The sequence below is a fragment of the Streptosporangium sp. CA-135522 genome (assembly GCF_050949235.1).
In the GTDB taxonomy this organism is placed as follows: domain Bacteria; phylum Actinomycetota; class Actinomycetes; order Streptosporangiales; family Streptosporangiaceae; genus Streptosporangium.
Genome location: NZ_CP192026.1, coordinates 1,575,415 through 1,633,085, shown reverse-complemented (window position 1 = coordinate 1,633,085; position 57,671 = coordinate 1,575,415). Strand labels below are relative to the sequence as shown.

The following is a 57,671-nucleotide window of genomic DNA, read 5'->3' as shown; positions in this document are numbered from 1 at the left end:
ACCTGCTCGGGAGCCATGAACGCGGGCGTTCCCAGGATCGCCTGACTCGCCAGGCTGTCCCCGTCGACCAGCTTCGCGATTCCGAAATCGATCACTCGGGGACCCATCGGCGACAGCAGGACGTTCGACGGCTTGAGGTCACGATGGATCACCCCGGCCCCGTGGATCGCGTTCAGCGCGACCGCGATGCCGACCGCCAGGGCCTCCAGGTCGGACCCGGCCATCGGCCCCTGCTCCCGTACGGCCCGCGCCAGGTCGGGGCCCCTGACGTATTCGGTGACGAGGTAGGCCACGTCCCCATCGATCCCGGCGTCCAGGACGGGAGCCGTGCAGAACCGGGCCACCAGGCGGGCGGCGGCGACCTCGCGCTCGAACCGCCGCCGGAAGGCCGGGTCGCGCGCCAGCTCCGGATTGATCACCTTCACCGCGGCGAGGCCGCCGGTCGGGGTGGCGGCGAGATGCACGGTGCCCATGCCGCCGCGCCCGAGCACGCGCCGCAGCAGGTAGCCGCCGATCATCTGCGTCTCGCCCGGTGCGGCCCGTTCTGAGGGGTTCATCGGAGTTAGCGTAGCTTTCCAGCGTTCTCCGTATTTCCCGGTCCTCCTCTCCGGGAGGAGCGGCTCTCGGCCCTCCAGGAAGGAGCGGCCCTCAGCCCTGGTCGATGGTGCTCATCAGGAACTCCGGATAGCGCTCACCCGAGGCGACTCCCAGCGCCCGCAGCGCCTCCAGCTCACCGGCGGTGAGCACGACTCCGGCCGCCGCCGCGTTCTCCGCCACGCGGGAGGCCCGCTTGGTTCCCGGAATGGTCACGATGTCCTCACCACGCGACAGCACCCAGGCCAGGGCGAGCTGCGCGGGGGTGACGCCCTTGGCGGCGGCGAGCTCGGCCACGGTGTCGGCCATGGCCTTGTTACGGACGAAGTTCTCGCCTTGGAAGCGTGGGTCGGCCCGCCGGAAGTCCCCCTCGGGCAGCTGGTCGGGAGTGCTGAAGGAGCCGCCGAGGAACCCGCTGCCCAGGGGCCGGTAGGCCACCAGCCCGACGCCCAGCTCGCGCAGTGCGGGCAGGATCGAGGCCTCCACGTGGCGCTCCCACAGTGAGTATTCGGTCTGCAGGGCGGCGATCGGGTGCACGGCGCACGCCCGGCGGACCGTGACCGCACTCGCCTCGCACAGGCCGATGTGGCGCACCTTGCCCTCGGCGACCAACTCGGCCATCGCCCCCACGCTCTCCTCGATCGGGACCCGGGGGTCGACCCTGGCGAGGTAGTACAGATCCACGTGGCTCGTGCCCAGCCTCTTCAGGGATCCGTCGATCGCCCGCCGGATGTGGGCGGGGCTGCCGTCGACGCTCATACCGCCGGGGCCGCGCACGCTCCCGGTCTTGGTGGCCACCACGGCCTGCTCCCGCCGGCCCTGGAGAGCTTTGCCGACGATCTCCTCGCTCACCCCGCCGCCGTAGAAGTCGGCCGTGTCGAGCAGGGTGACGCCCAGGTCGAGCGCCCGGTGGATCGCGTCGACGGATTCGCTCTCGTCAGCCGGGCCGTACGAGCCGCCCATTCCCATGGTGCCGAGACCGATGGTGCCTACCTCAAGGTTTCCAAGCTTTCTCATGACCGGTCCCGCCTTTCGTTTGCCGTCTACCGACATGCAGAACACTAACTGGCTAATCATTAGCCGTCAATTCATTAGCCGGCCAGCTATCATCGGGAGATGACCGACATCCTGGATCTGATGACCATGACCCACAAGGCCCTGCGCGCCGTCGCCGAGGAGTCGATGCGCCGCCACGGCCTCCACCTGGGCCAGAACCTGGTCCTGGCGGCCCTGTGGGAGCAGGATGGCCGTACCCCCGGCGAGCTCGCCGCCCTGCTGGACGTCACCACCCCCACCGTGGTGAAGATGGCCACCCGCATGAGCACCTCCGGCCTGCTGGTGCGGCGACGTGACGACGTCGACAACCGCCTGGTGCGGCTTTACCTCACCGACAAGGGACGCGACCTCCAGGGTCCGGTCACCGGTGACCGCGAGTCGCTCGAACGCCACATCACCCAGGGGCTGAGCGCCGACGAGCTGAGCGCGCTCGCCTCCGCCCTCGGCAAGGTCCGCGAGAACGCCCGATCCCTCGGAGCACCTCCCGCCGACCACACGGGCGAGGTCTGACCGTCACGCACGCCCTCTCGCGCGACGCGCCGCCTCCCGCACGGGGCCCACCTCGTCCGTGGCGGGAACCCTCCTCGTCCGTGAGAGGACGGCACCCTCCCCGGAAGGGCGCCTCCCGAGAGGATGTCGCCCGGGGAGAACACCTCCCGGGAGGATGACGCTCGGGAGGCGTCCTCCCGCACGGGGCGCCTGACGGCGCCTCCTGCTTCCGGATGAACGACATACGGTCTTTTCATCCTTTTTCCGGATATGCGCGCTGCCGTACCTGATCGACAATCAAGTCGGCTCGCGTCGCCGATGCCACGCGCACCAGGAGCCGTCGCACCCGCTGTCAGCAGGCCGGTCCGGGCACCACCGCCGGGGAGATCCGCCGTCCGGCACCGGACACGGGCGCCCGGCCAGGGACCCGACGATCGGAGATCATGTGCGAAGAAACATCCCCCTGCTCGCCCTTCCCCTCGTTGTCATCACCGCCCTGCTCCCCCTCGCTCCCGCCGGCGCCGCCGGCGGGGCGACCGCCGGCGGGGCGACCATCACCTGGACCGCGTGTCCCGAGGACCCGACCGCCGAGTGCGGCACGCTGGCGGTGCCGATCGACCGGGCCGACCCGGGCGGTTCCACCGTCGAGGTGGCACTCGCTCGGCGCAAGGCCACCGATCCGGCGGCCCGGATCGGCTCCCTGCTGATCAATCCAGGCGGTCCGGGCGGCTCCGGAGTGGATTTCGCCATCTACGGCAAGGGCTACTTCAGCCAGGAGATCACCCGCCGCTTCGACATCGTCGGCTTCGACCCGCGTGGAGTGGCCCGCAGCCACCCCATCGTGTGCTCGACCGACCTGCTCGGCCAGGCGCCGTCTCCGATCATGAAGAGCCAGGCCGACTTCGACGGATGGCTGGCCTACAACAGGCGACTGCGCGACGACTGCCGGGCCCGTACCGGCCCCCTCTACGACCACGCCGACACCCTCAGCGTGGTGCGCGACCTTGACGCCATCCGCGCCGCTCTCGGTGAGGACAAGCTGTCCTACTACGGCGTCTCCTACGGCACGCTGATCGGCCAGCAGTACGCCGAGACGTTCCCGCGCAGGGTCCGGGCCCTGGCTCTGGACAGCAACATGGACCACAGCGTGGGGACCGGCGAGTTCCTGGACACCCAGGCCACCGCCGCGCAGGACTCCTTCGACGAGTTCGTCGCCTGGTGCGACCGGGACGACGGCTGCGCGCTGCACGGAAAGGACGTACGGGCGTTCTGGGCCGGCCTGCGGGCCCGGGCCGAGCGCGGAGAGCTGCACTTCCCCGGGGAGCCGGACGTCCCGCTGACCCAGATGGACCTGCTGGGCCTGGCCTTCGGCTCGTTCTACGGTCCCGACTGGTCGGCGCTGGCCGAGTTCCTCCTCGCCGTGGACACCGGCGCCGGGCTCCCACCCGGATCACCGGCGCGATCCGTACGGCGCGACGCGGAGGTGACGGCGTTCCCGGCCCAGATCTTCTGCGAGGACTACCTGCTGCCGGTGCGCGGCTACCGGGAGTACGCCGCCCACCTGCGCCGTTCGGCACGGATCGCACCCGACATGCGGTTCGGCCCTCCCGCCGCCTCGCTGACCGCCCTGTGCCTGGGCCAGCCCGCGCCGATTCCCAACCCCCAGCACCGGCTACGGGTCCACGGCAGCGCCCCCCTGCTGATGGGCAATGCCCTGCACGACCCCGCCACCGGATACGACTGGGCCATCGGCACGGCCCGGCAACTCGGCCGCCAGGCGGTGCTGCTCACCTATGAGGGCTGGGGACACGGCATCTACGGCCGCGGGGAGTGCACCACCGGAGCCATCGACGGCTACCTGGTCTCGCTGACCCTGCCCGCGCGCGGCACCCGATGCCCGGCCGTGCCTCCCACCGCGCTCAGGGCCCAGCGGCAGCCGTGGCCGCGACCGTCCGGACCGCTCCCGAACGTGCCCGGCTGGACCTACGGCGTCCCGACCGCCCGGACGTTCTGACCGCCCGGAAGTTCCCACAGACGAAAGAGCCCCGCTCGCCGGGTGGCGAGCGGGGCTCTTTCAGGGGTGGTGGAGGTGGCGGGAATCGAACCCGCGTCCTTCAGCTCCAAGACAGGGCTTCTCCGGGCACAGCCTGTTGTGCTTTTCTCAGCCCCGGCGATCACACAGGCAAGTCGCCGACGGGCTCAGCCACTGTTTGATTTCCCGATCTTCCCCGTGGCCGGGTCGATCGGTTGAGCCTCCTAGCGATGCCGGATTCCGGGCCGGAGGCGCTCCCGGGCCGGCAGAAGTCACTCGCTGCTTAGGCGGCGAGTGCCAGGTTGCCCTGGCTGACTTCGGAGTGCGTCTTATTGGCACTTGTTGGTCGCGGTCACAGTGTTAACGAGGTTATGTCCGCAGTCCTCGACCCGCTTCCCCTGACTTGCAAAGCCAAAGTCGAAACCAGTCACCCCCCTGTTGAATTGTCAACCCGGCCCCGTGGGGCCGAGCTATCCGAAGATACCCGTTACAACACGGGTAACGCCAACTGAATTCCCGCCGGGACGCTCCACCGGAGGTCACGTGGACCGCGGGAGAGGCGAAACCCCGAGGACGCGGCGCTGTCGCACGCGCCCCCGGGGCCGACCGGCAGGGTCGAGCCGGTCCGGACGGCAGGGCCTCCCCCGAGACGAAGCCCTGATCTCATCACGGCGACTGAGTCCGCAACCCCCGAGCGGTGCTCAGTCACTTAGAAGGACGCCGGGAAGGCACGCGATGGTTGCTTCGAGTGAGGATGATATTTCGCTGAGTCACCGGCGACCGGATCTACAGCCCGGCGCGCAGCCCCTGGAAGAACCGCCCGGCGATCGCCGCCCCCACCGTGGAGTCGGGGCTTTCCGCCAACACCGCCACCGCGACGTCCTCCTGCCAGCCGACGAACCAGGCCATCGGCTTACGGCCCTGCGTCGCGGCGGCGGTGATGCCGTAGACCGGGTCGCCCGGAGCGGCGGCCGATCGGGCCGATCCCGCCGTCACGCCTGCGCGCATGAGCGTCTTCAGCGCCTTGATCGTCTTCTCGTCGATCGTGATCGGGTCGGGCGCCTTCGGCGGCTCGGCCTCGGCCGAGGGGTCCGGCGTCTTGGGGTCGGTGACCAGGACAGGCGGATGCCAGGTGCCGCTGGAGATCGCTCCGGCGACCAGAGCCATGGACAGCGGGCTGACCAGGACGTTCTGTCCGGCGATGGCCCTGGCGGTGGCCGCGTCGTCCTTCAGTGGCCGCACCCTGCCGCTGAAGGACTTCAACGGCAGGGTCCAGCGTGCGCCGATGCCGAACTTGGCGGCGCTGGTCGCCAGCTCCGCGCCGTCGACCTTGCGGGCCAGCGAGGCCAGCGCGGTCACGCAGCCGTTGGCGAAGTTGCCCTGCAGGCTCAGCGTGGTCCCGGCGGGAGCGGCGGACTGGTGGAACTGGGCGCCGCCCACGGTGCGGTCGACCGGGCAGGCGAGCTTCTGCTTGAGGCTCATCTGGGCCTTGAGCAGCCCCTCGACGGACATGATCGAGAAGATGCTCCCCGCGTGGAACTTCCCGGCGAGAGCGTGTCTCTCCTGGTGGAATTCCTTCGTGCTGCCGACGGCCAGCACGTTGCCGGTCGAGGCCTGGACCGCCACCAGCATGGCGGGTGCGCCACCGCCGAGCAGCGCGGTGTCGGCGGCCTTCTGTATGGAACGGTCGAGCGTGGTCTGCACCGTCGAGGTGGAGCGGCCGGGCCGCCACTTGCGCAGCTCGGCGACCGTCTTCGACGTCTTAAGGTCCAGAGTGATCACGCTGGTCTCGGTCGAACCGGTCAGATACTCCTGGTAGGCCTTCTGCAACCCGCTCCGGCCGACGGTGTCTCCGGCCCGCTCCGGACCGCCGAGCTGCTGCTGGGCCTCCGGTGTGACGGCGGTGACGGCGCCCACGATCTGGGTGGGCGAATCGGGGCCGAGCAGCAGCGACATCGGGGAGACGGTGATGCCCGGGATGGCCTCGAGCTGGGCGCCGAGCGCGAGGTATTTGGAACGGCCGAGGGTGACCAGCTGCACCTGGTCGTTGGGGATCGCCGACCGGATCCGGCTCAGCAGGCGGTCCTGCGGAAATCCAGTGATCTTGGAAAGCTGCCTGCAGATCGCGACCGCGTCCTTCAGCTGGGACGGGATGACGCTCGCCACATACATCGTGGCCTCCTGCTGGAGCGGCTCGCCGGTGCGGTCGACGATCAGCTTGCGCCCCTCGGGCTTGACGTCCACCGCGAACCGCTGCCCCTCACCGAGCTGGGGATGGAGCACGCTCGGCGACCAGTGCACCTTCCAGTGGCCGTCCACCAGGTGGAGCGGGAGCTTGCCGGTGTATTCCCACAGGGGGTTGTTCTCCCCCAGATCGACCTCGGCCTTGAAGTCGGCCTCGACCTGCTCTCCCGTGCCCCGGATCCCGTTGAGCTTGAAGCGGAACGAGGCCGCGTCGAGATGGATCTTGGCGTTCTCCAGGGCCTGACGGACCACCTTCTGGTCTCCGTCGGTGCGCCGGGCGGCCGCGGTGTAGTCACCCGTCTGCCAGCCGACCAGGAAGTCGCGCACCGCCTCGTGGGCCGACGGCTCCTCGAAACACGCGGACAGCATGGGGGCCGTCACCGCCAGCGCGAGCGCCGCGGCAACGGTCCGCCGAGCTTTCCCCGTCACGATTACCTGTTCCTGTACCTCAGCGAGCGGGCCATCTCACGCTTGGCCTGATTCTCGGCCAGCGTCTGCCGCTTGTCCCAGTCTTTCTTGCCCTTCGCAAGGCCAATCTCGATCTTGGCCTTGCCGTCCTTGAAGTAGATCGCGAGCGGCACCAGGGTCAGGCCGCCCTCCTTGGTCTTGGAGACCAGCTTGTCGATTTCCTTGCGGTGCAGCAGCAGCTTGCGGGTGCGGCGCGCCGCGTGGTTCGTCCACGTCCCCATCGTGTACTCGGGGATGTGGACGTTGATCAACCAGGCCTCGCCGTCCTTGATGACCGCGTAACCGTCGGTGAGGGAGGCGCGGCCAAGGCGCAGCGACTTGACCTCGGTGCCCTGCAACACGAGACCAGCTTCGTAGGTGTCTTCGATGTGGTAGTCGTGCCAGGCACGCTTGTTCTGGGCGATGGCCTTCCGCCCGGTCTCACGTGGCATGCCCTTGAGCCTACCGGGGACCGGAGCGGTCGGCCGCGCCCGAGGGCACGGGCGCGCTCGACGGGTGGGCCGCGGACACTGCCGCGTCACACCCGCAGATAGCGGCGGAGCGTGACGAACGAGGCGAGCACGCAGATGAGCACACCGATGATCATCGTAAGGGTGATCACCCCGGCGACGGTCTCCCACGTGAGCGGGGTGTTGGCCAGGTAGGCCTGGACCTTGTCGAAGAGGAACACCTTGCTGACGATCAGCAGCACCGCGGCCACCACGCCGCCGAGCAGGCCGGCGATGACCCCCTCCATCACGAACGGGAGCTGGATGTAGAGGTTGGACGCGCCGACCAGCCGCATGATCCCGGTCTCACGTCTGCGGTTGTAGGCGGACAGGCGGACCGTGTTCCCGATCAGCAGCGCGGCCGCGAAGACCAGGATGATCGCGATCACCAGAGCGGCCCAGCCGAGGCTCTCCAGCAACCCGAAGAACTTCTCCAGGATCGCCTTCTGGTTGACCACGGTGGAGACTCCCGGGGCGCCCTTGAGGCTCTGGATGACCGCCTCGTAGGTCTCGGGATCCTTGAGCTTGACCCGGAACGACTCCGGCATGTCCCCGACCTGGATGGCGGAGAGCATCACGGTGTCGTTCTTGAACTGCTCCTTGAAGTTCTCGTAGGCCTTCGCCGCGTCCTCGAACTGCACGCCCTGGACCTGCGGCATGCTCTCGATCTGCGACTTGAGGGCGGTCTGTTCCTGCGCGTTGACGCCGCCGCTGCCCTTGCACTGCGGGAAGGGGTCGTTCTTCTTGCACAGGAAGACGGAGACCTCGACCTTGTCCGACCAGAAGTCCTTCATGCTGGAGATCTGAGAGTTGATCATCAGACCCACACCCAGCAAAGCCATGCCGATGGCCACGGTCATGATGACCGCGACGGTCATCGTGAGGTTACGGCGGAGGCCGATCCAGACCTCGGAGAAGATGAAGTTTGCCCGCATGCTCTTCCTGTCGCTTCTTCTGGTCCTGGTGTCAGTACGCCTGGCCGTACACGCCACGCGACTGGTCTCGGACGATCTTTCCGTCCTCCAGTTCCACTACGCGCTTGCGCATGGAGTCGACGATGGCCGCGTCGTGCGTGGCCATGACGACGGTGGTACCGGTCCGGTTGATCCGATCGAGCACCTTCATGATGCCGATGCTCGTGGCCGGGTCGATGTTTCCGGTCGGCTCGTCGGCAAGCAGGATCATAGGCCGGTTGACGAAGGCGCGGGCCATCGCGACCCGCTGCTGCTCGCCACCGGACAGCTCGTCGGGCATCCGATGGGCCTTGCCCTCGAGGCCGACGAGCTCGACGACCTCGGGCACGACCTTGCGGATGAACCGGCGGGGCTTGCCGATGACCTCCAGGGCGAACGCGACGTTCTCGTACACGTTCTTGTTCGGCAGGAGCCGGAAGTCCTGGAAGACACAGCCGATCCGGCGGCGCAGGTGCGGAATCTTGAAGTTGGACAGTCGAGCGAGGTCCTTGCCGGCCACGTGGATCGCGCCCGAGTTGGGACGCTCCTCCTTCAGGACCAGGCGAAGAAAGGTCGACTTCCCGGACCCCGAAGGGCCGACGAGGAACACGAACTCGCCCTTGTCGACATCGACGCTGACGTGGTCCAACGCGGGCCGGTTCTGGTTCGCGTAGACCTTGGTGACATTATCAAAATGGATCACGGGCGCATCACGGCATGCCAGTCTAGGGGTTAGGACGGTCGCGGGAGTGGCAGAGGGCCACTTCCGCCTCTCGCCGGCCGGGGGGCGCCGGTCTTTACTCTTGATCGACGTTCCGGTTGGCCGGAGCCCAGTCTAGGGGGAAGACTGGCATGGAAAGTCCATAACGGAAACAAAACGATTCGGCGCCCGGTAACGACCGCCTAAAGTGGTTCTAACCTCGGAGAGGGAGGACATCATGAGCTGTGAAGACCTGGTCTGCGCGGGGTGCGCCCACCCTGTCGCGGAGGGCCGCTGCCCGCTGTGCCGCGCCAACCGCGAGCGAATGCACCACCACGGGCTCGGCGGGATGACCCCCGCGCTCGTCGCCCTGGCACTGATCGCCCTGCTCTTTCTCACCCTCGCCCTGAAGCACATCACGGGCGCCTGAACCGCCCCGGGCGCCTACGGCCTCTCGACCGGCCGCAGGCACCTGAGGGCCGCCGAAGTCGTTGGAGGCCTCCGAGGACCTCCGTAGAAGGCCGAAAGCGCCCCGGACACCTCCGGGACGCTCTGACGGCACCTCACGCGCACCCGGGGTGCCGGGGTTCTAGCTCTCGACGCCCGACTCCTGGCGGCGGGTCCACCGGATCTCCGACTCGATGAACTCGTCGAGGTCTCCGTCGAGCACCGCGCTCGGGTTGCCGGCCTCGGTGCCGGTCCGCAGGTCCTTGACGATCTGGTAGGGGTGCAGCACGTAGTTGCGGATCTGGGTGCCCCACGAGGTGGTGGACTCTCCCCGGATCTCGTTCAGCGCCGCGGCCTCCTCCTGCCGCTTGCGCTCCAGCAGCTTGGACTGCAGGACCGCCATCGCGGTCGCCTTGTTCTGCAGCTGGGAGCGCTCGTTCTGGCAGGAGACCACGATGCCGGTGGGCAGGTGGGTCAGGCGCACCGCCGAGTCGGTGGTGTTGACGCCCTGGCCGCCGGGGCCGGAGGAACGGTAGACGTCGACGCGCAGGTCGTCCTCGTTGATGTCGATGTGGTCGGTCGTCTCGACCACCGGCACCACGTCGACGCCGGCGAAGGAGGTCTGGCGGCGGCCCTGGTTGTCGAACGGGCTGATGCGCACCAGCCGGTGCGTGCCGTGCTCGCCGCGGAGCGTGCCGTAGGCGTAGGGCGCCTTCACCGTGAAGGTGGTCGACTTGATGCCGGCCTCCTCGGCGTAGGAGGTCTCGTAGACCTCCGTCGGATAGCCCTTGCGCTCGGCCCATCGCAGGTACATCCGCTGGAGCATCTGCGCCCAGTCGGCGGCGTCCACACCGCCCGCCTGGGACTGGATCGTGACGACCGCCTCACGGCCGTCGTACTCGCCCGAGAGCAGGGTGCGGACCTCGAGGGCGCCGATGTCGCTCTTGAGGGAGGCCAGCTCGCGGTCGGCCTCCTCGCGGGTGTCCTCGTCGTCCTCGGCCGCGGCGAGCTCGTAGAGGACGGCCAGATCCTCCAGCCGCTGCCCCAGGGACTCGACCCTGTTGACCTCACCCTGCAGGTAGGAGAGCTTGCTGGTGACCTTCTGAGCCCGCTCCTGGTCGTTCCACAGGTCGGGCGCGGCGGCCTGCTCCCCGAGCTCCTCGAGCTGCTTGCGTATCGCGTCGAGGTCGAGCACGTCCTGAATGCTGTTCAGGGTGCCGGTAAGCTCGGCGATCTCTTCTGCCGGATCGATGAGTGCCACGTCTGTAAAGGGTACGCGACCGCCGAACCCCGTTGTGTACGGCTCGCACCCCCACGATGGTTAGCATGGGCCCGCGAGGGGACCATCGGGAGGCGGACGTGCGGGGACGTGGGCGACGAGATCTGCTCGCGCTCGCCCTGACCCTGCTCGCCGCGACCACGGCCTGTTCGGGTTCCGGCGGCGCCCCCGCGACGCGGACCCCTTCGGCCACCGGCTCCAGCGCCACCCCCGCCGCCCTTGCCGCACCCGAGGTCACGCTCGTCGAGGCGGGCCGGGCTCTGGCGGGCGTCCTGGGCGCCGACCGGGTGCTGAGCCTGGCCTCGCCGCGCCAGGACGCCGACGACAGGAACCGGGCCAGGCAGTTCCGCGACGGGCAGAAGGCCCTCAACGACGCGGCGGGCGCGCCCGCCCGCTACACCTGGGGCAGGCCGCAACTGCTGGTCCCCCGCGAGCAGCGCGGTCCCTTCTGGTTCGCCGCGATCGTGGACCGCGAGGACGAGACGGGCGACGTGCGGCCCGCCGTGCTGACCCTGATCGAGGAGGGCGGACGGTGGTCCATCAGCTCCGTCTCGCTGCTGGAGCCGGGGATGCGGGCACCGGAGATCGCCAAGGACGCGCAGGGTTACGCCGTCGCGCTGGACTACGAGGACCCGACCGTCGCGATCAGCCCGCGGCTCATGGCGCCGCTGCACGCGACCTCGGCGGAGGAGGGCACGGCGGGATTCACCGCCGGGCTGATCGAGAAGGGTCCGCACACCACCGGCTACGCCGACGAGATCGCGACCAAGCGGCTGTTCTACAAGGAGAAGCAGTGCACGGGATACGACTCGATCTTCGCCGCGAGCGGATTCCCGGTGCAGGCGCTGCGCACCGCCGACGGCGGGGCCATGGTCATGTATTCGCTGACCAGGACCACCACCGTGACCAGCAAGGTCGAGCCCTGCGGGGAGATCAGGGTGCCGCCTGAGGCCAGGGGGCTGACCAAGGAGACCAGCGTCACCAAGGAGTTGCGCACCGTGGAGGTCCAGCAGTACGTGAGCGTGGTCCCGGCCAGGAACAGCCGCAAATCCGCCAGGATCATCGGCTACCTGGGCGGTCTCACCAAGGTCTTCGTCTCCTGAGGGACCCGCCGGGAGCCCGGAGGAGACCACCGGGCCCCGCGAGCGGGGCCCGGGGTCGCCGGAGCGGGCGCTCAGGCCTCGCTGTGCGGCAGGTTGGTGGCCGCCACCAGCGTGCGGATCGCACGCAGCGCCACCGACAGCGTGGCGAGATCGAAGTTGTCGCTCTCCCAGATCTCCGACAGGGTCTGCCGGGCGCGGGCCGTCGCCGCCGAGTTGGCCTCGGTCCAGCGCGCCAGGCGCTCCTCGGGCGACAGTCCTGGCTCGCTGTGCACCAGGACGTCACGGGTGAGCGTGGCGTGCGCGGCGTACAGGTCGTCACGCAGGGCGGCCCGCGCCATGGAGTTCCACCGGTTGTCCCGTGGCAGCGCGATGACGCGCTCGCGCAGCCCGGACAGCTGGAGCCGGTCGGCCAGGTCGAAGTAGACCTCGGCCACCTCGTTCACCGGCCTGCCGGTGTGGGCGGCCGCCTCCACCAGGTCGAACGTGGAGTAGGCGGGGACCATCGCGGCGACCCGCTCGGCCAGCTCCGCGGGCACGCCGCGGGCGACGAACCCGTCCCGCCGCTCCTCGAACGCCGCCAGGTCGGACCCGGTCAGCAGCTTGGGCAGGTGCGCCAGCAGGCCGTTCATGCCCTTGGCGAAGAAGCTCACCGTGGAGGCCAGGTCCAGCGGCGCGCGGCGGTTGCCGAGCAGCCAGCGGGTGCCGCGCTCGGCCAGCTTGCGGGCCTCCAGCTCCATGGCGATCTGGGTCGCGGTGTCCACCTTGTTGTCCAGCTCCTCGATCTGCCGCCAGAAACTGGACAGGTCGAAGACCTCACGCGTGACGAGGTAGGCGCGGGCGATGTCCGGGGTGGACGCGCCGCTCTCCTCGCCGAGGCGGAACATGAAGGTGGTCCCGCTGGAGTTGACCAGGTCGTTCACCACGCCGGTGGTGATGATCTCCCGGCGGAGCGGGTGGGTGTCCATGTAGTCGCGGAAGCGCTCGCGCAGCGCCGTCGGGAAGTAGGACACCAGCCAGGACGCCAGGTAGGGGTCGTCGGGCAGGTCGGAGCCGAGGATCTCGGCGTCCACCACCAGCTTGGTGTAGGCCAGCAGCACCGAGAACTCCGGCGCGGTCAGCCCGAGCCCGGCCTGGCGCCGCTCGGCGAGCGTCTTGTCCGACGGCAGGAACTCCAGCTGCCGGTTGACCAGTCCGGCCCGCTCCAGCTTGCGCAGCTGGCGCGAGTGGATGTGCAACATCTCGGTGGCCTGCGCGCGGGCGGCGGCCAGCACCACGTTCTGGTCGTAGTTGTCCCGCAGGACCAGCTCGGCGACCTCGTCGGTCATGTCGAGGAAGAGCTGGTTGCGCTGCTTGTCGGTGAGTTCTCCGTCGCGGACCGCCCGGTCCAGCAGGACCTTGATGTTCACCTCGTGGTCGGAGGTGTCCACGCCCGCGGAGTTGTCGATGAAGTCGGTGTTGACGAGCCCGCCGTTGAGCGCGAACTCGATCCGGGCGAGCTGGGTGAAGCCCAGGTTGCCGCCCTCGCCGATCACCTTGCAGCGCAGCTCGGAGGCGTTGACCCGCAGGCCGTCGTTGGCCTTGTCCCCGACGTCGGCGTTCGACTCGCCGGACGCCTTGGCGTAGGTGCCGATGCCGCCGTTCCACAGCAGGTCCACCGGGGCCCGCAGGATGGCGCTGATCAGGTCGTTGGGGGCCAGCGAGACCACCCCGTCGGCGATGCCGAGCGCGGCGCGCATCTGCGGGGACACCGGGATCGACTTGGCCGTGCGCGGCCAGACACCGCCGCCCTGCGCGATGAGCGAGGCGTCGTAGTCGGCCCACGAGCTGCGCGGCAGCGCGAACAGCCGGGCCCGCTCGGCGTAGCTGCGCGCGGCGTCCGGGTCCGGGTCGACGAAGACGTGCCGGTGGTCGAAGGCGGCGATCAGCCTGATGTGCTGGGAGAGCAGCATGCCGTTGCCGAACACGTCACCGGACATGTCGCCGACGCCGACCACGGTGAAGTCGGTGGTCTGGATGTCCACCCCGGTCGTGCGGAAGTGGTACTTGACCGACTCCCAGGCGCCGCGGGCGGTGATGCCCATGGCCTTGTGGTCGTAGCCGATCGAGCCGCCGGAGGCGAAGGCGTCGCCCAGCCAGAAGCCGTACTGCTTGGCCACGCCGTTGGCGATGTCGGAGAAGGTCGCGGTGCCCTTGTCTGCGGCGACCACCAGGTAGGTGTCGTCCCCGTCGTGCCTGACCACGTCGGCGGGCGGGACCACCTGGCCGTCGACGAGGTTGTCGGTGAGGTCCAGCAGGCCGGAGATGAACATCCGGTAGCAGGCGATTCCCTCGGCCAGCACATCCTCTCGGGCACCCGACTTAGGCGGATTTTTCACGACGAAGCCACCCTTGGAGCCGGTGGGGACGATGACGGTGTTCTTCACCATCTGCGCCTTCACCAGCCCGAGCACCTCGGTGCGGAAGTCCTCCATCCGGTCCGACCAGCGCAGGCCGCCCCGCGCCACCTTGCCGAAGCGCAGGTGCACACCCTCGACCCGCGGCGAGTAGACGAAGATCTCGAATTTCGGCCGGGGCAGCGGCAGCACGCTGATCGACGGCGAGTCGAGTTTCAGGCTGACGTACGGCTTGCGCTCGCCGTCCTCCTTCTGGAAGAAGTTCGTCCGCAGCGTGGCGTTGATCATCTCCAGGTAGGCCCGCAGGATCCGGTCCTCGTCCAGGGACGCCACATCGTCCAGCGCGCCGAGGATCTCCTCGTGCAGCGCGTCCTGCAGCTCCGAGCGGACCTCCTCCGAGCGCCGGGGGTCGAGCCTGGCCTCGAACAGCCGCACCAGCAGCCGGGCGAGCCGTACGTTGCCCAGCAGCACCTGCTCGATGTAGTTCTGGCTGAACGTGGTCCCGGCCTGGCGCAGATACTTGGCGTAGACCCGCAGGATCTCGGCCTGCTCCCACGTCAGCCCGGCGGCCAGGACGAGCCCGTTGAACCCGTCGCTCTCCACCCGGCCCCGCCACAGCGCGCCGAACGCGTCCTGGAACAGCCGCTTGAACTCGTCCCTGTCCACCTCCCCGGAGGGGATGTAGCGCAGGCCGAAGTCGTAGATCCAGGCGTCCCTGGCCTCCGGGGCGCCGGCGCGGTCGATCTCGTAGGGCCGCTCGTCGACCACCTCGACGCCCATCCGCTGAAGCAGCGGCAGCACGTGCGACAGGGAGATGGACCCACCGATCCGGTAGAGCTTGAAGCGGCGTTCACCCTCGGCGGCGTCGTACGGCTCGTAGAGGTTCATCCCGATCTCGTCGGAGGAGCCGGCGAGCGCCTCCAGGCGGCGCAGGTCGGCGACGGCCATCCGGGCCGGGAAGTCGGCCTTGTAGCCCTCGGGGAAGGCCGAGGCGTACCGGCGGATGAGCGCGGGGGCCTCCTCCTCCGAGCTCAGCTCGGCGATGGCGGCGCTCAGGTCGTCGTCCCAGGAGCGGGTGGCGGCGGCCAGCTTGGCCTCCAGCTCCTCCACGTCGACCGCGTCGGGGTCCAGCGGCCTGCCCCGCTCGCCGCGCACGACCACGTGCAGCCGGGCGAGGGCCGACTCGCCGATCATCGCGCTGTAGTCGAAGGAAGCGCCGCCCACGGCCTTGAGCAGGATCTCCTGCATCTTGACACGGATCTTGGTGGTGTAGCGGTCGCGGGGCAGGTAGATCAGGCAGGAGATGTAGCGGCCGTAGTCGTCCGGGCGCAGGAAGACCTTGACCTGCTTGCGCTCGCGCAGCCTGAGCACGCCGAGCGCGATCGGCAGGAGCTGCTCCACCGAGGTCTGGAAGAGCTCGTCCCGGGGGAAGGTCTCCAGGATCTCGATGAGGTCCTTGCCGTCGTGGCTGTCGGCGGCCAGCCCCGCCAGGTCGAGCACCTCGGCCAGCTTGCGCCGGAGCACCGGGATGCGGGAGATCGACTCGCTGTAGGCCACGTGGGTGAGCAGGCCGAGGAAGCGCCGCTCGCCGACGACCTCGCCGGAGGCGTCGAAGAGCTTCACCCCCACGTAGTCCAGGTAGGCCGGACGGTGCACGGTGGCGCGCGTGTTGGCCTTGGTGATGATCAGCATCTGCTGCTTCTCACGGGCCTTGGCGCGCAGTTCCGGGGAGAGCGCGGCGAAGCTGTCGGAGCCCGCCTTGTCGTGGCGCAGGATGCCCAGTCCCGTCCCGGGCACCGGGCGCAGCGTGTCGCCCTCCTCGCTCGCCTCCAGGCGGTATTCGCGGTAGCCGAGGAAGGTGAAGTGCCCGTCGGCCAGCCAGCGCATCAGCTCCAGGCTGTCCTCGACCCCCGCCAGGTCCAGCGGCGGCGGGTTGACCGACACGTCCTCGGCGGTCTGTACGGCCAGGGCCCGCATCTTGACGAAGTCCTCGACGGCGTAGCGCACGTCGGACAGGACCCGCTGCAGGTCGGCCTCCAGGTCCTTGAGCGCGGCCTGGTCGGCCTGCCGGTCGATCTCGAAGTGCATCCAGGACTCGACGAGCGTCTGCCCCGTCATGTCGGCCTGATCCCGGCCGAGCAGCTTGCCGGTCATGTCCCGGCGCACCCGCATCTGGGGGTGCACGACGAGCTGGGTGCCGATCTGGTGCCGGTCGAGCTCCATCGTCACCGAGTCGACCAGGAAGGGCATGTCGTCGGTGACCACCTCGACGACCGAACACCCGGGGTCCCAGCCGTGCTCCTCCAGGCTCGGCGTGTAGGCCCGCACCAGGGCACGACCCTGGGGGCGCTTCTCCGCGAGCTGCCGCTGCGCCATGGCCGGGCCGTACACGTCGACCGGGTTGCGGCTGAGCAGGTCCTCTGGCGCGACATGCCGGTAGTAGAGCCGGAGATAGGCGAGCGCCTCCTCAACACCCACGTGGTCGCTGCCCGGTGTGTGCACGCACATCTCGGCGGCACTCCTGAGCAGCTCGTCCTTCGCCTCGTCGAGCGGCATGTCGCTCTCACTCCTTTGTGAGGGGTTTTTGCATATTTGATGGGGATACACGGCTAAGTCCGTAGGTTCCCCGGCGGAGGGAAGTGATGCGGGCCCGCGCCCCGCCGTACCCGGCGTTCCCGCCGGGTCACCGCGTACGGCCGCGCGCCGATCCGCCGCCCGGGCGTCCACGCGCGACGCGCCCGCGGCGGGGCGGGGGTCTCGACATGGATGAGCGGGCCCTCGGCCAGTCGCCGCGGATCGTCATGGGAGCCGCGGTGTCTCGCCACCGTCAGCGGGGAACCGGAGGTCTCCTGATCGGAAACGGCGGATCCGCGCTGGGATAGGGCGGTGAGCCAAGCATCCCACACGGTGGCCTCGAAGGGGTGACGCCACCGCGCCCCCCGTCCGCCGAAACTCCGCCCACCGGGCACGGCCCGCGGCACAACACCTCCAGCGGTCAGTTGCTTCGATCCCCGTTGACCGAAACACACCGCCGCTCCTGATATCACCCGAAAAGCTGGAAAACGTCAATGTGACGGCCGGTCACTCCGAGAGGACCGGAACCGGGTTTCACGTCCCGCCGGGCGGCCGGGGCGTCTGCCGGGCGGCCGGGCGGCGATCGGCGCCCTCCGGCCAATCGTAGGGCTCCGCGACGGGCGCGTCCGATGACTTCGCATGATCTTCGGCACGGCTGCGCCCGCCGGACGGAGCCGCGAGGACCCACGGCCCGTTCCCCGAAGTGATGCGAATGTGACCAACCATGCGGGCCGGACGGCCGTCTCAACGGGCAGGCGACGAAAACCCTCGGGAGACGATCATGCGGCCCGCTCCGGACAGGCGGACATTTCTTAGGATCGGCGGCATGGCCGCCCTGACACTGGGCGCCGGGCCGCCCGCCTCGGCCGCCCCTTCCCGCTCGGATTGGAACGCTCTGGCCGGCGGCCTGGAGGGCAGGCTCATCAGGCCGGGCGACGCCTCCTACGACACGGCCCGCCGCCTGTTCAACCCCGCCTTCGACGCGGTGCGGCCCGCGGGCGTGGCCTACTGCGCCAATCCCTCCGACGTGGCCGAGTGCGTCGGCTTCGCCCGGCGGACGAACGTGCCCCTGACCGTGCGGTCGGGCGGCCACTCCTACGCGGGATGGTCCACCGGGACAGGGCTGGTCATCGATGTCTCTCCGATGAACAAGGTCGGTTACGCCGCCGGCCGGGCGACCGTCGGGGCGGGCGCCAAGCTCGTCGACGTCTACGACAAGCTGGGCACGAGCGGGGTCAGCATCCCGGCGGGCAGCTGCCCCACGGTCGGGGTGAGCGGACTGACGCTGGGCGGCGGGATCGGCGTGGTGTCCAGAAAGTACGGTCTGACCTGCGACGCCATGGAGTCCGTCCAGATCGTCACGGCCGACGGCCGGCTGCTGACCTGCGACGCCGACCACAACCCCGACCTGTACTGGGCCTCGCGCGGCGGGGGCGGCGGCAATCTCGGCGTGGCGGTCTCCTTCGGCTTCCGCACCCACCCCACGCGCGAGGTCACGGTGTTCTTCCTGCACTGGCCGTGGGCGAAGGCCGCCAAGGCGCTCCAGGCGTGGCAGGCGTGGGCGTCCACCGCCCCGGACGCCATGTGGTCCACGATGCATCTGAGCCGGGACGGCGGGACGGACGTGCAGATCGGCGGCCTCTACGTGGGCGACAGGGCGGGCTGCGAGCGGCTGCTGGACCGGCTGGCCGGCCGGATCGGCGCGGTCTCCTCCAGCTACGTCCGGCAGACGTCCTACCGCCAGGCCATGATGATCATGGCGGGCTGCTCCACGCTGTCGGTCTCCCAATGCCACCAGGGCGGCTCCCTGCCCGGCCAGACCCGCGACGGCAGGTTGTCCCGGGACACCTTCGCGGCCAAGTCGCACATGGCCTACCGCCCGCTGTCCGAGGCCGGTGCCAGGGCGCTGGTCGCCGAGGTCGCCCGGCCCGGCAACCACACCGTGCTCCTGGACGCCCTCGGCGGCGCCGTCGGGCGGGTCCGCCCGGAGGCCACCGCCTTCCCGCACCGGGCCGCCCTCTACAGCGTGCAGTACTACGCTCACCGCGCCGGGGCGGCGGCCTGGGCCAGAGCGGCGCACACCAGGATGCGCGCCCACTTCGGCGACCACGCCTACGTGAACTACATCGACGCCGAGCTGAGCGGCTGGCGCGCGGCCTACTACGGGGCCAACGCCGACCGGCTGGCCAGGGTCAAGGCCGCCCACGACCCCGGTCGTCTCTTCCGCCTGCCGCAGGGCCTGTGAGCGCGCACCGGGCTCACTCTCCGGACGGCGCTTCGCCGCCGAGCCCGGTGACGCGGCGACGTAGGGCGGGGTGACGACGTAGGGCGGGGTGACGCGCGGCGGGGTGTCCCACCGGTAATTGACTGGACCGCCGCGCGACCCGGTCGGCAGGATCGGGGCATGCGTAACTGGCCCCTTTTCCGGCTTCGGGTGACCACCCCGCGTCTGGAGCTCCGGCTCCCGTCCCTCGACGACCTGGACGAGCTCGCCGACCGCGGCGCCGAGGGCGTTCACGATCCGGACTTCATGCCGTTCACCACTCCCTGGACCGACGCCGATCCCGCCGAACGGGCGCGCGGCGTCGTCCGGTTCCATTTCGGCACGTGGGCCGGCTGGTCACCGGAGAAGTGGAGCTGCCTGTTCGTCGTCGTCTTCGAAGGCCAGGTCATCGGTATGCAGGAGCTGTCGGGCACCGATTTCGCGGTGACCCGCGAGGTCGCCAGCGGATCCTGGCTCGGGCGGCGTTTCCAGGGGAGAGGCCTCGGCACCGAGATGCGCGCCGCCGTGCTCCACCTCGCCTTCGACGGCCTCGGCGCCCGTCACGCCTGCTCGGGGGCGTTCTTCGACAACCGCGCCTCCCTCGCGGTCTCGCGCAAGCTCGGCTACCGGGACGACGGCGTCCAGATCCACAGCCGCAGGGGCGAGGCCACCGAGCTTCGGCGTCTGCGCCTGTCCCGTGACGACTGGAGCACCCCGGCGGGGTTCGAGATCCACGACCTCGAACCATGCCTGCCGCTATTCGGCGCCGCCGGGGCCTCGGCGCGCTGAGGCCCCGGCGGCGACCGGCGTCACTCCGTCACCGGGATGAAGTGGGGCAGGACCTCGGGATTGGCCATGGCGTCGAGGTTGGCGGCCTTCTCCGGCGGGACCCCGAGGAGGATCTTCCGGACGGGGACCTCCAGCTTCTTGCCGCTGAGGGTGCGCGGGATCCCGGGGACCTCGATGATCTCGTTGGGCACGTGCCGGGGAGACAGCGCGTCCCGCAGAGCACCGCGCAGCTTCATGACCAGCTCGTCGGAGAGCGCGGCCCCCTCGGCCACGGTGACGTAGAGCAGCAGGCGCCCCTCCTGCCCGAGCTGGCCGGTGTCGATCACCAGGCTGTCGGCGATCTCGTCGAAGCGCTCCACCACCCGGTAGAACTCGCTGGTGCCCATCCGGACACCGCCCCGGTTGAGGGTGGAGTCGGAGCGGCCGTAGATGACGCAGCCGCCGTCGGGAAGGATCTTGATCCAGTCGCCGTGCCGCCAGACCCCCGGGTAGTCGGCGAAGTAACTCTCCCGGTATCGCGTCCCGTCGGGGTCGTTCCAGAACATGACCGGCATCGACGGCATCGGCACGGTCAGCACCAGCTCTCCGACCTCTCCGACCACCGGTGCGCCCGACGGGTCGAAGGACTCGACCCCGGCCCCCAGGCATCGGCACGGGATGACGCCCGCGCGGACCGGCAGCAGCGGGACCGCGCCGACGAAGCCGGTGCAGACGTCGGTGCCGCCGGAGAACGAGCCGAGCTGGACCTCCGGCAGCGCGTCGTGCACCCACGCGAACCCCTCCGGCGGCAGCGGTGAGCCGGTGGAGCCGAGGCCGCGCAGCGCCGTGAGCCCGCCGGGCCGCAGGCCCGCCTTCATGGAGGCGATCAGGTACGGCGCGCCGGTGCCGAAGTAGGTGACCCCCTCCTCGGCCGCCAGCCGCCACAGCGCGTCGGTCCCCGGATGGGTGGCCGAGCCGTCGTAGAGGACCACCGTCGCGCCGACCAGCAGACCGCCGATGAGGTAGTTCCACATCATCCAGCCGGTCGTGGTGTACCAGAAGAAGACGTCGTCCTCGCCCAGGTCCTGGTGGAAGGAGAGCGCCTTGAGGTGCTCCAGCACCACGCCACCGTGGCCGTGCACGATCGGCTTGGGCAGTCCGGTGGTGCCGGAGGAGTAGACGATCCAGAGCGGGTGGCCGAACGGCACCGGCTCGAAGTCCAGCGGCCCGGTGCAATCCCGCAGGTCCGCCCAGCTCAGGACGGGGGCGCCGGACTCGGCGGGGGCCTGTCCGGCCTCCGGCGCGCCGTGACCGCGCGAGGTGGGGATGCGCACCTGCGCGACCAGGGTCGGCAGCTTGGCGGCGATGTCCCGGACGACCTCGGCCCGGTCGAACCGCCTGCCGTTGTAGTCGTAGCCGTCCACCGCGATGAGCACCTTCGGCTCGATCTGGGTGAAGCGGTCGATCACGCTGGGCGCGCCGAAGTCAGGGGAACAGGAGGACCAGACGGCGCCCAGGGAGGCGGTGGCGAGGAAGGCGACCAGCGTCTCGGGCACGTTCGGCGCGTACGCCGCGACGCGGTCCCCCCGGCCGACGCCCAGCCCCGCCAGGCCGGCGCGGACCCGCCCGACCTCCTCGGCCAGCTCGCCCAGGGTGATCACCCGCCGCCCGCCCGCCTCGTCGCGGAAGACCACCGCGGGCCGGTCGGGATCGTCTGCGGCCCGGCGCAGCGCGTTGGCCGCGTAGTTCAGCGTCGATCCGGTGAACCATTCGACGCCGGGCATCGTCCCACTTATGACGGGCCCGTCACCACGCTCCCCCACGACACCGAAGTAATCCCAGACCGACGTCCAGAAGTCGGCCGGGGCGTCCACCGACCACCGCCACAGGGACTCGTAGTCACCGGGCCGGCCGAGCCACTCCATGTAGCGGGTGATCTTGGCATCCCACACGACCTCCGGGGTGGGTTCCCAGAGCAGCGCACCTTCCTCAACCATGTCCCCATCCTCTCGGCGACCCGCCGGAATGTCATCCCTCCGGGACACATACCCACCGGGCTCATGGTGTGGATCAGCCACGTGGTCCGTGATGCGGGTCAGCCGCGTAGCCGCTCCACGGCGGCCCGCGCCGCGGTGCCGATCACCGCGTCGGCGCGGGGCTGGTTCTGCGCCGTGCCGTACGAGCGGGTGAAGACCGCGACCGCGTAACGCCCGCCGTCGGGATACTCCACCACGCCGACCTCGTTGCGAACCGTGGGCAGCGTGCCCGTCTTGCCGCTGACCGCGACGTCGTCGTAGGGGAATCCGGCGGCGAGCCGGTGCGGCCAGACCTGCAGGCCGAGCAGCCTGCGCATCGAGGCGCACGACTCCGCCGAGGCCGCCTCGTCGCACCAGATCATGCCGAGCAGCCGCGTCATGTCACGGGGGGTGCTCCGGCTGGTGAGCGCCGGGTCGAGCGCCCGCAGCCGGGAGATCAGGGCCGGGTCGGTGGGCACCTCCGGTTGCCCGGCGTCCTCGACGATGCTGGCGAACAGGCCGCGGCAGTCGTGCTCGATCCACGTCCCGTTCAGGCCCGCGGCGGCGAGCATGGCGTTGACCGCCGGCAGGCCGACCCGGCGGACCAGGGCGTCGGCGGCGGTGTTGTCACTCACCGCGATCATCAGATAGGCCAGGTCACGCAGGGACATCGTCACGTCGTCGGCCATCGCCGACACTCCGGTGGGCCCAGGAGTGTGGTGGTCCGCCATGACCGTGATCCGCTCGGTCACGTCCAGCCGCCCCGCGTCCGCCTGCCGGAAGAGCTCCACCAGCAGCGCCACCTTGAAGACCGAGGCCAGGACCACGGGCTCGTCGGCGCTGTGAGCGACCTCGGCTCCGGTGTCGAGGTCGACGGCGTGCAGGAATCCGGTCACCCCGGCCGCGCGGAACAGGCCGTCGAGGTCGCTCATGCGAGGAATCCAGAGGCGGGCCGGGCGCGCACCCGCCGCACCGGTGCCACGCCGTCGTCCGTCATCCCGGCCTTCTCCTTCAGCACTCGTACGGCCACCGCCCCGAAGGCTACGGCAGCGTCCTCGGCCTCTCCTCGCCAGGCGGTGGACAGCCGCCAGGCCAGAGGACTTCCCAGCAGCGGTCTCCAGCGCAGTCCGGGCAGCTCCACGCGAGGGCCGAAGGCGACGGCCGTACCGGCGAGGACCAACCCGAGCGTCTGCGCCTCGTGCACCTCCTGCGGGACGAACCCGTGCCGGCCGCACTCGGCGAGCGTCTCCTCGTGCAGGCCGGGCTCCCGGGGGAAGAGCACCAGCTGCCGCCCCGCCAGGTCGGCCAGATGTACCGACGACAGCGCCGCGAGCGGGTCGGCCACGGCCAGCACCACGCCGGGGCGCTGGACGAGCACGGGGCCGAAGCTCAGCCCGGGGGCGGTCACCGGATGGCGGAGCAGGCCCACGTCCAAGGTGCCGTCCGTGAGCGCGGTGGCCTGGTCGGCGCTCCACATCTCGGCGGGCGCCAGCCGTGCCTCGGACTCGCCCTCCCGGAACCCGGCGATCAGCGCGGCGATCACCGAGGACCCCAGGTCGGGTGTGACCCCCACCCGCAGCACCGCGCCCTCCTGCCGTCCGGCCAGGTCCCGCAGCCGATCCACCCGCGTGACGATCTCGTAGGCCTCGGCCAGCAGCAGCCGTCCCGCCTCGGTCAGCCGGACCTGGCGGCTGGAGCGGTCGAACAACCGGACGCCGAGCTCCTCCTCCAGCCGCCGGATGCGCTGGCTGAGCGGCGGCTGGGCCATGCCGAGCCGGACCGCCGCGTTGCCGAAATGCAGTTCTTCGGCGACGACCGTGAAGTAGCGCAGATGTCGCACGAGGTCCACGAACAGGGATTATATCTATTTTCATATTGAATTCAGGTACATACCAATATTGGACATCAGAGATGTCCCTCTGGTCTTCTCGGTCCGCGAGAACAAGGGGGACGACGATGAAGCTGAGACATCTCGCCGCGGTCGCGCTGGTGCCGGTCGCCATGATCGGCGGGACCGCGTGGGCGCTGCGCACCCAGGGGTCGGCCGAGGAGACGGCCCGGGAGTTCCTGTCAGCCTGGACCAGGCAGGACTATCCGGCGATGCGGGCGCTCACCGCCCAACCTCCCGCCGACTTCGACCGCTGGTACAAGCGATTCCGGAGCGACCTGAAGCTGTCGGGGGCCACCTTCGCGGTCACCGGGAGCACCGGGAGCACCGCCGCCGCGGGCTCCCGGGTGGGCTTCCACGCGACGCTGGACGGGCCGGTGGACTGGGCCTACGACGGCTCGCTGACGCTGGTCGAGCACGAACGGGCCTGGCGGGTGAAGTGGAGCCCGGCGGCGCTCCACCCCCGCCTCAAGCCCGGCCTGCGGATCAAGGCCGTCCTGGCCGAGTCCGAACAGGCGCCGGTCCTGGCCGCCGACGGGACCCGCATCGACACCGCCGACGCGCCGGGCTCGGTGCGACAGCTCGTGGAGGGGCTCGAAGAGAGGTATGCCGCCCGCCTCACCGGCGCCTCCTCCGTGCGGGTGGATCTGGTCCGCGGGACGGAGCGGGTCACCACGCTCGCCACCGCCGGAGCGAAGGCGGGCAGGCCACTGCGGACCACGATCGACCTGCGGGTCCACCGGGCCGCCGCCGCGGCTCTGGAGAAGACGCGCAAGCCCGCCTCCCTGGTCGCGCTGCGGCCCTCGACCGGAGAGATCCTCGCCGGGGTCAACAAGCCGGGCGGCTTCAACCGGGCGCTGCTCGGCCACTACCCTCCCGGCTCGACCTTCAAGGTCGTCACGGCCTCGGCCCTGGTGGCCGACGGCATGACCGCGGACGAGCGCGTGCCCTGCCCCGCCGAACAGAACATCGGCGGCTTCTCCTTCCACAACGCGGGGTTCAAGGACTACGGCACGATCGCGCTGCGCGAGGCGTTCGCGCATTCGTGCAACACCACGTTCGGCCGGTTGAGCGTGGACCGGCTCGGCGGGAAGCGGCTGGCCTCGGTGGCCGCGAGCTTCGGTTTCGGAGGGCCGGTGGACCCCGGGGTGCCCGCCGTACGGGCGCGGTTCCCCGACCCCACCGACGACACCGACCTCGCGTCGGCGTCGATCGGGCAGGGTCGCGTCCTGACCAGCCCGCTGAACATGGCCACCGTCGCCGCGGCGATCGCCGACGGCTCCTGGCGCCCGCCCCGGCTGGTGGACGCCGCCCTGCTGCCCGCGGCCCAGCCGAGGAGGCTGGAGCCGTCCGTGGTGCGGGCGCTGCGCACGCTGATGCCCGCGGTGGTGGTGGAGGGCACGGCCAGCGCGGTCTCCTTCCCCCCGGGTACGGCGGGCAAGACCGGGACCGCCGAGTTCGGCACCGGCAAGGAGCCGCCGTCGCACGCCTGGTTCATCGGCTACCGGGGTGACCTGGCGTTCTCGGTGATCGTGGAGGGCGGCGGCGCCGGTTCCAAGGTGGCCGCGCCCATCGCGGGCCGCTTCCTCGCCGGGCTCACGAGGTCGTAGACCCCGTCGAAGATCGAAAAGGGGCTGGTGGTTCGCGGCCGGGTGTGTCCATCCTGGATGATGAGCGATCCTTTGAACGAACGCGACCGGGCGGCGCAGGCGCTGGAGATGGTGGCCAAGGCCGCCGGCCCCTACCTCGACTCGCTCGCCGAGCGCCCCGTGCACGACCACGGCGCCGACGGCCTGCTCGACCTGCTCGACGGGCAGTTCCCCGAGCGGGGCGAAGGCACCTTGGACAGCGTCGAACGGCTGCTGCGCGTGGGCACCGAAGCGGCGACCCACTCCTCGGGGCCTCGTTTCTTCCATTTCGTCGTCGGTGGCTCGACCCCGGCGGCCCAGGCGGGCGACTGGGTGACCTCTCTTCTGGACCAGGCCGGCGGGCTCTGGCTGACCTCGCCGTTCGCCGCCAGGGCGGAGACCGTCGTGCTGCGGTGGCTGAAGGACCTGTTCGGGCTGCCGCGGTCCTATGGCGGCGTGCTGACACCGAGCGCGACCTTCGCCAACTTCACCGGACTGGCCTGCGCGCGGCAGTGGTGGGGCGAGCGGCACGGCGCCGACGTGACGTCCGACGGGCTCGCCGGGCTGCCGCGGATGCCCGTGCTGGCCGGCGGCTACATCCATCCGAGCAGCCGTAAGGCGCTGCTGATGCTCGGCTGCGGCCGGGACGGCGCCCGGGTCCTCGCCCGGGACGAGGCGGGACGGGTCGATCTGGAGGCCATGGACCGGGAGCTCGAACGGATCGACGGCCCGGCGGTGATCGTCGGAAACGCGGGCGAGGTGAACGCCGGCGACTTCGACCCCATCGACGACCTGGCGGACCTGGCCGAACGGCACGGCGCCTGGCTGCACGTGGACGGGGCCTTCGGGCTCTTCGCGGCGGCCTCGCCCCGGCTGTCGCACCTGGTCAAGGGAGTGGAGCGGGCGCACTCGGTGACCGCGGACGGGCACAAGTGGCTCAACGTCCCCTACGAGAGCGGGTTCGCCTTCGTCCGCGATCCGAAGCTCATGGGCCGCACCTTCGGCCCGTGGGGCGCGGCCTACCTCCCCGCCGAGGACGACCCGCACGTCAACTACAACTGCCTGGGCCCGGAGTCCTCCCGGCGGGCGCGGGCGCTGCCCATCTGGGCGACCCTGCGGGCGTACGGCAGGCAGGGCCACCGGGAGATGGTCGAGCGCCACCACGACCTGGCCCTGCGGCTGGGCCGGGCCGTCGAGGAGTCCGCGGACATGGAGCTGCTCGCCCCGGTGCGGTCATGCGTGGTCTGCTTCCGCCATCGCCCGCCGGGCGTCCCCGAGGAAGAGCTGGACGAGCTGAACGCGTGGATCGGCCGGGAGCTGCTCGCCGACGGCCGGGTCTACGCCGGGACCACCACCTACCGGGGCATGACCGCCCTGCGGCCGGCCATCGTCAACTGGCGCACCACCGAGGCCGACATCGACCTCCTGGTGTCGGTCGTCCAGGAGATCGCCGCCCGCCGCGGGAGGTGAGCCGCCCGCCGGGGAGGGGACTCGCCGTACGGGCGGCCGGACCTCGCGCGGGGTGGGCCGACCGGCCGCGGAGAGCCCGCCGTACGGGCGGCGGGCACCGCTCCACGGCCGGAGAAGGCTAGCCCGCCTTGCGGACCGGGGAGGTGAGCCCGGCCACGGCGGCGACGACCTCCGACGGATTGGACAGGTCGGGCAGGACCACATCGGCCCCCGCCTCGTGGAGCTCGGCGGGCAGGGAACGCCCGGTGGCGACCGCGATCATCGCGGCCCCGGCGATTCTGGCGGCCTGGACGTCCCTGGTCGAGTCGCCGATCATCACGGTGTTGCCGCCGTCGAAGGTCCCGCCGTACTTCTGCCCGGCCCGGCCCTGCGCGACCTGCAGCAGGGTGGCCTTGGGATATACCTCCTCGCCGTAGCCGCCGACCTCGAAGTCCACGTGCCGGTGCAGGCCGAAGGCGGTCAGCTTGTGCACGGCGTTGCTCTTGATCGTGCCGGTGAGCACCGACTGGATCGCGCCGTCGAGCTTCGCGACGGCCTTCATCGCGTCCGCCGCCCCGGCCAGCATCCGGCCGTCTTTCGCCAGGCGCTTGCGGCGGGCGTCGAATGCCTCGGCCAGCGCGTCCAGGAACAGGGGCAGGTGCTCGTCCTCGGCGACGATCCCGTTGATGGCGAGCGTCTCGAAGACGATCTCCGAGTCCGGGCGGCCGTTGTGCTGGGTCAGCTTGACCAGGGGGCGCCCGGTGACGCGCCGGAAGGCCTCCGCGTACGCGTCGCGGGTGACGATGGACACGTCGACCAGCGTGAGATCGACGTTCCAGAGAACGAGACGGCTAATCGGGGGCCTCCCGGAATGGGTGCGGATGCCCAGGGTACGGCCAGCACCGCACCCCGATCGTCGCCAATGCCGAAATCATCCGCTTAAGGGCGTTCAGGCGTAGTCGATGGCGTTCGCGAGGGTGTCCACGACCGGGACGCCGAACGCGGCCAGATCCGTCCGGCTGGTCATGCCACCGGTGTAGAGGACGGCCCGCGCCCCGACGTGCCGGGCGGCGTGCGCGTCGTCCACACTGTCGCCGATCACGAGCACGTCCGCCGGATCCAGGCCGAGCGCCGCGAGATGAGCGACCATCGAGTCGGCCTTGTGGCCGCCGGCCGCGCTGCGCAGCCCGTCGATCCGGGTGAAGTGCCGGTCGATGCCGAACTCGGCGACCTTGGGCCCCAGCCGATCGTGCGCCCACATCGACAGCAGCGACTGTTTGCCGCCCTCCCTCTCCCAGCTCTCCAGAGTGGAGGCGGCGTCCGCCGCGAGACCGCACTCCAGCATCAGCCGGTGGTAGTGCTCGTGGAAGCCGAGGTCCAGCTTCTCCCACTCGCCGTCGTGGAGCGCGCGGCCGAGCATCCGCTCGTAGGCCGCCCAGATCGGGCGGGTGTAGACCGCCCGGAAAGCATCGACGTCATAGGAACCCAGCCCGTAGGGGGCGAACACCGCGTTCGTCGCCCCGACCACGGCATCGACGTCATGGAAGAGCGTGCCGTTCCAATCCCAGACAATATGTTTGTTCTTCATATCCTCCCAAGCGTAACCATCCGCCGGGACATTTCCGCGGGACGGGCGGCGCGGGTGGACGCAGGAGCCCGTGGACCCGCACCCGACCGGAGTGGTCGGGTGCGGGTCCACGCCAGGCGCGCCGCGGTGAGAGTCGAACGGCGGTGAAGGTCGAACAGCGGTGAAGGTCAGCCGCAGGCCCTGCCGGTGGTGCCGCTCCCGTTCTGGCCACCGGCGCCGGATCCCCACTGCACGCTGGCCGACCCCCATGCGCAGACCCCCGGGGCGTACATCATGTTGCCCCAGTGATGGCCGCCGTTGCCCGCCCGGAAGGTGAACCTGTCGCCGCCGCGATCGGTGGTGACGCTGATCGTCCCCCTCATGGAGGCGCCGGTCCAGATTTCGGTCCAGTTGGTCCTGCAGCCGCTCGACCACATGAGCTTGATCGTCCCGACCGTCCCGTCGACCCGACTCTCGATGGAGGCCGTACGCACCGCCCGCGCGGTGGTGTTACAGCCGGTGCGGTAGGGGTCCTCGTGGTCGTAGGCGTGCGCGCTCGCCGGCGACCCCGTGAGCAGGACCACCCCGGCCGCGGTCACCGCACCCGCGATCGCCCGGATCTTCACTGACATCCGCTCCTCCTCGGTCATGAGGCTGTTGACAGATCGGAGGGATCCTAGTCGCGCACCTCACGGCGGGCAGGGGGTATCCGATTTGTGACCTGACCCCGCACTGAAGGACGGGACCTGCGGCCAAGACATCGGCCGGCGTGTCCGTGAACGGCGAGCCGCCCGCGTCCTCGTGCGACGCTCAGCCGAGCAGGTCGGAGATCTCCTGGGTGGCGTACCACATCAGCTCGTGCGCCTCGGCGCCGTCCAGGGTGAACCTGGCGTCGTCGTCCCCACGGTCGGCCGCGGGCAACGCGGCGATGGCGGCTTCGACGTCTTCGGCCGCGGACGGGTCGTCCACGTGGACCGCGGCGATCTTCACCAGCGGGACCGACGCCGCGAGCCGCACCCGGGCGCGCTCCTCCAGGTCGGCGCCCATGCTCACGGCCTCGTCCGGCACCTCGGCGGCGATCACCACCCGGCGCGCCACCACCTCCACCCCGTCGGCGCGGTCGGCGGCCAGCATCCGCAGGGACGCCCTGGCGGCCTCGGTGAGGGCGACGTACTCCAACTCCTCGGTGTCACCCGAGACGTACCACTCGATCAACGCGGGGGTGACCGCGTAGCCGGTCAGCGGGGCCGGGCCGAACTCCCCCAAGGTGACCACACGGGCCAGCGCGGGAAGCGTGCTCGGCAGGTAGACGCGCATCCATGCCTCGATCTGTTTCTCGACACCGGCGCCGGTTCGGCGCCGATCATCCATCGAGTGTGCCAGCACCGGCGACCCGGTCGCGAGATCCGGCGCCTCGAAGAGGCGCGGCGCGCCTTCGGCGGGCCCGCGGGCCTGCCGGCCGTCAGGACAACGGCATGCCTACGGCCGGCGGGCCCGCGGAGGGCGGCCGTCAGCGCAACGGCACGCCGAAGAGCCTCTCCAACTCCACGATGGTCAGCTCGGGGTCCCGATGGTGCACGCCGACGATGCCGAGGGCGCGGGCGGCCTCGATGTTGGCCTCGATGTCGTCGACGAACACGCACTCCCGCCCGGCCAGGCCGAGCTTGCCGAGCGCGTGCTCGAAGATCCTCGATTCCGGCTTGCGCATGCCGATCTCCCCCGAGATGACGATCTCGTCGAAGACGTCGTCCCAGCCCTCACGGGGATACTCGTTGGCCCAGGAGTTGGACAGCAGGCAGGTCCGCAGCCCGGCGGCGCGCGCCCGGCCGAGCATGTCGTACATCGTCTCGACCCGCTGGAACCCGGCGAACATCCTGTTCAGAAGGCCCTCGGCGACCGGCGGAACGCCGTCGGTCGTGATCAGCCGCGCGGCCAGGTCCCGCTCGAACTCCAGCCCGGAGATCTCGCCCCGCTCCAGCGCGTGAATGGTGTTCTCCGCGCCCTCGGGACCCTCGTAGGCATGCAGGACCAGCTCCCGCATCACGTCGCGGTAGTGACTCGCGTCGATCCGGTCGGCGGCGATCCACTCGGCGATCGCCTCGGACAGGCCCGTGGTGAGCACGCCGCCCCAGTCGATCAGCACGCCCTTGAGCATCTCGCCTCCTCGTCTAGAACCGGATACAGGTTAGGCGCAGCCGGTGAGTGCGCCGGAAACCGGTGGTGCCAAACTGGCCGCCATGGATTTCGCGCTCAGCACGAAGGCGGAGGAATACCTCGCCAACCTGACCGATTTCATGGAGTCTCACGTGTATCCGGCGGAGCCGGTCTACCACGGATGGCGGCTCGCCAGAGGCCACGACAACCACGACCTGCCACCGGTCGTCGAGGAGCTCAAGGCCGAGGCCCGCTCGCGCGGTCTGTGGAACCTGTTCCTGCCCGGCGAGTCGGGCATGTCGGTGCTCGACTACGCCAGCCTGGCCGAGGTCACCGGCCGCTCCGTCGACCTCGCCCCCGAGGCGCTGAACTGCGCCGCTCCCGACACCGGGAACATGGAGGTCCTGCACATGTTCGGCTCGCCCGAACAGCGGGACCGCTGGCTCGCCCCCCTGCTCTCCGGCGAGATCCGCTCGGCGTTCGCGATGACCGAGCCCGCGGTGGCCTCCAGCGACGCCACCAACATCTCCACTTCCATCACCCTCGACGGCTCCGAATACGTGATCAACGGCCGCAAGTGGTTCATCACCGGCGCCGCCGACCCTCGCTGCGAGATCATGATCGTGATGGGCAAGACCGATCCGGAGGCGCCCACGCACCGCCAGCAGTCGATGATCCTGGTCCCGATGGACACCCCCGGCGTGGAGATCGTCCGCCATCTTCCGCTCTTCGGTTACCAGGAACAGCACGGCCACTCCGAGATCGTCTTCACCGACGTCCGAGTGCCCGCCTCGAACCTCATCGGGCAGGAGGGGGACGGCTTCCGCATCGCCCAGGCTCGGCTGGGACCGGGCCGCATCCACCACTGCATGCGTGCCGTCGGCATGGCCGAACGCGCCCTGGAACTGATGTGCTCCCGTGCGGCCAACCGCGTGGCCTTCGGCCAGACCCTCGCCCAGCAGGGTGTCGTCCAGCAGCAGATCGCCGAGTCCCGGCTGGCCGTCGACCAGGCCCGGTTGCTCACCCTGAGGGCGGCGTGGATGATCGACACCGTCGGCGCCAGGGCCGCCGCCGGGGAGATCTCCGCCATCAAGGTCGTCGCCCCCCGGATGGCCTGCGAGGTCATCGACCGCGCCATCCAGATTCACGGGGGCATGGGGGTCTGCGACGATGTCCCCCTTGCCATGATGTACGCCCAGGCCAGGGCGATGCGCATCTTCGACGGTCCCGACGAGGTCCACGTCCGCGCCGTCGCCCGCCGGGAGCTCAAGCCCTATCTACTGTGAAAGCCCGGACCTCTCCGGCGGGGCTCGGCCCCTGCCTTCCGCGAAACGTCCCGATCTCGCGGTGAGGCCTCCGGGTGGAGCGGTGGTGCTCCGGGCGGAAACGAGCGCGCCACACCCGCCGGAGATTCATGGTCGAATGTCCGGTTCATCGGCCCGAGCGCGTTTCGCACCCCGGGTTCGAGGAAGGCTATGAGGGTGACCTGAAAGCCAGGAAACTGCACGTGAGAGGCATCGGCGGCCTTTCTCGGGCACCACCTGAACCGATTCCTCGACTCTTGTGAGGAGAGGCCATGACCGTAAGTCAGACGGCCGGCGGATCACCTACCCGCACGGCGCCGAAGGCCGCCGCGTCCACCGGGCGCAAATCCGTGGCGCGCGATGTGGTGGAAAGCCAGCCCGCGGCGCACAACGTCGCGGAAGGCCCGGCTGCTACGCGCAGGGCGACGGCGCGCAAGGCGGCGACGCCCAGAGTGACGGAACCCAAGGTGACAGAGCCCAAGGTGACGGCCCCCAAGGTGACGGCCCCCAAGGTGACGGCGCGGCCCGCGGGGCCGGAGCAGGCCGTAGGGCCGGAGCAGGCCGTAGGGCCGGAGCAGGCCGAACACCCGCGCGACGAGCGCTCGCTCACCCTGAACCTGCCGATGATGACCGTGCAGTTCCGGCCTCCACATCTTCACCTTCCCCATGTCAACCGGCAGGAGGCGAGCCATGCCGTCGACGTCGCCCGATCGCTGCTGCCCCCGCCTGAGCGCATGGTCTATTACGGCGGGCTCGGCGCGCTCGCGGTGGCGGGACTGATCGAATGGCCGGTGGCGGCCGCCATCGGGGTCGGCACGCTGATCGCCCAGCGTGCCCGAGGCGAACGCCGGCCCACCGCTCCCGTTTCCCGGATGCCCGGCACCGCCACTTCCCGGACGGCGGCCGCTTCGAGCCGCGGAAGCGCCTCCCGGTGACTTCGGCGGCCGCGGTGATCTCGGCGACTCCGGTGCCTGCGGCGCCTGCGGTGGCCCGGTGAGGCGGCCGACCGGGCCAGGTGCCGTCGTGTTCTGACGGCCTGAGTTTTTCCTGCTGGAGAGCCGAATGTTCCTGTCGCGTGTACTCACGCTTTCCACCGAGGCGTTGTGGGGCGTGGTGCCCGAGGCGATCCGGAACGTGCCCGAGGCGATCCGGAACGCCCTGCCACGTCCTCGCGGGACGCGGGTGTGTCCCGGCGGGCTCCACGTCGACCTGCGGGTGATCGGTGGCCCGGGCACGGAACGGGTCACGCGGCGGCTGGAACGCCTGTTGCTGGCGCTGGAGGGAGTCGAGCGGGCGGAGGTCAACGGCGTCCTCGGCTCCGTCTTCATCGGATGTGACGCCGACTCGATCGACCTGGACAAGCTGCTGTCGATCGTCGAGGAGCTCGACGGCGAGCGGGAGGACGACGAGCAAAGCGCGGGCGCCGCGGAGGACGTCGAAGCCGGATGGGGGCAGGGATCACCCGCGTCCAGGCTCGTGGAACACCACACACGTGCCGGGATCAGGCTCGGTGCGAGCCTGATCGGGGCCGGCCTGGCGTTCGCCGGGCGGGCGGTGCACGCGCCGCCGCTCCGGCCCGCCGTTCCCGCCCTGTTCCACCTGGCCGAGTCCACCCCCGTGATCCGCGCCGAGCTGGAGCACCACCTCGGCCGCCCGGCCACCGACGCCCTGTTCACCACGGCGAACATCGCCGTTCACACCTTCGCGCTGCGCCCGTTCGGGCTGCTCGTCCAGTCGCTCACCGCGGCCGGCCGCTACGTCGAGACGCGCAGCGCGCAGCAGGCCTGGCAGGCGCACGAACACGAGCTGGGCTCCAGGAGCGGGGCCTACCGCCACACCCGGACGGCGAAGAGGCCACGCCCGGCTCCCCTGGCCCACAGTCCCGTGGAACGGTTCGAGCGCATCGCGAGCCCGCTCGCGCTGGGCGCCTCCGGCCTGACGCACCTGCTCGGCGACGGCCGCGAGCGAGGGCTCGCCATGCTGATCACGACGACGCCCAAGGCCGCGAAGCTGGGCCGTGAGTCGTTCGCCGGCGCGGTCGGGCGCACCGTGGCCGGACGCGGCGCGATCGTTCTCAACGGCAACGCCCTGCGCCGCATGGACGGCATAGACACCGTCGTCCTCGACGCCGGTTTCCTCGGCACGGGCTCCTGGACGATCGACCGCGTCGTCTCCCTCGCCGAAGAGGTGAACGACGAGGAGTTACACGCGCGGCTCTACAGCCTGCTCGATCTCACCGACCCGGCGGCCCGGCGGGAGGACGGCACGTGGGCGGCCGGGCCGCTGACGGATCGGGCCGCGTTCCTCCCGGAGACCGCCGGTGAATGGCGTGCTCGGGGGTTGCGGTGCGTCGGCGTGGCGAGACAGGGGGTTCCTGTCGCCCTGGTCGGCATGGCGCCGGAGGCCGACCCCCTGGCGGAGGCCATCGTCGCCGCGGCCCGGGACGCGGGCACCGTGATGCTGGCGGGAGACCTCGCAGGGCTCGGCAAGCGGCTCGGCGTCGACGAGGCCGTGCCCGGCGGCGTACGGCTGGCTCGGTCGGTCCGCGCGCTCCAGAGCGGCGGTCACGGGGTCGCCGTGGTGTCGGGGCGCCCCATGGCGGCGCTGGCCCACGCGGATCTGGGCATCGGCGTGCTGAGACGGCCCGGCCCGGTGCCTTGGGACGCGGACGTGGTCAGCGAGATCGACGAGGTCCACCTGCTCCTGAGCTGCCTGGCGCCGGCGAGGAGGACGAGCGAGCGGTGCGTGTGGCTCGGTGCCGCCGGAGCGGCGGTCGGTGCCGGGCTGGCGGCTTTCGGGCCGTCGGCGGGATCGGTGCGCAGGGCGCAGCTGGTGAGCGACTGCACCGCGCTGGCCTCCATCGTCACGGGCGAGTGGGCGGGCCGGAACTCCGGCCGCGGAACACCACCGGTCCGCGCCGACCGCACCCCCTGGCACGCCATGCCGGTCAAGGACGTCCTCGCCCGGCTCGGCTCGTCGCCCAGCGGTATCACCGAGGCCGAGGCCCTGCGGCGCAGGACCCCGTCGAGGTCGGACGACCCCGGGGAGCCCGGCTCGCTGCTGCGCATGTCCGTGGAGGAGCTGGCCAACCCGCTGACCCCGGTCCTGACGGCGGGGGCGGGCCTGTCGGCCATGGTCGGCTCGATCCCCGACGCGGTCATGATCGGCGCGGTCATGATCATCAATACGCTCATCGGAGGGAGCCAGCGCTTCGCCGCCGACCGGGCGCTGCACCGCCTGACCGAGGCGGTCGCCGTTCGCGTACGGCTGCGCCGCCCTCGGGAGAACACGACCGCGTCCGTCGGTGACCTCGTGGCGGGCGACGTCGTCGAGCTGCGCGCGGGCGACGCCGTACCGGCCGACTGCCGGGTGATCAGGGCCGTGGGACTGGAGATCGACGAGGCCGCCCTGACCGGCGAGTCCCAGCTCGTCGCCAAGTCGCCGGCGCCGGTCAGCTCGCCCGCCATCGCCGACCGCAGCTCGATGGTCTACCAGGGCACGACGGTGGCGGCCGGCCACGGGCTGGCCGTGGTCGTCGCGGCGGGCGGGGCGACCGAGGCGGCCCAGACCGCCAGGCTCGCCGTGGAGCGACCTTCGGCCACCGGCGTGCAGCTGCGGCTGCGGACGCTGAGCCGGCGCGTCCTGCCCGTCGCGGTCGGCTCCGGCCTCGTTCTGCTGGCCGCCGACCTGATGCGCGGCAGGTCACTGCCGCAGGCGCTCGCGCCCGCGGTGAGCCTCGCCGTCGCCGCGGTGCCGGAAGGACTGCCGTTCGTCGCGTCGGTCGCGCAGCTCGCCGCCGCCCGGCGGCTGTCGGCCCATGAGACCCTGGTGCCGAACCCCTCCACGATCGAGGCCCTCGGCCGGGTGAACGTGCTCTGCTTCGACAAGACGGGGACGCTCACCGAAGGGCACATCAGCCTGCAGCGTGTCTCGGACGGACACATCGACCGGCCGGTCGACGCGTTGGCGCCCGAACTGAGGCGGATCGTGGCCGCGGGGCTGCGCGCGAGCCCGAGGCACGACGGCGGACGTCCGATCGCCCACCCCACCGACCGTGCCGTGGTGAACGGAGCCCGGCGGTCGCGGGTGACGCCCGAGGAGGGGACGGGAACCTGGCGGCGCGTCGACGAGCTGCCCTTCGAACCGGGACGCGGCTACCACGCCGTGCTCGGCGCGGGCGACTCGGGACCGCTGTTGAGCGTCAAGGGCGCCCCGGAGATCGTTCTCACCCGATGCGTGAGCCTGCTGCGTGACCACCGGCCGGTCCCCCTTGACGGACCGCTCAGGGCGGAGCTCGAAGACGAGGTCGACAGGCTCGCCCGGCGGGGGTACCGGGTGCTCGCGGTGGCGCAGCGCCCGGCCTCCGACCGCCGTGACCTCGACGAGTCCCGCATCGGGGAGCTGACCTTCCTGGGCTTCCTGTGCCTGGCCGATCCCGTCCGGGCCACGGCGGCCGAGAGCGTCGGCCGCCTGATGCGGGCGGGCGTCCGGATCGTCATGATCACGGGAGACCATCCGAGCACCGCCGAGGCGATCGCCGTCGAGCTCGACGTGCTGAACGGCGGGCGGATCATGACCGGCCCGGAGCTGGACGACCTCGACGACGACACCCTGGCCAAGACGCTGCCGGATGTGACGGTCTTCGCCCGCACCACGCCGGCGCACAAGGTGCGCGTCGTCGACTGCCTGCGCCGCTGCGGCATGGTCGTGGCGGTCACGGGCGACGGCGCCAACGACGCTCCCGCGATTCGCGCCGCGGACGTCGGGATCGCGCTCGGGTCCCGCGCCACCGCGGCGGCTCGGGCGGCCGCCGACGTGGTGGTGACCGACGACCGCATCGAGACGATCGTCGACGCGATCATCGAGGGCAGGGCCATGTGGAGCTCGGTCCGCGACGCCCTGAGCATCCTGCTCGGCGGCAACGTCGGAGAGATCGTCTTCGCGGTCGCGTCCAGCCTGATCACCGGCCGGAACGTGCTGAACGCCCGCCAGCTGCTGCTGGTCAACCTGCTCACCGACATGCTGCCGGCGATGGCGGTGGCCGTCCGGCCGCCGGCGGCGGCCAGCCCGGAAAGGCTGCTCGCCGAGGGTCCGGAGGTCTCGCTGGCCTCCTCCCTGACTCGCGACATCTACTTGCGCGCCGCCGTCACGGCGTCGGCCGCCGGCGCCGCGTGGACGATCGGGCGGATGACCGGCACCCGGGGCCGGGCCGACACCATCGGGCTGGTCGCGCTGGTGTCGGCGCAGCTCTTGCAGACCCTGGCCCTGGGCTGCCGGGACCGCACGGTCGTACTGGCCTCGCTCGCGTCTCTCGCCGTGCTGAGTCTGGCCGTCTCGCTTCCGGGCCTGTGCCGGTTCTTCGGTTGCCGCCTGCTGGGACCCGCGGGGTGGACCATCGCCCTGGGGAGCGCCGCCGCCGCCACGGCCGCCGGCATGGCGATTCAGGAGTGGACGCGCGAGATGTCATCATCCGTTCACTGAACGGCCATCCTCAAGCGCATTTTCCGATAGCTTCTTCCCGAATTATCACCTTAAGAGCTTCTTAGTGAATTTGAGGTAGCTATGTCCGGATTCCTCTCCTCGATTCTCGCCAAGGCGGTCTTTCTGCTGCTTGAGGCGCTCGTCATGCGGATCGTACAGTCCCTCACCATGGCGATGCTCCGGCGCGGCGGCCTTCGACCCGCATAGGACCGGCCGTGCGGAACCGGCCCACATGGAACCGGACCGCGTAGAACCGGCCGTGCGGAACCGGCCCGCGCGGAACCGACTCACGACCGGCGGGCGCGCTCCGCGATGAGCTGGGCGACCTTGCGGTGCTCCGCCGAGCGCAGTGTCCGCTCGGCCACGGCCGGGTCGGCGACCGGGGCCTTGCTCAGCAGGCCCCGGGCCGCCTTCAGCTTCAGCAGTCGCCGGACCGACTGGTCGAGCCGGGCGGTGGAGATCTTCCCTGACTTCACCGCGGCCAGCACCGCCTGGTAGGCCTTGGGGAAGTTCGGCGGCATAAGCAGCAGGTCCACCCCGGCCTGGATGGCCCGCACCGCCACCTGCCCGTCGCCGTACTTCTTGCGCACCCCCGCCATGTCCAGCGCGTCGGTCGAGACGACCCCGTCGAAGCCGAGCTTCTGACGCAGCAGCCCGGTCAGGATCGGCTTGGACAGCGTGGCCGGATCGCCGGACGGGTCGAGCTTGGGCATGACCACGTGAGCGCTCATGATCGCGTCGATGTCCTCGCCGATGGCCGCGGCGAACGGCGGCGCGTCCAGCCTGGTCCACTGGGACAGGGAGTGCTGGATCACCGGAAGCCCGGTGTGGCTGTCCACGTTGGTGTCGCCGTGACCGGGGAAGTGCTTGGCCGTACTGGCGATCCCGGCGTCGTGGAAGCCCTGGACCGCGGCGGCGACCATCGGAGCGACCTTCTTCGGGTCCGATCCGTAGGCGCGGGTGCCGATCACCGGATTGCGCGGGTTGATGTTCACGTCGGCGACCGGCGCGAAGTCGAGGTTGATACCGAGGGCGCGCAGCTCGGTGCCGGTGACCTTGGCCGCCCTGCGGGCCAGCGAGGGATCGCCGGTCGAGCCGATGACCGAGGCCCCGGGGATGTCGGTGACCAGCGGGGCGAGCCGGGAGACCTTGCCGTTCTCCTGGTCGGCGCCGAGCAGCAACGGGATGTCCGGCGACGCCTTCTGCAGGCCGTTGGTCAGCGCGACGAGCTGCCGGACGTCCTTGACGTTGCCCGCCCAGGGGAACAGGATGACCCCGCCCGGCCGGTATTTGGCGACCACCTTGGCCGGGGTGTCGACCCCGAACCGCGCCTGGTTCTCCCCCGACGCCGCGTTCGCCGCCGGGCCGTACAGCACGGGCATGAAGAGCTGCCCGACCTTGTCCTCCACGCTCATCCCGGCGAGCACGGACTCCACCCCGGAGGACGCGCGCGTCGTGGGCGTCGCGGACGGCGAGACGACGGCGGTCGTGGCGGCCTCGTTCGCCCGCCCCGCGGCGGGCTTGACGGGCGTGGACGCCCCGGCCCCCGTCCCGGCGCACCCCGCCACCATAGTCGCGATCACTGCCAGACCCGTCGTACGAATGCACCGAACCATGACACCCACGCTATCCGCGTCGGCGACCGAAGGTGCCGGACCTGACCATATGCATGCCTCGGCCGTCCTACAGGGCCAGTCCGGCCAGGCCGGGCAGGTGGACGCGGGCCGCGGCGCGCGCCTCCTGCGCGGAGACCGCGGCCAGCGCGGCCTGTGCGGCGAGCAGGCACTGCTCGCCGGTGTGCCGCGACAGCGCGGCCCGTACGGCGGGCAGCGCGGGAGCGGCCATCGACAGCGAGGTGACGCCTAGCCCGACCAGCACGCAGGCGAGGACCGGGTCGCCCGCCGCCTCCCCGCACACTCCGCAGGGCTTGCCCCGCTCGACGGCCCCGGCCACCGCCAGGGTGATCAGGTCGAGCAGGGCGGGCTGCCAGGCGTCCTGCAGGGCGGTCAGCGCGCCCACCTGGCGGTCGGCCGCGAAGGTGTACTGGGCCAGGTCGTTGGTGCCCAGCGAGAAGAAGTCCACCTGCTCGGCCAGGTCGGAGGCGCGCAGCGCGGCCGACGGGATCTCGATCATCACACCGGCGGACGGCAGCCCCGCGTCCCGGCAGGCCGCCGCGAACCAGGCGGCCTCCTCGGCGGTGGCCACCATGGGGGCCATCACCTGAAGCTTGGCCGAGGAGCGGGAGGCGGCCCTGGCCAGGGCGCCGAGCTGGGCGTTCAGGATCCCCGGATGCGCCTTGAGCAGCCGCGCCCCGCGCTGCCCCAGCGCCGGATTGGGCTCCTCCCCCGAAGGAGGCAGGAAGGCCAGCGGCTTGTCGGCCCCCGCGTCGAGCGTCCGCACGACCACCCGGCCACCCGGGAAGGCGTCCAGCACCGCAAGGTAGGCGGCCTCCTGCTCCTCCTCCGACGGCGCCGTCGTCCGGTCCAGGAAGAGGAACTCGGTCCGGTAGAGTCCGACACCCTCCGCGCCGTATTCCAGCGCGCGGTCCACGTCGCGCGGCCCGCCGATGTTGGCCAGCAGCGGCACGGCGTGCCCGTCGGCGGTCATCCCCGGCCCGGTGGCGGCGGCGAGCACGGCCTCCCGGGCGGCGGCGGTCTTCCTCGCCGTGGCCACCTCCTCCTCGGAAGGCGCGGGCCGTACAAGGCCGGAGGCCCCGTCCACCAGCACGGACGTGCCGGGGGCGATCGAGGTCGCCGCGGGGCAGGCGACGACGGCCGGCACCCCCATCGCACGGGCGAGGATCGCGGTGTGGCTGGTCGGCCCGCCCTGCTCGGTGACGAAGGCGGCCACCACGTCCTTTGACAGCAGCGCGGTGTCGGCGGGGGCCAGGTCACGGGCGATGAGGACGTACGGCTGCGGCCCGCGAGACGGCAGGCCGGGCATCGGCAGGCCTTCGAGCACCGCGACGGCCCGGTCCCTGACGTCGTCGAGATCGGCGGCGCGTTCGCCCAGGTATCCCCCGGCCTCGACGAGCATCTCGCGGTATCGGCCGAACCCCTCGTAGACCGCGCGTGCCGCGCTCGTGCCCGCCTCGATCAGCTCGGCCACCTCGGCGGCCAGCCCGGGGTCACGCGCCATCAGCGCCTGGGCGTTCAGGATCTCCTGGGCGTCGCCGCCCGCGCGGGTCCCCCGTTCCTCCAGGTCGGCGGCGACCTGCTGCAGCGCCCACGCGGCCCTGTCCCGCTCGGCCCCGGCGTCCCCGCCGTGCCGGGCGTCCGGCGCGGGCACCGGGATTTCACGCGTGAATACGTAACCGGGTCCGAAGCCGACGCCCGGACTCACGCCCACCCCCGTGAGCTCGGTCATGGTGCCGAGGCGATGGTGGCGAGTTGGTCCACGATCTCGTCTGCGCCGTCTCCCTCGGCCTTGATCACCACGGTGTCGCCCTGCCTGACGTCCAGCGACAGAACCGCCAGGATGCTCTTGGCGTTCACCGGCCGGCCGCCCCCCTTGGCGACGGTGATGTCCGCGGGCGCCTTCGCCGCGGTCTGCACGAACGTCGCCGCGGGGCGCGCGTGCAGGCCGACCTCGGACTCGACGGTGACTTGGCGCTCGGCCACGTGTTCCTCCTGCAAGAATCGACCGGGCGGTCTAGACCGCCCGGCTCATTGATCGGTCCGTGGAGGCCATTGGACTCCCGTCAGGTCGGCGACCACGAGATCGGCCTTGGTCAGTTCCGTGCCCGCGTAGGTCGTCGCTATGCCCACACACCTCATACCCGCCGCCTTGGCCGCGGAAATCCCGGCGAGTGAGTCCTCGAACGCGACGCAGCGCGCCGGATCGACGGACAGCCGCTCGGCGGCCAGTAGGAATCCCTCTGGGTCGGGCTTGCCGGCGACCACGTCCCGGGCCGTCACTACGGTCTCCAGCAGGTCGCGTATCCCGACCTCCGCCAGCCGCGCCTCCGCCCACTCCCGGGAGGAGGAGGTGACGACCGCGATCGGCGAGCCGTGCGCGGCGACCCTGCGGACCAGGTCCGCGGCACCGGGCACCGGCACGATGGCGGGCAGGTCGGGGTGGTCGTTGAAGGACATGACCTCGTTGATCAGGTCATCGATCCGCTTGCCGGGGAAAAGGTCGGCCCGCTCGGCCAGGACGTCGCGCCCGCGACGTCCCATGAACCCGCGAAGCACCACCTCGTCGTGCTCGACCCCGTGGTTGTCGAGCAGCCTCGCCCACATCGCCAGGCTTCGGCGCTCACTGTTGATCAACGTGCCGTCCAGGTCGAACAGTGCGGCGTTCATCGTCGTCCTCGTCTCCAGGTCCTCACCGGCCGGGCGGAGGGCCCGCGCGGTCCGCCACCGCCGCCCACGGCCTCACTCCCATCGGAAGAGCTCACGCCCATCGGAAGAGCTCGCGGCCTCACGCCCACCGGAAGAGTTCGTCACCCGCGCGGACGGCGCCCTCGGCGAGCGTGGTCACCGACCCCTCGACCGCGTCCAGTGCCACGACCGGGCAGACGGGAGAGCGCCCGCCCGCCTCGACTCCCACGGGGTCCCACGCCACCACGGGCTGCCCCGCGCTCACCCGGTCCCCTTCGGACACCAGCAGCTCGAACCCCTCGCCCTTGAGCTGCACGGTGTCGATGCCCAGGTGGACCAGGACACCCCGGCCGTCGTCGCCGACGACGACGAACGCGTGCGGATGCAGCTTGACGAGCTTACCCGTGATGGGGGAAACGGCCTCGCCGGCCACCCTGGCCGGCTCGATCGCCACTCCGGGCCCGACCAGACCCTCGGAGAACACCGGGTCGGGTACGGCCCGCAGACCCACGGCCGCCCCCGCGACGGGGGCCAGAACTGTGGTCATCACACCCCCTCGGCATGTCCCCACCCCCCCGAGGGCGGGGAAGCCCCGGCCCTGTCAGCCGATGATGTCCTCGATATCGCTGGCGATCGTGTCCGCCTCCGGGCCCACGACCACCTGGACGATGTTGCCCGCGGCCATCACCCCGTGTGCTCCGGCCGCCTTGAGGGCCGCCTGGTCGACCCTGGAGGCGTCGCGCACCTCGGTGCGAAGCCGGGTGATGCATGGTTCGATCTCGATGATGTTGTCCACACCGCCGAGTCCCGCGATGATCGCGTCGGCATTGGCCGCCATGTCGCCCTCCAGTGTCATCGGTCTTTGACCAGGCTAAACGACGCCAGTGGATCAGTCGGTCTGGGTCACCTTGTTGAGGCCGCGCGGCGCGTCGGGGTCGATGCCCAGCCTGCGTGCGAGAGCCTCGGTCAGCAGCTGCCCGGGGACGATGAGGCCGAGCGGGGCGACCCACTCGGGAAGGTCGGGACCGTTCAGCGCGGCGGTGGAGACCGAGGAGAGCGCGGTGCCGCCGCCGACGGTGAAGGCCGAGGCCCCGGCGCCGGTGACCCGCTCGGCGAGCGCCACGGTCCCGGCCAGGGTCGGCCCCTCGCCGGCCGCGACCAGGATGGCCGGGGTGTCCTCGTCGACCACGGCGATCGGGCCGTGCAGCAGGTCGGCGTAGGACAGGCCCATGGCGTGCAGGTAGCACGCCTCCTTGAGCTTGAGCGCCAGTTCGAGCGCGGTGGAGAAGGCCAGGCCACGGCCGGAGACCACGACGCCCGGCTTGTCGGCCAGACCCTCGACGATGGCGTCCAGGTCGCCCGGATCAGAGATCAGCTTCTCCACCGCGTCCGGCACGCGCTGCAGGTCGGCGGCGTCGACGTCGGCGCCCAGGCCGAGGCCGAGCACGGCCAGCGCGGCGAGCTGGGTGGTGTAGGTCTTGGTGGCCGGCACGGCCTTCTCCTCGCCGGCCAGCGTGCACAGCGCGAGGTCGGCGGCCTGGGCGAGGGGGCTCTGCTCGCCGCCGTTGGTGATGGCCACGGTCCTGGCCCCGCAGTCCTTCGCCCAGGCGAGGGTCTCGACGATCTCCTCGGTCCGGCCGGACTGGGAGAGCGCGACGGCCAGGACGCCGTCGAGGTCCAACTTGCGCTTGTAGGTGGTGGCGATCGAGGGCGCGGCGAGCGTGGACAGGCGGCCCGTGTGCGCCTCAGCCAGATAACGGCCGTAGACTGCGGCATTGTCGGAGGTGCCCCGGGCGATGAACAACAACTGGCGGGCCTGTCCCGCGAGCTGCTTGACCTCCTCGACCCTGGGGAGGAGGGCGTCCAGCGTGGCTCGCAACGCAGCAGGCTGCTCGGCGATCTCGCTGCGCATCTTGGTCGTCATCTAGCGCTCATCCTTCGATTCGGAGCGGCGAGATCGGGCCGTTATCGATCCGTCGCCGGTCCGTACATTGACACCCTTTTCCGGCCTGTGGTCTAGTCCGGACTAGACCAGTACGAACCATAACTCATCACTACATCTCATATCGAGAGGGGAGGATCTCATGGCCCAGATCGATCCGGACAGTCCCGTACCGAAGTACTTCCAGCTTCGGGAGATCCTGCTCGACCTCATCGATAGCAACGAGCTGGCGATCGGCATGGCGATCCCGTCCGAACGCGAGCTCTGCCAGCGCTTCGGGCTGTCCCGAATGACCGTGCGGCAGGCCGTCGACCACCTGGTCTCCGAGGGCAGGCTGCAGCGCGTGGCGGGCAAGGGCACCTTCGTGGCCCGCCCCAAGATAGAGATGGCCCTGCGGCTGACCTCCTTCAGCGACGAGATGCGCGCCCGGGGCATGGAACCCGGCTCCCGCGACCTGGACCGCCGGGTGGTCAGGGCCAGCGCGCACCTCGCCAGGGAACTCGGCATCCAGCCGGGAGACGAGGTGCACTTCATCGAGCGGCTGCGGACCGCGGCCGACGAGCCCATGTGCATCGAGCGGGCCCACATCCCGGTCTCCCTCGCACCCGACCTCGACACCCACGACCTGACGGGCAGGTCGCTCTACGCGCTGCTGGAGACCCGCTACGGCCTGGTGCTCGACGCGGGCGAGCTCACCATCGACGGAGGCATCGCCGACCCCGGAGACGCCGACCTGCTGAAGCTGCCGCGGGGCGGAGCCGTGCTGCTGCTCCAGCGGCGCTCCTTCGCCGGAGGCGTCTGCGCCGAGCTTGGCGTCTCCACCTACCGCGCCGACCGCTACCAGCTGCGCACGGTCCTGGAGATACCGACACGCCGCTCCTGATCCCGGTCGCCCCTCTCCTCCTACATTCCCGACCTCCTCCCTTCCCCCACCCCCCTGGAGGAATGTCCGATGAGTTCCACCTCAGCGGACGCGGGTCTTCCCGCCCCGTCCCCGACCGGATCCGCCGTGATGAGCGTCCTGCAGCGCCTGGGACGCTCCCTCATGCTGCCGATCGCGATCCTGCCGGCCGCGGGCCTGCTGCGGCGGCTCGGGCAGGACGACCTCGTGGGCCGGACCGACAACCCGCTACTGGACGATGTCGCGCACGTCCTCGGCACCGCGGGTGCCACGCTCTTCGACAACCTCCCCATCCTGTTCGCGATCGGCGTCGCCATCGGGTTCGCCCGCAAGGCCGACGGCTCCACCGCGCTCGCCGCGCTCGTCGGATACCTGGTCTTCCACGCCGTCAGCATGACCATGTTCTTCAATCTGTTCGACGACCGGTTGAAGGCCTCGATCTCCAACCAGCTGTTCGACCCGGCCAATCCGGGCGTCCCGCAGGTGGTGCTCAACCTCGGCGCGCAGAACCCGACCCGGGTGCTCGGCGGGATCGTCATGGGTCTCGTCTCCGCGCTGCTGTGGCAGCGCTACTACCGCACCAAGCTGCCGACCTGGCTGGCCTTCTTCAGCGGACGCCGTCTGGTGCCGATCCTCACCGCCTTCGCCGGGCTGGTCCTGGGCGTCTTCTTCGGCTTCATCTGGCCGGTCATCGGCACCTGGCTGCGCGCCTTCGGCACCTGGCTCGCCGTCAACAGCACGGTCGGCGCCGGGGTCTACGGCATGGTCAACCGCGCGCTGCTTCCGCTGGGCCTGCATCACATCGTCAACAACGTGGTCTGGACCCAGGTGCCGGAGTGCGTGGTCGGCGGCAAGCAGCTCGCCGGTGACCTGGTCTGCTTCAACAACGGCGCCGTGGGCTACGGCGGCTTCGAGGCCGGCCTCTACCCGATCCTGATGTTCGGCCTTCCCGCCGCGGCGATCGCCATCTGGCGGGCCGCCCCGGCGCACCGCCGTACCGCCGTCGGCTCGATCATGATCTCCGCCGCGCTCACCGCGTTCCTCACCGGGATCACCGAGCCGATCGAGTTCGCCTTCATCTTCGTGGCGCCGGTGCTCTTCGTGGTGCACATCGTCCTGACCGGTGTCTCCCTCGCGATCGCCTCCGCCCTGGGCGCCAAGCTCGCCTTCAGCTTCTCTTCCGGGCTGATCGATCTCGTCCTGTACGGCACCGCCCCCAACGCCAGGGGTATCCCGATCATCATCGTGATGGGCCTGATCTACGCGGCGATCTACTACGTCGTGTTCAGCTTCCTGATCAGGAAGCTGAACATCATGACCCCCGGCCGGGAACCCGAGCCCGACGTCGACTCCGGCGAGCCCGCCGCCGCGCCGCCCGCCAGACCGGCCTGAGCGATCCGACCGGCCTGAGCGGCCCGAGCGGTCCGACCGGCCCGAACGATCCGAGTGGCCCGAGCGATCCGACCGGCCTGAGCGGTCCGACCGGCCGAAACATCTTGACGAGCCGGCCGTTCCCACCGGGCCGGCCCGGTGGGAACGGCGTCGTTGTGTATTCGCGGCCCTCGGTGGTAGATACCAACCATCCCCCTGTACGGCGCGGCACGCGGGGGGTTCGGGATGGGCACGGCAGCGGTGGAACGTGGCCCGTCGGCATGGTCGTCGGCCTTCGCGATACTCCAGCGCATCGGGCGTTCGCTGATGATGCCGATCGCGGTGCTGCCCGCCGCCGGACTGCTGCTCAGATTCGGCCAGGAGGACCTGCTCGGCCGGACCGACAACGTCTTCCTCGACCAGGTGGCCGGTGTCTTCGCCGCCGCCGGCGGTGCCCTGTTCGACAACCTGCCGCTGCTGTTCGCGGTCGGCGTCGCCATCGGGTTCGCCCGCAAGGCCGACGGCTCCACCGCGCTCGCCGCGCTCGTCGGCTACCTGGTCTTCGACCGGGTCAGCAGGACCCTGTTCTTCACCGCCGCACCGGCCTCCGAGGTCTACAAGAAGATCGCGTTGAACGTCGTGGGCCCCGACGGGCGACCCCTGCCCATGCTCAACCTCGGCGTGCAGAACCCCACCGGGGTCCTGGGCGGCATCGTCATCGGCATCACCGCCGCCCTGCTGTGGCAGCGCTACTACCGGATCAAGCTTCCCGCCTGGCTCGCCTTCTTCGGCGGACGCCGGTTCGTGCCGATCGTCACCGCCGTCGTCGCGCTGCTCCTCGGCGTGGTCTTCGGCCTGCTGTGGCGACCGGTCGGCGACTGGCTGGCCACCGTGGGAGACTGGCTGGCCGCCCACGGCACCGCGGGCGCGGGCATCTACGGCGTGGCCAACCGCCTGCTCATCCCGATCGGCATGCACCACTTCCTGAACACGATCGTCTGGTTCACCCTGCCCGAGTGCCGCGCCGGGGTGGAGGGTGCGACCAGGACCGCCTCGGGCGACCTGAACTGCTACTTCGCCGGTCAGGACGGTGCCGGGATCTTCATGACCGGCTTCTTCCCGGTGATGATGTTCGGCCTGCTCGGCGCCGCCATCGCGATGTGGCGGGCGGCTCCGCGCGGCAAGCGCGCGACCGTCGGCGGCATCATGTTGTCGGCCGGTCTCACCTCGTTCGTCACCGGGATCACCGAGCCGCTGGAGTTCGCCTTCATCTTCGTGGCGCCCGTGCTCTTCGTCGTGCACGCGGCCCTCACGGGGCTGTCGATGGCCCTGATGGCACAGTTCGGAGCCAGGATCGGGTTCACCTTCTCCGGGGGCGCCATCGACATGCTCCTCAACGCGGGCAAGTCCAACACCCACAGGGTCGGCCTGATCATCGTCTTCGGCCTGTTCTACTTCGTCCTCTACTACCTGCTGTTCACCGTCCTGATCCGGAGACTCAACCTGGCCACTCCCGGCCGCGAGCCAGAAGACGACGATGTCCCGCCGGGTACGGCCGCCGCCGGTCCCCCGGTTCCCTGAACGGCGTTTCGGCCGCCCTCCGGAGATCACGACCCGTTCCGGAACCCGTTCTTCCCGGGGCGGCGACCGATCCAGCTTTGATTCACCTTCTCCGCTTAGCCGGGCGAAACGGCGGGAGTCATCAGGAAGTTGGTGACCGACGTATCTGGACAGCGGGCCGGAAACTCCTAGATGTGTCCGTTCAACCGACGAAAACCGGAGTTGCCATGTCCCGTACGCCACGGCCGGTTCCGCTCCCCCGGATCGCGCCGTCCCCCTCCGCCGAACCGCCCTACGACGACGAGCGTCCGGCCGGGGACCCGCCGACCGCTCCGCCGTACGTCCAGGGAACGCTCGCCCTCGCCTGCGATCCCGAGCCCACGCGACTCCCGGTCCGGGGACCGCTGATCTGGGGGCCGCCGGGTGCGATCCCCGACGAGCGGCGGCTGCGGGCCCTCGGCCAGGCCGTCGCCGAGATCCTCTCCGGCAGGAGGGCGCCTTCGAGCATCTCCTCACACCTGACCGGCCGGGCCCGCACCGAGCTGGCCAGGACCGGAAAGATCATCAACTCCACGCGGCCGCCGCTGGTCGGCACGCCGCACGTGTCCCAGCCCGGGGACGGGGTCGTGGAGATGTGCGTCCTGGTGCACTGCGGCGACCGGCCGCGCGTGTTGGCGCTGCGGCTGGAGCGCCAGGGCGTGCAGTGGCTGTGCACCGAGTTCGAGACGACTCCCTGACCGCGACGCCGTACCGCTCGCGACACGCATGCCGTACGGCGTGACCGCGCGGCGAGCCCCTGCCGCACTCGAAGACCGCGCGGCGCGGTCACGCCTTACCCAAGGCCCCGCGGCGGGTGCGTGCCGTGACGGGTGGAACGCCGAAGGGCCCGCACATCGTGCGGGCCCTTCGGTCAGCGGTCAGACCTCGACGTTCTTGGGGTCGCCGTGGCAGCGCTTGTACTTCTTGCCGGAGCCGCAGGGGCACGGGGCGTTGCGCTCGACGTTGCCGTAGGCGTCGCGCTCCGCCTTCGTGCTGACCCTGGTGTGCTCGATCTCGCCACCCTCGCCGGGCGCGGTGTATTCCAGCTCGGAGGGGCGCTGCGGGCCGCGCAGGCCGCGGGCGATGATGGAGCGGGCCTCGGCGATCGCCTCGTCCTCGTGCTCGTGGTCGTGGTCGTGCTCCTCGACGATCGGGTTGGTCTGCACCTCGACTTCGAGGTTGAACAGGTAGCCGACCGACTCCTCCTTGATGCCGTCGAGCATCTGGGAGAACATCTCGAAGCCCTCGCGCTGATATTCGATCAGGGGGTCGCGCTGCGCCATCGCGCGCAGGCCGATGCCCTCCTGGAGGTAGTCCATCTCGTAGAGGTGCTCGCGCCACTTGCGGTCCAGGACCGACAGGATGACCCGCCGCTCCAGCTCCCGCATGGTCTCCGCGCCGAGCTCCTCCTCGCGAAGGTCGTAGGCGGCCATCGCGTCGGCCTTGACCTTCTCGTTGAGGAATTCGGCGGTGAGCTCCTCGCGCCCGCCGGCCTCCTCCAGGACGCCGTCGATGGTGAGGGTGATCGGGTAGAGCTGGCCGAGCGCCTTCCACAGCTTGTCGAGGTCCCACTCCTCGGCGAAGCCCTCGGCGGTGGCGCCGGCGATGTATTCGTCGACGACGTCGTTGATGAAGCCGCGGATCTGCTCGTGCAGGTCCGCGCCCTCCAGCACCCGGCGGCGCTCGGCGTAGATCACCTTGCGCTGCCGGTTCATGACCTCGTCGTACTTCAGAACGTTCTTGCGGATCTCGAAGTTCTGCTGCTCGACCTGGTGCTGGGCGGAGGCGATGGCCTTGGAGACGATGCCGGACTCGATCGGCACGTCATCCGGGATGTTCAGCCGCGTCATGATCATCTCGACCCTGGCCGAGTTGAACAGACGCATGAGGTCGTCTTCGAGCGAGAGGTAGAAGCGCGACTCGCCCGGGTCGCCCTGACGGCCGGACCGGCCGCGGAGCTGGTTGTCGATGCGCCGCGACTCGTGCCGCTCGGTGCCCAGGACGTAGAGGCCGCCGAGATCGGTGACCTCGTCGTGCTCGGCCTTCACGGCCTCCCTGGACTTCTCCAGCGCCTCGCCCCAGGCCTTGTCGTACTCGTCGGGGGTCTCGACCGGGTCCAGGCCGCGGTTGCGCAGCTCCACATCGGCGCGGAAGTCGGGGTTGCCGCCGAGCATGATGTCGGTGCCTCGACCGGCCATGTTGGTGGCGACGGTGACGGCGTGCTTGCGGCCCGCCTCGGCGATGATCGCCGCCTCACGCGCGTGGTTCTTGGCGTTGAGGACCTCGTGCTTGACGCCCTTGCGCTTGAGCTCCTTGGACAGGCGCTCGGACTTCGCCACGCTCGTGGTGCCGACCAGGACCGGCTGGCCCTTCTCGTAGCGCTCCTTGATGTCCTCGACGCAGGCCTGGAACTTGGCGTCCTCGGTCTTGTAGACCACGTCGGCCCGGTCCTCGCGGATCATCGGCCGGTTCGTCGGGATCGGGACGACGCCGAGCTTGTAGGTCTGGTGGAACTCGTTGGCCTCGGTGGCCGCGGTGCCGGTCATGCCGGACAGGGTGGCGTAGAGGCGGAAGTAGTTCTGTAGCGTGATCGTGGCGAGAGTCTGGTTCTCGTCCTTGATCTTCACGCCTTCCTTGGCCTCGATGGCCTGGTGCATGCCCTCGTTGTAGCGGCGGCCGTGCAGCACCCGGCCGGTGAACTCGTCGACGATCAGGACTTCGCCGTCGGTGACGATGTAGTCCTTGTCCTTCTTGTAGAGCTCCTTGGCCTTCAACGCGTTGTTGAGGAAGCCGACCAGGTGGGTGTGCTCGGGCTTGTAGAGGTTGTCGATGCCGAGCCAGTCCTCGACCTTCTCCACGCCGGACTCGAAGATGCCGACCGTGCGCTTCTTCTCGTCGACGGCGTAGTCGCCGGTGTTCTCCTCGCCGTCCTTGCCCTCGACGCCCCGGCGAAGCCGAGGAACGATCTTGGCGAACTCGGCGTACCACTTGCCGGACTGCTCGCCGGGGCCGGAGATGATCAGCGGCGTCCGGGCCTCGTCGATGAGGATCGAGTCGACCTCGTCGACCAGACCGAAGTTGTGGCCGCGCTGGACGCACTCCTCCAGCGACCAGGCCATGTTGTCGCGCAGGTAGTCGAAGCCGAACTCGTTGTTCGTGCCGTAGGTGATGTCGGCGCTGTACTGCTTGCGACGCTCCTCGGCCGGCATGTTCGCCAGGATCACGCCGACCTCGAGGCCGAGGAAGCGGTGGATGCGCCCCGTCTCCTCGGCGTCGCGCTTGGCGAGGTAGTCGTTGGTCGTGATGACGTGGACGCCCTTGCCGGAGATGGCGTTGAGGTAGGCGGGGAGCGCGCAGGTGAGGGTCTTGCCCTCACCGGTGCGCATCTCGGAGATGTTGCCCATGTGCAGGTTGGCCCCGCCCATGAGCTGCACGTCGAAGAGGCGCTTGCCCAGCACGCGGCGGGAGGCCTCACGGACGGTGGCGAAGGCTTCGGGGAGCAGGTCGTCGAGCGACTCGCCGGCGGTGTGACGCTGCTTGTAGTCAGCGGTCAGCGCGCGAAGCTCGGCGTCGGTCAGGCTCTTGAAGTCGTCCTCAATGGAGTTGACCTGTTCGGCGATCCGCTTGAGCTTACGCAGAAGCTTGCCTTCGCCTGCGCGAAGAATCTTATCGAGAAAGGCTGGCACTTTAGGTAAAGCTCCTCGCAGGTCTTCCGTGGCCGGACCGGCCCGGATGAGGACGAGACACGGTTCTCCGCTGCCATCGTAGGCGGTTCTACCACCAGACACAGCCACCCTGAAAGACGCTCTTCGCGTCCGCGGAGTTCCCCGCGCCCCTTTTAAGGGAGTAGTAGCCAGCCTAAAGGGTATGCCGCTTTGTGGACGCGCACGGCGAAGAGGTGCATGTATGGGCGCGTCGCATCCCCGAGCAGGCGCCGCCGTGGCGGACGACGCGCGGCGCGAGATCATCCGAGCGAGATGCCGCCGTGACGGACGACGCGCGGCGCGAGATCATCCGGGCGAGGTGCCGTCGTGGCCGGCCGTGACGATGATCGTGCCGGGCCTGGCCCTCGACACCGGTCCCCCGCGCCTCGATCTCGGCACGGACCGCGTGGGAGCCCGCTCGGCGAACACCGGCATAACAACTTTGTCGGTGTGACGCGCTACCCTCGGCGCCATGCTGACGTTCCGCCCCCTGCCGGATGTCCTGCCCGGCTCCCTCCCGGACCGCCCATGACGGCCACGCTCTCCGCCGACGAGGCCCGCCGGATCATCCTGCGCGCCCAGGGCTTCCTGGGCGCCGACGGCCGTCGCGGCGGCGCCCCGGCGGCCCTGCGCCGCCTGGGCGCCGTCCAGCTCGACACGATCTCCGTCCTGGCCCGTTCCCACGAACTCGTCGCCTACGCCCGCCTGGGCGCCGTCGGTAGGCAGCAGGTCGAGCGCGCCTACTGGGACGACCCTGCGCAGGCCTTCGAATACTGGTGCCACGCCGCCTGCATCCTGCCGATCGACCACTGGCCTCTTTACTCCTTCCGCCGCAGGTATTTCCGCGCCAGGAAATACCGTTGGCACGAGCCGCCCGACAGCGTGGACAAAGTGCTCGACCAGATCCGCGAGAGCGGACCCGTCACCACCGCCGACATCGGGGGCGCCAAGAACGGCGGCCCGTGGTGGGACTGGTCCGATTCGAAGATCGCCATTGAGTGGCTGCTGGACACCGGCGCGGTCGTCTGCACCCGCCGCATCGGCTGGCGGCGCGTCTACGACCTGGCCGAACGGGCGGTTCCGGCTCACCTCCTGGCCGAGGACCTCTCCGACGCCGAGTGCGTGACCCGCCTGGCCGGGATCGCCGGCCGTGCCCTCGGCGTGGCCACCCGGGCCGACCTCGTCGACTTCCTTCGCCTCAGGCCCGCCGCGGCCGCCCTCCTCGACGACGCGTTGCTCGACGGCAGCGCCGGCCTCACCCCGGTGCGCGTCTCCGGCTGGCCCGACCGCTCGGCCGGCGCGTGGGCCGACCCCGCCGCCTTGGAGACCGAACCGCGAGGCCGGCACCGCACGACCCTGCTGTCGCCGTTCGACTCGCTCGTCTGGGATCGCGCCCGGACCGCCCGCGTGTTCGGCTTCACCCACCGCCTGGAGGCCTACGTCCCCAAGGACAAGCGCGTCCACGGCTACTTCACGATGCCGGTCCTCGCCGGTGGCCGGCTGGTGGGCCGGGTCGATCCCGCCCGTGAGGGCTCCACCCTGGTCGGCCGCCAGGTCAGCCTCGAACCCGGCGTCAACCTGCACAAGGGGGCCCGGTCGCTGGCCGACGCCCTGCGGGAGGCCGCGAGCTGGGTGGGCTGCGACGACATCCGCGTCGACCGGGTGGACGCTCACCTGGCGGCGCCCCTGCGGGACGCCCTGACCCGTTGATCCACGGGTCGCCGACCGCCGGTGCGGTGACCCGGTCGGGTCACCGCGCCCGGCGCGTCAGGTGATCTCGAGCATTCGCTCGCGGACCGCGTAGACGACCGCCTCCATCCGGGAGTGGAGCTGAAGCTTGTCCAGGATGTTGCGGACGTGGTTCTTCACGGTGTTCTCGGAGATGAACAGCTGCTTGGCGATCTCGCGGTTGTTCATCCCCTTGGCGACCAGGCGGAGCACCTCCATCTCCCGCTCGGTCAGCCGGGGGACGGGGAGCTGGGGAGGCCGCTCGGCCTCCTTTCGGCTCATGTTCGCGAACTCGCTGATGAGCTTGGCGGCCATCGCCGGGTTGATCAGCGATTGTCCCTCGTGGACACCGCGCACGGCCTCGGGAACCTCGTCGAGCTGCACGTTCTTCAGCAGGTAGCCGGTGGCACCCGCTTTGATCGCCTCGAAGAGGTCCTCCTCCTCGTCGCTCACCGTCAGCATGATGATCCGCGTGCTCGGCACCGAGGCCTTGATTTCACGTGCGGCCTCGATGCCGCTCCTGCGGGGCATCCGGACGTCCATGAGCATGACGTCGGGGGTGAGGCGGTCGGCGAGCTCGACCGCTTCCTGACCGTCGCTCGCCTCACCGACCACCTCGATGTCCGTCTCCGCGGCCAGAGCCATTTCCAGGCTGCGCCGGATCAACGCGTGATCGTCGACGATCAGCACGCGGATCGGGTCGCCACTCCTGGCAGAGCGGGTCGCCTCGTCGGATTCCGTCACGCCTCCTCCTCGGGGGGCCAGAGCCGTTGGACCGCAATGATTACACGGGTTTCAGGGTCCTCGGGTTGGGCGGAGAGGATCTTCAAACGCGCCCGTCAGGGTTCGACGAGCCGCAGCACGCCGTAGTTGTAGCCCTGTCGCAGGTATACGACGCTCGGCTGGCCGCTCTCCTTGTCGCGGAACAGGTAGAAATCATGGCCGACCAGCTCCATCTCGAGCAGGGCCTGGTCGATGGTCATGGGGTCGGCCCGGTGGGACTTCTCCCGCACCACCAGCGGCCCGTCACCGTCCATCTGGATCGGGACGATGGTCTTGTCCTCGAGAACGTCGGCGTCGGCGTCGGAGCCCGGTTCGGCCTGGAGTCCTGCCTCGTCACGCGGCCGCGGGGGTGCGGACTCCAGGGACTCCGCAAGAGCGGTGGCGGTCAGTTCGGCGAGTGAGGGGGGGCAGTGGTTGCCGTGGTGGACCTTGCGTCGGTCAGCGAGGCGCCGGAGTCTTCCTTCCAGCTTTCCGAGGGCTATGTCCAGGGCGGCGAAACGGTCATCGGCCGTGGCCTCGGCCCGTACGGCGGGACCGCGGGAGTGGATGGTGAGCTCGACCCGCTCGCGCTGCCCGACGATGCGCGGATTGCTCTCCTTGGTCACCTCCACATCGACGCTGATGAGCTTGTGGTCCAAACGCTCGATCCTGGCCAGCTTGGTAGTCACGTGGTCGCGGAATCGGTCACTCACTCCGGTGTGCCGACCCTTGACGATGATGTCCATGCACGGACCCCCTTCGAACCTCGACGGTGGTACTGCTGCGGCACCCGCTCGGCCGACCTGGTCTTCGTCCCCACATCCGCCTGCTGAGGGTTTCGCAGCTCTTTGCCACTACATGCCCTTCTCTTCTGGCGAGGAACATCTGGCTCCCCGGGAAGGCAGGACTTACCTCTAAGCCGCACCGTGATCGATCGACAAGAAGTCGTCTTACGTGGACCGTTTAGCCTGCGGCTGGCATCGGCTAGCCGAGCCGGCCTCCTTACGGGGGTCGGTCCGGCGCAACCACGGACCCGAGCGGGTGCCATGGCTCAGACGCTATCCGTATCCCGACCGAATGTCAGCCTGGACATCGCCCCGAGGATCACTTTGAGTGATCATCCGCCGTTCTATCGGCGGACGGGAACGGCCACTTCGGTCATGCGATATCCCCACATACAAGCGCTTCCCGTATCGACTGAACAGCCACAAGGCAGCGGTCGAGACAGACAGGTGTGGCCATGCGGTGAGAGCGGCCTCTCACCCCCATTCACCCTCCGTAACGATCATAACTTTCGCCTTTCCGGCGTGTCGCAGCGATCGTGGCGGCGAGCGGCACTGCCACACCCGCCTCACGCAGCGCTCTGGCCGCCTCGGCGAGCGTCGCGCCGGTGGTCACGATGTCGTCCACCAGCACAATCGGCCCTGCGCCGCCCCAGAGGCTCGGCTCAGAACCGTTCCGGGCGGCCGTAACCCTGAATGCCAGAGCCAGGTTCTCGGCCCGCTGGAGCGAACTCAGGCCCGCCTGGTCGGCGACCCTGCGGCGCTGGACGAGCACTTTCGCCACGGTCGTCGGCCAGCCGGCGGCGCGCAGGTATCCCGCCGCCAGCTCCGTCAGCCGGCTCACCGGGTCGTGCCCGCGTCGCCGCAGAGCCGGGCGGGCGCTCGGCACCGGGACGAGGGTGACCGGCCGGTCGCCGGTCGCGGCGGCGACCGTCAGCGCCAGGGCTCCCGCGAGAGGATGGGCCAGAGCCGTACGGCCGCGCTCCTTGTAGGCGATGATCGCCCGGCGCACGACGCTCGTGTAGACGGTCGCCGACCAGCACTCGGGCAGGCCTGGCGGGGCAGGCACGGGCATCCGGCGCGCGGGTCGCCCGTGCAGCTCCGCGGCGCATCGGGGGCAGACGAGGGCGCCGGGCGCGTCGCATCCGGCGCAGCGAGGCGGCAGGACCAGGTCCAGCAGGGCTGTTGACACGATTCCACGGTGCCAGGCGCCACCGACAAACCGCTCACCACGGAAGACGGAACCCGTAACCGGGCCGCCTTCACCCCCGGACGGCTCACCCCCGGAAACCGGGAACGCCCCGCCCCGAACCCGGAACGGCTCACCCCGGGGACCCGACGCGGCTCACCCCGGCGGCTCACCCCAGCGGATAGGCCGGGGAGGAGGGACCGTCCTTCTCCGCGAAGGCCGTCGACCCCGTCTCGTCCTTCACCACGGGTTCCCACTTGGCCGAGTTGCGGTTCCAGGACAGGACCTGACGGTTGTCGTTGTCGTCCTTGGCCCCGGCCAGCAGGGAGCCGTCCAGGGCGGTGATGCTCTGGATCCGGGAGTCGGAGGCCAGGGACTTGGGCTCGTCGGTGGCCGACGCCTCCAGCAGCTCGGACTTGCCGGTGAGCACGTAGAGGGTCTTGCCGTCCTTCCAGGCGATGTCCTCGATCGTCTGGCCGCCGTCGCCGGGCACCACGGCCTGCAGGTCGGTGATGCTGGTGTTGCCGTCCCTGCCGACGACCGTGCCGATCTTGACCTGCTCCTCCGTGCCCTCCTTGACCACCACCGCGACGTGCACCCCGTCCCGTGCGACCTTGAGCGACTTGACGTAGACGGTCTCCAGGTCGGGCGCCGAGACCGGGTACTGACGCCGGCCGTCGTGCCGCACCACCGCGGAGGCGTGGTCATTGGGCCGGTTCACCGCCCACAGCGTGTTGTAGCGATCCCATGAGGGCGGGGTGAGGGAGTCGCCGGTGATCCAGTCCCGCCATTCCCCGCCCGGGGTGAGCGAGGCGACCGAGACCTTCCTGCCGTCCTTCGACAGGGCCGCCACCTGTCCCTGGCCGCTGATCGCCGGGTGGGTGCGCGCGTCGTCCTTCTCACCCGCCCTGCCCTGCACCTGCTGGCCGACGCTGTCCTTGCCCAGCAGCCGTAGCGCGCCGCCGGCCAGGTAGTAGGGGTAGACCTCGGGGGGAGTGACCCAGGGGTCGAACTGCGCCTGCTCCTGGGCGTCGATCGGCAGCCAGGTGTCGGAGTAGTACGGCTCGCCGTCCACCCTGACCTCGAAGCCCCAGCCGCCGTTGGTGAGCTCGGCGAGCGTTCCGGCGAGCTGGGCCGACATGGCGTCGATCCGGTCGGCGTCCACCCGGTCGGTCAGATTGACGACGACGCGGTTGTTCTCGGTGGTGACGTCGATGAGCTCGGTGCCCGGCCGGAAGGCCGAGTTCACCGCTTTCCGCAACAGGCTGCTCGGCCCCTTGAGCAGCCGCTCGACCACCGTCTTGGCGAAGTTGGAGGTGGGGTCGATCGGCACCCGGACCTGGTCGATCACCAGGCCCTTCCACGCCGAGTCCAGGAAGTAGAGGTCGACTTTGAGGTAGGCGCGGTCGAGGTCGCCCTCCGACAGCAGCAGCCCGTCGGGCGCCGCGCTGATCCGCCACCCGTTCGCCCCCTTCACGAGGGTGAAGGGCTCGTTCAGGGGGCTGATCCCCGGCCAGTAGCGGCCGTCCTGGTCGATCTCCGCCGTGACGGTGCCCTTGAGCGTGACCCGGGTCTGCTCGCTCCCCTCCTGAGCGAGCGGGACCTTCTCGTACTCGTCCTGCTTGCCGTCCTGTTTGTAGACCGTCACCTTGCTGTACGGGTTCCACTTCCCGGCGAAGTCGTCGGTGAGGTATTTGCGTGCGACCTCGCGTCCGGCGTCGTCGACGCTCGCCATCGCGGCCCTGAACCCGGTGACGACCTCCTCGGGCGACCAGTCGGCGCTCGGCGGCACGGCGATCACCCGCGCGTACGGCTCGCTGAGCGGGTTGCCCTTGCGCGCGTTGGCCACCGCGATGGACTTGCCCCCCGTGGGGATGACCGAGCATGCCGTCGCCCCGCAGGTCAGCGCGATGGCCAGGCCTGCCGCCCCCACGCGTCGTCCTGTCCTAGTCCGCATCGTCTCCCCCATTGGCGACCGCCGGTGACAGCACCGGGGTCATGTGCCCCCGCCAGGTCCGCCGCATCTCCACCTCC

Annotated in this window: 46 protein-coding genes and 1 other RNA gene (2 of these 47 only partly in view); 17 read left to right on the top strand and 30 right to left on the bottom strand. The window is 70.5% G+C overall.

The window, feature by feature from the left end; translation table 11 throughout:
• Window positions 1–557, bottom strand: partial view of a protein kinase domain-containing protein gene (locus ACQPYK_RS07945; RefSeq protein WP_433252505.1) — the start only. It extends 1,267 nt beyond the left edge of the window; the window shows 557 of its 1,824 coding nt (coding positions 1–557); it begins with the start codon at window positions 555–557; its stop codon lies off the left edge, out of view.
• A 91-nt stretch (window positions 558–648) separates the two neighbouring features.
• Window positions 649–1,611 carry an aldo/keto reductase gene (locus ACQPYK_RS07940; protein ID WP_433252502.1) on the bottom strand — a complete coding sequence of 321 codons (963 nt, stop codon included), beginning with the start codon at window positions 1,609–1,611 and terminating at the stop codon, window positions 649–651.
• A 99-nt stretch (window positions 1,612–1,710) separates the two neighbouring features.
• Between ACQPYK_RS07940 and ACQPYK_RS07935 the strand changes: the two genes are divergently transcribed.
• Window positions 1,711–2,160 (top strand): MarR family winged helix-turn-helix transcriptional regulator, encoded by a 450-nt coding sequence (locus tag ACQPYK_RS07935; RefSeq protein WP_433252499.1) that lies wholly within the window; start codon window positions 1,711–1,713, stop codon window positions 2,158–2,160.
• A gap of 424 nt (window positions 2,161–2,584) precedes the next feature.
• Entirely contained in the window at window positions 2,585–4,153 is a 1,569-nt protein-coding gene (locus ACQPYK_RS07930) for an alpha/beta hydrolase (protein ID WP_433252496.1), read from the top strand.
• A 67-nt stretch (window positions 4,154–4,220) separates the two neighbouring features.
• Here ACQPYK_RS07930 and ssrA read toward each other — a convergent pair.
• From ssrA to ftsE, 5 genes are all read right to left on the bottom strand, one after another.
• Window positions 4,221–4,606: a transfer-messenger RNA gene (gene ssrA / locus ACQPYK_RS07925) on the bottom strand.
• Window positions 4,607–4,957: 351 nt separating this feature from the next.
• Window positions 4,958–6,844 (bottom strand): penicillin-binding transpeptidase domain-containing protein, encoded by a 1,887-nt coding sequence (locus ACQPYK_RS07920; RefSeq protein WP_433252493.1) that lies wholly within the window; start codon window positions 6,842–6,844, stop codon window positions 4,958–4,960.
• 2 nt (window positions 6,845–6,846) lie between these two features.
• Window positions 6,847–7,314 (bottom strand): SsrA-binding protein SmpB, encoded by a 468-nt coding sequence (gene smpB / locus ACQPYK_RS07915; RefSeq protein WP_433252490.1) that lies wholly within the window; start codon window positions 7,312–7,314, stop codon window positions 6,847–6,849.
• Between the two features lie 86 nt (window positions 7,315–7,400).
• Window positions 7,401–8,306 (bottom strand): permease-like cell division protein FtsX, encoded by a 906-nt coding sequence (gene ftsX / locus ACQPYK_RS07910; RefSeq protein ID WP_433252487.1) that lies wholly within the window; start codon window positions 8,304–8,306, stop codon window positions 7,401–7,403.
• Window positions 8,307–8,337: 31 nt separating this feature from the next.
• On the bottom strand, window positions 8,338–9,027 hold the full coding sequence (gene ftsE / locus ACQPYK_RS07905; protein WP_012888192.1) for a cell division ATP-binding protein FtsE: 690 nt from the start codon (window positions 9,025–9,027) through the stop codon (window positions 8,338–8,340).
• Window positions 9,028–9,262: 235 nt separating this feature from the next.
• Between ftsE and ACQPYK_RS07900 the strand changes: the two genes are divergently transcribed.
• Window positions 9,263–9,454 carry a hypothetical protein gene (locus ACQPYK_RS07900; protein ID WP_433252484.1) on the top strand — a complete coding sequence of 64 codons (192 nt, stop codon included), beginning with the start codon at window positions 9,263–9,265 and terminating at the stop codon, window positions 9,452–9,454.
• Between the two features lie 159 nt (window positions 9,455–9,613).
• Here the strand turns inward: ACQPYK_RS07900 and prfB are convergent, their stop codons facing one another.
• Window positions 9,614–10,732: a peptide chain release factor 2 gene (prfB, locus tag ACQPYK_RS07895; protein ID WP_433252481.1), complete on the bottom strand. Its 1,119-nt coding sequence runs from the start codon at window positions 10,730–10,732 to the stop codon at window positions 9,614–9,616.
• Between the two features lie 65 nt (window positions 10,733–10,797).
• On the opposite strand from prfB, the gene ACQPYK_RS07890 reads away from it, so the two are divergent.
• Window positions 10,798–11,853 carry a hypothetical protein gene (locus ACQPYK_RS07890; RefSeq protein ID WP_433252478.1) on the top strand — a complete coding sequence of 352 codons (1,056 nt, stop codon included), beginning with the start codon at window positions 10,798–10,800 and terminating at the stop codon, window positions 11,851–11,853.
• A gap of 71 nt (window positions 11,854–11,924) precedes the next feature.
• On the opposite strand, the gene ACQPYK_RS07885 is transcribed toward ACQPYK_RS07890, so the two are convergent.
• Window positions 11,925–16,802, bottom strand: coding sequence for an NAD-glutamate dehydrogenase (locus ACQPYK_RS07885; RefSeq protein ID WP_433252475.1), 4,878 nt, complete (start codon window positions 16,800–16,802; stop codon window positions 11,925–11,927).
• An 844-nt stretch (window positions 16,803–17,646) separates the two neighbouring features.
• On the opposite strand from ACQPYK_RS07885, the gene ACQPYK_RS07880 reads away from it, so the two are divergent.
• Complete coding sequence (locus ACQPYK_RS07880; RefSeq protein WP_433252472.1) at window positions 17,647–19,065, top strand: FAD-binding oxidoreductase; 1,419 nt, start codon at window positions 17,647–17,649, stop codon at window positions 19,063–19,065.
• A gap of 159 nt (window positions 19,066–19,224) precedes the next feature.
• A complete protein-coding gene (locus ACQPYK_RS07875; RefSeq protein WP_433252469.1) occupies window positions 19,225–19,872 on the top strand; it encodes a GNAT family N-acetyltransferase in 648 nt (215 codons plus the stop codon).
• A gap of 20 nt (window positions 19,873–19,892) precedes the next feature.
• On the opposite strand, the gene ACQPYK_RS07870 is transcribed toward ACQPYK_RS07875, so the two are convergent.
• The 3 genes from ACQPYK_RS07870 to ACQPYK_RS07860 form a co-directional block, all read right to left on the bottom strand.
• Entirely contained in the window at window positions 19,893–21,848 is a 1,956-nt protein-coding gene (locus tag ACQPYK_RS07870) for an acetoacetate--CoA ligase (RefSeq protein ID WP_433252466.1), read from the bottom strand.
• A 98-nt stretch (window positions 21,849–21,946) separates the two neighbouring features.
• A complete protein-coding gene (locus tag ACQPYK_RS07865; RefSeq protein WP_433252463.1) occupies window positions 21,947–22,798 on the bottom strand; it encodes a serine hydrolase in 852 nt (283 codons plus the stop codon).
• On the bottom strand, window positions 22,795–23,715 hold the full coding sequence (locus ACQPYK_RS07860) for a LysR family transcriptional regulator (protein WP_433252460.1): 921 nt from the start codon (window positions 23,713–23,715) through the stop codon (window positions 22,795–22,797). The genes ACQPYK_RS07865 and ACQPYK_RS07860 overlap by 4 nt, the downstream gene beginning before the upstream one ends.
• A 107-nt stretch (window positions 23,716–23,822) precedes the next feature.
• On the opposite strand from ACQPYK_RS07860, the gene ACQPYK_RS07855 reads away from it, so the two are divergent.
• Window positions 23,823–25,364 carry a penicillin-binding transpeptidase domain-containing protein gene (locus tag ACQPYK_RS07855; RefSeq protein WP_433252457.1) on the top strand — a complete coding sequence of 514 codons (1,542 nt, stop codon included), beginning with the start codon at window positions 23,823–23,825 and terminating at the stop codon, window positions 25,362–25,364.
• Between the two features lie 72 nt (window positions 25,365–25,436).
• Window positions 25,437–26,852, top strand: a complete 1,416-nt coding sequence (locus ACQPYK_RS07850; RefSeq protein ID WP_433252454.1) for a pyridoxal phosphate-dependent decarboxylase family protein — start codon at window positions 25,437–25,439, stop codon at window positions 26,850–26,852.
• Window positions 26,853–26,970: 118 nt separating this feature from the next.
• Here ACQPYK_RS07850 and ACQPYK_RS07845 read toward each other — a convergent pair whose 3' ends face one another.
• The 5 genes from ACQPYK_RS07845 to ACQPYK_RS07825 form a co-directional block, all read right to left on the bottom strand.
• Window positions 26,971–27,687 (bottom strand): HAD family hydrolase, encoded by a 717-nt coding sequence (locus ACQPYK_RS07845; RefSeq protein WP_433258732.1) that lies wholly within the window; start codon window positions 27,685–27,687, stop codon window positions 26,971–26,973.
• 93 nt (window positions 27,688–27,780) lie between these two features.
• Entirely contained in the window at window positions 27,781–28,419 is a 639-nt protein-coding gene (locus ACQPYK_RS07840) for an HAD family hydrolase (RefSeq protein WP_433252451.1), read from the bottom strand.
• A gap of 167 nt (window positions 28,420–28,586) precedes the next feature.
• Window positions 28,587–29,030: a DUF2690 domain-containing protein gene (locus ACQPYK_RS07835; protein WP_433252448.1), complete on the bottom strand. Its 444-nt coding sequence runs from the start codon at window positions 29,028–29,030 to the stop codon at window positions 28,587–28,589.
• A gap of 178 nt (window positions 29,031–29,208) precedes the next feature.
• Window positions 29,209–29,715, bottom strand: a complete 507-nt coding sequence (locus tag ACQPYK_RS07830; protein ID WP_433258730.1) for a DUF6912 family protein — start codon at window positions 29,713–29,715, stop codon at window positions 29,209–29,211.
• A 193-nt stretch (window positions 29,716–29,908) separates the two neighbouring features.
• A complete protein-coding gene (locus ACQPYK_RS07825; protein WP_433252445.1) occupies window positions 29,909–30,553 on the bottom strand; it encodes an HAD family hydrolase in 645 nt (214 codons plus the stop codon).
• A gap of 82 nt (window positions 30,554–30,635) precedes the next feature.
• Here ACQPYK_RS07825 and ACQPYK_RS07820 point away from each other — a divergent pair, with 82 nt between their 5' ends.
• The 3 genes from ACQPYK_RS07820 (at window position 30,636) to ACQPYK_RS07810 (ending at window position 37,337) form a co-directional block, all read left to right on the top strand.
• Complete coding sequence (locus ACQPYK_RS07820) at window positions 30,636–31,838, top strand: acyl-CoA dehydrogenase family protein (RefSeq protein ID WP_433252442.1); 1,203 nt, start codon at window positions 30,636–30,638, stop codon at window positions 31,836–31,838.
• 290 nt (window positions 31,839–32,128) lie between these two features.
• On the top strand, window positions 32,129–32,791 hold the full coding sequence (locus ACQPYK_RS07815) for a hypothetical protein (RefSeq protein ID WP_433252439.1): 663 nt from the start codon (window positions 32,129–32,131) through the stop codon (window positions 32,789–32,791).
• A gap of 127 nt (window positions 32,792–32,918) precedes the next feature.
• Complete coding sequence (locus ACQPYK_RS07810) at window positions 32,919–37,337, top strand: HAD-IC family P-type ATPase (RefSeq protein ID WP_433252436.1); 4,419 nt, start codon at window positions 32,919–32,921, stop codon at window positions 37,335–37,337.
• Between the two features lie 287 nt (window positions 37,338–37,624).
• On the opposite strand, the gene nagZ is transcribed toward ACQPYK_RS07810, so the two are convergent.
• The 7 genes from nagZ to ACQPYK_RS07775 all read right to left on the bottom strand — a co-directional run bounded on the left by nagZ (window position 37,625) and on the right by ACQPYK_RS07775 (window position 43,583).
• The gene (gene nagZ, locus ACQPYK_RS07805) at window positions 37,625–38,953 is read right to left on the bottom strand and encodes a beta-N-acetylhexosaminidase (protein WP_433252433.1); all 1,329 of its coding nucleotides are present in this window, start codon (window positions 38,951–38,953) and stop codon (window positions 37,625–37,627) included.
• 67 nt (window positions 38,954–39,020) lie between these two features.
• Window positions 39,021–40,703: a phosphoenolpyruvate--protein phosphotransferase gene (ptsP, locus tag ACQPYK_RS07800; RefSeq protein WP_433252431.1), complete on the bottom strand. Its 1,683-nt coding sequence runs from the start codon at window positions 40,701–40,703 to the stop codon at window positions 39,021–39,023.
• A complete protein-coding gene (locus ACQPYK_RS07795) occupies window positions 40,700–40,957 on the bottom strand; it encodes an HPr family phosphocarrier protein (RefSeq protein ID WP_433252428.1) in 258 nt (85 codons plus the stop codon). Before ACQPYK_RS07795 ends, ptsP begins: the two co-directional genes overlap by 4 nt.
• 45 nt (window positions 40,958–41,002) lie before the next feature.
• Window positions 41,003–41,641 carry an HAD family hydrolase gene (locus ACQPYK_RS07790; protein ID WP_433252425.1) on the bottom strand — a complete coding sequence of 213 codons (639 nt, stop codon included), beginning with the start codon at window positions 41,639–41,641 and terminating at the stop codon, window positions 41,003–41,005.
• Between the two features lie 118 nt (window positions 41,642–41,759).
• Window positions 41,760–42,206 (bottom strand): PTS sugar transporter subunit IIA, encoded by a 447-nt coding sequence (locus ACQPYK_RS07785; protein ID WP_433252422.1) that lies wholly within the window; start codon window positions 42,204–42,206, stop codon window positions 41,760–41,762.
• Window positions 42,207–42,260: 54 nt separating this feature from the next.
• The gene (locus ACQPYK_RS07780) at window positions 42,261–42,497 is read right to left on the bottom strand and encodes a glucose PTS transporter subunit EIIB (protein WP_433252419.1); all 237 of its coding nucleotides are present in this window, start codon (window positions 42,495–42,497) and stop codon (window positions 42,261–42,263) included.
• A 51-nt stretch (window positions 42,498–42,548) separates the two neighbouring features.
• Window positions 42,549–43,583: an SIS domain-containing protein gene (locus ACQPYK_RS07775; RefSeq protein WP_433252416.1), complete on the bottom strand. Its 1,035-nt coding sequence runs from the start codon at window positions 43,581–43,583 to the stop codon at window positions 42,549–42,551.
• Window positions 43,584–43,743: 160 nt separating this feature from the next.
• Between ACQPYK_RS07775 and ACQPYK_RS07770 the strand changes: the two genes are divergently transcribed.
• The 4 genes from ACQPYK_RS07770 to ACQPYK_RS07755 all read left to right on the top strand — a co-directional run bounded on the left by ACQPYK_RS07770 (window position 43,744) and on the right by ACQPYK_RS07755 (window position 48,170).
• The gene (locus tag ACQPYK_RS07770) at window positions 43,744–44,484 is read left to right on the top strand and encodes a GntR family transcriptional regulator (RefSeq protein WP_433252413.1); all 741 of its coding nucleotides are present in this window, start codon (window positions 43,744–43,746) and stop codon (window positions 44,482–44,484) included.
• Window positions 44,485–44,553: 69 nt separating this feature from the next.
• A complete protein-coding gene (locus ACQPYK_RS07765) occupies window positions 44,554–45,894 on the top strand; it encodes a PTS transporter subunit EIIC (protein ID WP_433252410.1) in 1,341 nt (446 codons plus the stop codon).
• Between the two features lie 225 nt (window positions 45,895–46,119).
• Window positions 46,120–47,454 carry a PTS transporter subunit EIIC gene (locus ACQPYK_RS07760; RefSeq protein WP_433252407.1) on the top strand — a complete coding sequence of 445 codons (1,335 nt, stop codon included), beginning with the start codon at window positions 46,120–46,122 and terminating at the stop codon, window positions 47,452–47,454.
• Between the two features lie 206 nt (window positions 47,455–47,660).
• Entirely contained in the window at window positions 47,661–48,170 is a 510-nt protein-coding gene (locus tag ACQPYK_RS07755; RefSeq protein ID WP_433252404.1) for an Rv3235 family protein, read from the top strand.
• A 180-nt stretch (window positions 48,171–48,350) separates the two neighbouring features.
• Here ACQPYK_RS07755 and secA read toward each other — a convergent pair whose 3' ends face one another.
• Window positions 48,351–51,158, bottom strand: a complete 2,808-nt coding sequence (gene secA, locus ACQPYK_RS07750; protein WP_433252401.1) for a preprotein translocase subunit SecA — start codon at window positions 51,156–51,158, stop codon at window positions 48,351–48,353.
• 253 nt (window positions 51,159–51,411) lie between these two features.
• Between secA and ACQPYK_RS07745 the strand changes: the two genes are divergently transcribed.
• Both ACQPYK_RS07745 and ACQPYK_RS07740 read left to right on the top strand, forming a co-directional pair.
• A complete protein-coding gene (locus tag ACQPYK_RS07745; RefSeq protein WP_433252398.1) occupies window positions 51,412–51,630 on the top strand; it encodes a hypothetical protein in 219 nt (72 codons plus the stop codon).
• Between the two features lie 74 nt (window positions 51,631–51,704).
• Entirely contained in the window at window positions 51,705–52,886 is a 1,182-nt protein-coding gene (locus tag ACQPYK_RS07740) for a winged helix-turn-helix domain-containing protein (protein WP_433252395.1), read from the top strand.
• 57 nt (window positions 52,887–52,943) lie between these two features.
• Here the strand turns inward: ACQPYK_RS07740 and ACQPYK_RS07735 are convergent, their stop codons facing one another.
• From ACQPYK_RS07735 to mtrB, 5 genes are all read right to left on the bottom strand, one after another.
• Window positions 52,944–53,648 (bottom strand): response regulator, encoded by a 705-nt coding sequence (locus tag ACQPYK_RS07735; RefSeq protein ID WP_433252392.1) that lies wholly within the window; start codon window positions 53,646–53,648, stop codon window positions 52,944–52,946.
• Window positions 53,649–53,743: 95 nt separating this feature from the next.
• Window positions 53,744–54,412 carry a ribosome hibernation-promoting factor, HPF/YfiA family gene (gene hpf / locus ACQPYK_RS07730; RefSeq protein WP_433252389.1) on the bottom strand — a complete coding sequence of 223 codons (669 nt, stop codon included), beginning with the start codon at window positions 54,410–54,412 and terminating at the stop codon, window positions 53,744–53,746.
• 523 nt (window positions 54,413–54,935) lie between these two features.
• Window positions 54,936–55,640, bottom strand: coding sequence for a ComF family protein (locus ACQPYK_RS07725; protein WP_433252386.1), 705 nt, complete (start codon window positions 55,638–55,640; stop codon window positions 54,936–54,938).
• A gap of 166 nt (window positions 55,641–55,806) precedes the next feature.
• Window positions 55,807–57,570, bottom strand: coding sequence for an LpqB family beta-propeller domain-containing protein (locus tag ACQPYK_RS07720; RefSeq protein ID WP_433252383.1), 1,764 nt, complete (start codon window positions 57,568–57,570; stop codon window positions 55,807–55,809).
• 13 nt (window positions 57,571–57,583) lie between these two features.
• Window positions 57,584–57,671: the 3' portion of an MtrAB system histidine kinase MtrB gene (gene mtrB / locus ACQPYK_RS07715; RefSeq protein ID WP_433252380.1), read on the bottom strand. 1,646 nt of this gene lie beyond the right edge of the window; the window shows 88 of its 1,734 coding nt (coding positions 1,647–1,734); the start codon falls outside the window, past its right edge; its stop codon occupies window positions 57,584–57,586.

Bases quoted from the DNA above. Each gene is read 5' to 3' on its own strand.
- ACQPYK_RS07775 (WP_433252416.1), bottom strand. From the start codon at position 43,583: ATGACGACCAAGATGCGCAGCGAGATCGCCGAGCAGCCTGCTGCGTTG.
- ACQPYK_RS07760 (WP_433252407.1), top strand. From the start codon at position 46,120: ATGGGCACGGCAGCGGTGGAACGTGGCCCGTCGGCATGGTCGTCGGCC.
- ACQPYK_RS07770 (WP_433252413.1), top strand. From the start codon at position 43,744: ATGGCCCAGATCGATCCGGACAGTCCCGTACCGAAGTACTTCCAGCTT.
- ACQPYK_RS07835 (WP_433252448.1), bottom strand. From the start codon at position 29,030: ATGTCAGTGAAGATCCGGGCGATCGCGGGTGCGGTGACCGCGGCCGGG.
- ACQPYK_RS07830 (WP_433258730.1), bottom strand. From the start codon at position 29,715: ATGCGCGTCTACCTGCCGAGCACGCTTCCCGCGCTGGCCCGTGTGGTC.
- ACQPYK_RS07825 (WP_433252445.1), bottom strand. From the start codon at position 30,553: ATGCTCAAGGGCGTGCTGATCGACTGGGGCGGCGTGCTCACCACGGGC.
- ACQPYK_RS07900 (WP_433252484.1), top strand. From the start codon at position 9,263: ATGAGCTGTGAAGACCTGGTCTGCGCGGGGTGCGCCCACCCTGTCGCG.
- nagZ (WP_433252433.1), bottom strand. From the start codon at position 38,953: ATGGTTCGGTGCATTCGTACGACGGGTCTGGCAGTGATCGCGACTATG.
- ACQPYK_RS07790 (WP_433252425.1), bottom strand. From the start codon at position 41,641: ATGAACGCCGCACTGTTCGACCTGGACGGCACGTTGATCAACAGTGAG.
- ACQPYK_RS07765 (WP_433252410.1), top strand. From the start codon at position 44,554: ATGAGTTCCACCTCAGCGGACGCGGGTCTTCCCGCCCCGTCCCCGACC.
- ACQPYK_RS07855 (WP_433252457.1), top strand. From the start codon at position 23,823: ATGAAGCTGAGACATCTCGCCGCGGTCGCGCTGGTGCCGGTCGCCATG.
- ACQPYK_RS07880 (WP_433252472.1), top strand. From the start codon at position 17,647: ATGGCCGCCCTGACACTGGGCGCCGGGCCGCCCGCCTCGGCCGCCCCT.
- ACQPYK_RS07940 (WP_433252502.1), bottom strand. From the start codon at position 1,611: ATGAGAAAGCTTGGAAACCTTGAGGTAGGCACCATCGGTCTCGGCACC.
- smpB (WP_433252490.1), bottom strand. From the start codon at position 7,314: ATGCCACGTGAGACCGGGCGGAAGGCCATCGCCCAGAACAAGCGTGCC.
- ACQPYK_RS07780 (WP_433252419.1), bottom strand. From the start codon at position 42,497: ATGGCGGCCAATGCCGACGCGATCATCGCGGGACTCGGCGGTGTGGAC.
- ptsP (WP_433252431.1), bottom strand. From the start codon at position 40,703: ATGACCGAGCTCACGGGGGTGGGCGTGAGTCCGGGCGTCGGCTTCGGA.
- hpf (WP_433252389.1), bottom strand. From the start codon at position 54,412: ATGGACATCATCGTCAAGGGTCGGCACACCGGAGTGAGTGACCGATTC.
- ACQPYK_RS07785 (WP_433252422.1), bottom strand. From the start codon at position 42,206: ATGACCACAGTTCTGGCCCCCGTCGCGGGGGCGGCCGTGGGTCTGCGG.
- ACQPYK_RS07740 (WP_433252395.1), top strand. From the start codon at position 51,705: ATGACGGCCACGCTCTCCGCCGACGAGGCCCGCCGGATCATCCTGCGC.
- ACQPYK_RS07840 (WP_433252451.1), bottom strand. From the start codon at position 28,419: ATGAAGAACAAACATATTGTCTGGGATTGGAACGGCACGCTCTTCCAT.
- ACQPYK_RS07870 (WP_433252466.1), bottom strand. From the start codon at position 21,848: ATGGTTGAGGAAGGTGCGCTGCTCTGGGAACCCACCCCGGAGGTCGTG.
- ACQPYK_RS07810 (WP_433252436.1), top strand. From the start codon at position 32,919: ATGTTCCTGTCGCGTGTACTCACGCTTTCCACCGAGGCGTTGTGGGGC.
- ACQPYK_RS07815 (WP_433252439.1), top strand. From the start codon at position 32,129: ATGACCGTAAGTCAGACGGCCGGCGGATCACCTACCCGCACGGCGCCG.
- ACQPYK_RS07890 (WP_433252478.1), top strand. From the start codon at position 10,798: ATGGGCCCGCGAGGGGACCATCGGGAGGCGGACGTGCGGGGACGTGGG.
- ACQPYK_RS07865 (WP_433252463.1), bottom strand. From the start codon at position 22,798: ATGAGCGACCTCGACGGCCTGTTCCGCGCGGCCGGGGTGACCGGATTC.
- ACQPYK_RS07885 (WP_433252475.1), bottom strand. From the start codon at position 16,802: ATGCCGCTCGACGAGGCGAAGGACGAGCTGCTCAGGAGTGCCGCCGAG.
- ACQPYK_RS07820 (WP_433252442.1), top strand. From the start codon at position 30,636: ATGGATTTCGCGCTCAGCACGAAGGCGGAGGAATACCTCGCCAACCTG.
- ACQPYK_RS07875 (WP_433252469.1), top strand. From the start codon at position 19,225: ATGCGTAACTGGCCCCTTTTCCGGCTTCGGGTGACCACCCCGCGTCTG.
- ACQPYK_RS07755 (WP_433252404.1), top strand. From the start codon at position 47,661: ATGTCCCGTACGCCACGGCCGGTTCCGCTCCCCCGGATCGCGCCGTCC.
- ftsX (WP_433252487.1), bottom strand. From the start codon at position 8,306: ATGCGGGCAAACTTCATCTTCTCCGAGGTCTGGATCGGCCTCCGCCGT.
- ACQPYK_RS07935 (WP_433252499.1), top strand. From the start codon at position 1,711: ATGACCGACATCCTGGATCTGATGACCATGACCCACAAGGCCCTGCGC.